We start from the raw sequence: 57,671 nt of genomic DNA, 5'->3' as shown, positions 1-57,671 counted from the left end.
TTTGCTTAAGTTTAGAAGCTGTTATGAAGCAACAAGACTTCCTTAACCGAGAAAGAATTAGCTGATTTATGCAGACAACTTTAGCATATCTTTTAGAAATTTATTTGTGCTTATTTCTTTAAGAAAGCTTTTTAAATATTCTGCCAATTGCTGCTAAGCTTTTACCTTTTTACATTAACTCTAACTGTTAGAGTAATCCAAGTACATTTCACTGTAACAACAATATCTATCTTTAGGCAGATGAAAACTCAATAAATTAAGGAGCAATGGACTTTTGGCTTAACTTGTAACGGCATATTAACGATTCTCGCCACCCTAAAACAGTAAAGTAGCTAGTGCATCAAGGCAAACGTTTCTGATTTAACTATTCATTCATGGAGGTCTGAATTACTTCCTCTTGAGGTTCGCCGTAGGTACCAATGTGAAGCTAGCAATTTTCCAAGGCTGTAGTGGGAAAGCTTGCTGATTAGATGAGTGTTCAGGGAGTTGAACAGGTTGCTCTAATAAATTGACAGGCTGAGCGATCGCTAAATCTAAATCACTCTTGAGTGCTAATTCAGCTAACTGACCGTAACATTCGTAACAGCGCAGAATCCATTGATTAGCATCATCTTCTGACAGCTTCAGAGCCATTAAGATGAGATTCTCAGCTTGGAGATTCAGCAATTGACCAATCGGTTGTAGAAGTGTACTGCCATACGTCCCTACAGAAGGGTTATTGAGTACCTGAAGCGGTAGATTTAGTTCATAAGCTCGTCGTACTGTACCTGCTGAGTGCCAACTGCCAGTATAAGGATAAAGGGCATAGGTGAAGCGATGAATGCCCCTGTCAGCTTCTGGATCAGGCCAATTGGGACTCCGTAGGAGCGTTAGGCGTAACTGAGAGGGTTGGGCATCATAGCCGTATTTACAATCATTGAGCAAACTGACACCATAGTCGCCCTCACTGAGATCTGCCCAACGTAGGGCGGGAACTTCCCATTTTGCTTGCTCAGCAGGAGTTTTAGGTCGAGTTGGACGTTGGATAGCACCGCAGGGAATCTCATAGGTGGCATAGTCAGCTTCCAGGTTTAAGGGAAAAGCGGCTTTTACTAAGACATGGCGTTCCTGCCAGTATACAGTTGTGACAATTTTGAGAATTGGAGATTCAGCTTCTAGTACATACTCCTGACAAAACTGGGATTGTCCTAACTGGCGGACAACACACAGACGCGATCGCACTATCCCTCGTTCTAACCACTTGATGGATTTCAGCAGGGTTGGAGGTAAGGGACGCTGAGCATAGTTGGGGTCGATGTTCCAGGCATCCCAGTATTGACCATTATCTTCAAAGGCTTGCAACTGATTGCCAGAACCACTAAGTACTTCTCGCTGATGGACTTTATCGAAGACGCTACTTAAATCTCCGGTATCGGGGTCAACCACAACCCGCAACAGTTCATTTTCTAGAACCCAATTCTCCTTCTCCTGTAAGGTAGGGGCGCAAAGCCTTCCGTCTTGAAGGGGTTGGTCATCAGCACGACACAGCCAAAAAACCCGATACCCAATAGAAGGGACATCCTTTGCCAAAAACAGAAGTGTCGAGACATCACGACGCTGGGATGGTAGCTTGTGTCCGGAAAGGTCGTAAATATCCCAAGTTGCCTCAGATGACTGGGGTAAGGAAATATCAATGAGTTCTGAACGCTGCCAGTTAAGGGGGTTAAAGACAACAACAGGTTGCGCGTCTGGTTGGGGTGGGGGTGGGAGAGTGATTTGAGATGCGATCGCTTTTAATGACGCTTCTACTATCTCTAAGCCAACTTGCTCCACATCTTGCCAAGCTTGGTTTGCCTCCACGAATACTTCTGGAATTGATGTCCCCGGTAAAATATCGTGAAACTGGTTAAATAGCACCTTTTTCCAAGCCTGTTCCAACTGAAGCTTAGGATAGCTACAGCCAGTAGTCATTGTTGCTAGCGAGGCAAAGAGTTCTGCTTCGTACAATAAGCCTTCACAACGACGATTCCAACGCTTTTGGTCAGCGTGGGTGGTGTAGCAACCACGATGGAATTCTAAATACAGTTCATCATTCCAAATGGGAATGTTAGTTGTTGGTTGTTTGTTATTAGTTGTTTGTTGTTGGTCAATCTGGGTGTTACCAACTAACTCCTGTTTACTAATCAAAGACAAATAACTCAACGCCGTCGTAAATTCTAAGCGAGGGAAAAAAGGCGATCGCTCCCAGCGTTTAGCTATCTGCAACATATCACGGGTAGGGCCACCACCATGATCTCCCACACCAGGAAGCCAGAAAGCATCTTTCAGATGAGTTTGAATTTCCCAATCAACCGCATAGGCTGTCATGGTCAGAGGATTAGTATCCATGACACCTGTGGTATTGGGAGGAGACATCAGGCTAAAGATTTGGGTGCCATCCGGTGACTGCCACCAGAAAGCACCATAGGGAAACTTTGTTGTATCGTTCCAGTGCAGTTTCTGGGTGACGAAGTATTCCATCCCACCCTGTTTCAGAATTTGTGGCAGTTGCCAACAGAAACCAAAGCTATCAGGTACCCAGGCAACCCGTGTCAGTTCACCAAATTTCTCTTGGACATAACGTTGAGCGTAGAGTACTTGCCGGACAATTGATTCACCATTGATTAGGTTTAATTCTGGCTCGACCCACATCCCACCGACAACTTCCCAACGACCAGTGGCTATTTGTTGTTTGATAGCAGTAAATAGGTCAGGACGATGCTGTTCTATCCAGGCGTAGAGTGCAGGTGTGGAATGGCAAAATGTAAGCTCAGGAAACTCCTGCTGTAACTTCAAGACAGATTCAAAGGTGCGTTGAGCAACCTCCCAGGTTTCACTGACTGTCCATAGCCAAGCGAGGTCGAGGTGAGCATGACCTAGCATTTGGATTTGGCGTTGTTTTAGTAGGGATAAGGGGTTGCTTGCGTTTAGGAAAGATTGGAGATTTTGGCGTAATGTAGAAAGCGATCGCGTAAATTCTTCCTTCTGAGATACCGTCTCCCAATTAATCTCAGCAATAGCTTCTGCAAGTGTATTGAGTTGTGCGGGTTCAAAGGCTTCGACATACTTTTGCAATACCGCCAATTCATCAGCAACAAAACCTGGGTCGATGTCCTCAGTCGCCTCATACACCACTGTTGAACGCATCAATGCGCCAATATCATGACTCGGACTGACAAGTCGTAAGGCTACCGCAATCTCTTCCCCCGGCACCACAGCAGAACTTAGCAGTACCCTAGCGGAAGAATCAAATAAATCTCCCTCTTGCACCAACTGTCCATTAACAAAGATTTGAGCCGATTCTGCCCACCAAGTCAGAACCAGCCGTAATGCTAACCCCGGTAAAGGATAACCCTGTAAATCCTGGGGAATCACCAAGCGTTGACTCAACCACATCACTTGCCGTCCCGCTTGCCAAGTAATATACCTTTTGCTGTTTAGCTCAGCAGGTAGCCAGTTAGAGGCTTCACAAGTAGTCGCGACTTCGGAAGACCTAACCCCCCGACCCCCTTCCCTTGCAGGGAAGGGGGAGCCAGACACCCCTCTCCTCTTAGGGGAGGGGTTGGGGGAGGGGTCACACCCTTCGCTAATTGACCAACAACATCCTTCAACTGGCAAGTTTTCAGCGCAGCAGTGCCAATATGCCTGAATGTTGGCTTGAGTAAAGGCACGTAATTTTTCAATCGATTCAGCTAGCAGAGCAGATTTGAGCTGAGACAAAGGCATTGGATTAGGTAGCTATGTTTGGACATCCAGAGTTGATTAGGACTGACGCACAGGTGCAAGATTTGGTAGAGGCGCAAGGCAAGACATGGGTTCAACGCAATTAAGATAAAAAGAGATTTATAATGTGCCTCCTCCATAATCCCCATGTCCTCCGGCTCCTCTGGTCGCTATCAAAGTCGATTATTCAATTTTCTGAATCGGCAATCTATCAAGTTTACGGCTCAATGCGATCGCGCAGTACGGCATCTGAAAGTCACTGCTGTCTGGGGAGCGCAAATCTTGCTTTATCCGCTCTACCTAGCGGTGCAAAGCGGTTTATCGGCGGGGCGTCAACTCTCATCCGCAGCACAAGCGGGATTTCCTCAGATCAAAGCTCTTACTCAATCTCAGCCCAAGCAAGAGACTACCTTATCCGCTGATACACCGATTCAGCGAGTACTCTGTGAAGTCAATACCCTGTTTGAGTCAGAACCTGATGAGTCACTCGCATCATCACCGAGTTTTTTGTCAGTAACTAGCACTCAGGAGCTAGCTAAGACAGACAAACAACCAACAACAGAGAACGAACAACTGACTGCTGCAATAGCCACTAAGTCAAGCAGTGATGAGTGTGGCATGATTCAGGGAGTAGCGACACAGTTGGAGACGCGCACTCTGGTACTGGTTACGGTACAAAATCAAATTCTCGATATTTTGACACCCCAGCAGCAACAAAAACTCGCCTCTAGAATTAGCTGGGAAGTCGCTGATTTATTGCGTCAGTGGCGTTTAGCGATCGCATCCAAGAGTCACACTCCTCAACGCCTAGCTAACTTAGATCAACCCCGTGTTTTTCTACCTGTCAGACTTTTCTGGAATCTAATGGCGTGGGTGCAAAGTAGTCCTGTTGCGATCGCAGCAAATGTCTTTCAGGAAGCGACTCTTGTCTATCATCCTGCACCCCAACTGAGTCAACCGCAACACCGTCGTCACAAGCCGCTAGCAGCATCTAACTCAGCAGTAATTACACCGCATCCAGCTTTAGCGTTCCTTGATCGTACTGTTGCTGAACTAGAATCCCACCAATTGGTACCTGGATCAGAAGTCGTGGTAACGTTGGGCGATCGCGCGACAAGTGTCCTGCGAGAACGGAGTCAAAAACTGCGTCAACAGTTACAAACCCCCTTCATAACACATGGAGATGCTGAATCTTTGGAGGCATCTCAACCTAACAACTCTCGGATTCAAGCCTTAATTTATGCGGCTGTTGACTACTTTTTTGGCAGACGCGGCTCGACTCTCCCTCAAACCGATTCCCGTGTCCAAGCGGAAGCTCATCAACTATCAGGGCATGATTTTATCTCTTACGTCCCTTTGGTAACTGGGAGTACTCCAGAAGCCCAAACGCAGCTATCTGAGGCTCGCAACAGCCAGACATCTGTGACACCAGACAAGTCGGTTTGGGGTGTCCTCAAGCGTTACCTGAACGGCAAGCGGTTACCAGGAAAACTTTCTGCTCCCACTGTGCCCTCAAGTAACCAGATTGTGATCGCTCAAACTCCATCTTCATCTGCCATCAGTTCCCTTAATCCAAACACCTCGCTGACGACAGAAGCATCTCAGACGAATACATTTCGGGTTCAAGCTTTAATTTACGCGGCGGTTGATTACTTTTTTGGTAGACGTCGCTCCCATTTACCAGGGACAACTTCCCAAGCACAACCGAAAAGTCTTGCTAATGCCCAAGGTGAAACACCTCAACTATCGGGACGTAATTCTACTTCTCTACCTCCAGTTGCCGCTCCTCCTAACTTAGAACTTGCAGGTGTCAGTGAACCTGATCCTTGGCTAACCTGGGACGATTTATATGATGACTCACAATTCCCAGATTTAACCCAAACCTCTACCCCAGCTACACGTTCTTCTGGGAAGAGGCGTTCAGATTCCCAAGCACAACTTCCTAGGGCGAACAGCCAAACACCTGTGATGCCGAAAAACTCTGTTTTTGGCGCTATCAAGCGCTACCTAAGCCCCAAGCAAAGACCAGGAAAGCTTTCGGCACCCACTACAAGAGAGCAGAGCGAACATCCCTCATCAATTGTCCGAACGGCAGACGTTAAGACAGGCAAAAAGGGAACACTTCTACAATCTCAGGAGAGACATAGAGACACTACACAGAAAAAAGCTAAATCCTCTTCCCTCTCTGCTGCCCATTCTCGTCGTCCCAATGGCTTGCAGACAACAGCAGAACCCACTGCTATTACTAAGCCTTCCGCTCCTACTCCAGAAAGCCATCTTGATCCAGCGCCTGACTGGATTGAAGCAAAGTCAAGACCCGTCGGCTACGTCAAGCACCCGCTAGAGCAATTACTAGGGTGGTTAGACGTTGCCATACTTCGGATAGAAGAGTTCATTGTAAAAGTTTGGGACTGGGTAAAGCGGCTCTTGCCTTAAAAAGTTGTCCAGTGAGCAGGGCTTTTCTTAATTCTTTTTAATCACCTCATAACTCACTCTGTTATCCAGCTTGAGAGTGGCTTAATATGACAACGTAACGATAAAAACTAGAGCGTGTTTTCAAACTTTATTGACTTCGTTTATGTCAGTGGATATCCTCCTAAATCCTCCTTAAAAAGGGGGACTTTGATTGAATCCTCCCCCCTTTTTAAGGTCGGAGCTTTAGTGAGGAGCTGGGGGGATCTAAATTTAACGGGGAAGGCAGGAAAACACGCCCTAGCCATAGACCTAATACTACAGCCTATATACTCCTACCTATGCGAACTAGCACACAAATTAAGGCAGAGATTGAAGAGCGATTTGGCTTTTTTCCTCCCTTCTTTGAGCCAGCTCTTTCCACTCCAGATATATTGGAAAACCTCTGGCAGCAGACTCTCTCTGCCTATGTCAACAATCCCCTACCAGCGATTTTCAAAGAAACGCTGTTTGCTTACCTATCGCGCTATTGCTCGGTTCCTTACTGCATTGTCTGCCATTCTTGTGCGTTGCGACCGTTGGGAATACTGGGTAAGGATGTGCTGAAGTTGATTGCACAGCCACCACCAAAGACACCGCAAGATCTAGATACAGAATTAGAAACGCTTAGCCAGCAGCCAATTCCTCTCTACAAACCGGATTCTGATGCATCAAATGATCTCGCATCGGATTCATCTGTCGAGCAAAGCCTATGGCGCTGTTCAGTTTTTGTGTTTCTTCAGCCTTCCCAAGCCCAAGAGTGTCGTGCCCAACTGCGTCAGCTTCTGGGGGATGTGATGTACGCTCACTTAGTCGCTTTTCTCAGTTATGTCAAACTCTGCCACCAGTGGGTAGAAAGCTATCCTGAGCTATCCTTTGAAGCCGATAAACGCGCTCAGTTACATTTGGCTCCACTGCTTCAGGAAGAACCGTTCCTCGAAAAATTTTTTCAAAACTACAACACAACGTTCAAAGAAGAACGCCTGAACCGAGAAGCCGAATTAGCCAATCAGGTTATCAAGTTGCAGCAGTTAAGCAGGAAACTGCAAGAGAGCGAAGAACGATTTCGTCGGGCGATTGTCAATGCTCCTTTCCCAATGATCATTCATGCAGAAGATGGGGAAATTCTACAAACTAACCAAGTCTGGACTGAGTTGACAGGCTACACCCATGAGGAAATTCCGACGATTGCTGAATGGACGGAACGTGCCTATGGGGAACACAAGGACGTTGTGCGGGCGTTCATTGCTGGGTTATATGAACTTAATGATCGGCTGGAAGACGGGGAATTTACCATTACCACTAAGGACGGCAGTCGCCGAATCTGGAGCTTCAGTTGCGCTCCCCTAGGGACATTACCGGATGAAAGACGAATCGTGCTTTCGATCGCAAAAGATATTACCCAAGGAAAACAAGAAGAAGAGGAACTAAAGAAAAATCAAGAAAGACGCTTTCGTGCTGTCTTCAATCAGTCGTTTCAGTTTACTGGACTGCTGACACCACAGGGCATTCTCCTAGAAGCCAATCAGACGGCTTTAGACTTTGGAAAATTTCAGGCGGAGGACGTGATTGGACATCCGTTCTGGGAAACACCGTGGTGGACGTATTCCTTAGAAGCTCAGCAACGTTTACAAGATGCGATCGCACGCGCCGCTATAGGGGAGTTTGTCCGTTACGAAGTTGAACACCCAGGTTTTGGAGAGACAACAGCTATCCTCGACTTCTCAATAAAGCCTGTAAAAGATGAAAACGGCAACGTCATCCTCCTAATTTCTGAAGGGCGCAATATCACAGAGTACAAGCAGATTGAAAGAGCGTTGCGAGAGAGCGAGGCAAAGTTACAAGCAATTTTAGATCACTCAACAACTTTTTAAGTCATTTTGGGGTAAGGTAAGTGATGAATCTTCGCTGTAGATGTAACGAACTCCCAGGTGTTCAGCAATCTTTGCAAACAGGATTTCTTCTTGGAATGGTTTACGAATGAAGTCATCACAACCTGCTTTTAAGATGGCTTCTCGCTGTTCGTCAAAGGCACTGGCAGTTAGGGCAATAATGACAGTCTCTTGACCATTTGGCATTTGCTTAATTATTTGAGTTGCCTCATAGCCATCCATAACTGGCATTTGAATATCCATCAAGATTAGATGGGGTTGCCAACTTTGCCACACAGCTACAGCTTCTTGACCATCAACGACTTCACGAACTTCAAAGCCCAAAGGTTGGAGTAGTTTCACAAGTAGGAGGCGGTTTACTCTTGAATCCTCAACGATCAAAACTCGATAAATCGGTTGATTTGGCACCAAACCGATCACTCGCTGTCGAGGAACGCTTGCCTTTACATCTATTACCTTTACTGCACGAACTTTGATATCGAAGCTAAAAATTGACCCTCTACCTGGTTGACTACTAACGTTAATATCGCCCCCAATTAATCGGACAAATTCTCGGCTAATGGGTAACCCCAAGCCAGTTCCTTCCATAGACTCGTATCCTGTCCGGGTTTGCACAAAAGGGTCAAATAAGGAATCGAGTTCTGATGAGGCAATACCTTGCCCTGTGTCTTCGATCTCGAAGAGGAGGGATTGGGAATTGGGAATTGGGGATTGGGAATTGGGAATTGGGAATTGGGAATTGGAGGATGGAGGGGGGGAGGTATTAGAAAATCTTTCTTGCCGCCAGTTTCTAGTCCCTAGTTGCACACGCAGTGTGACACTACCTTGTTGAGTAAATTTAATGGCGTTACCCAGCAGGTTAATCAGGATTTGACGGAGTTTACTTTCATCGGTTTGAACGTATTGGGGAATATCGTTAGAACACAAAAAGGTGAGCTGCAATCCTTTAGATTGGGCTTTGAGTTGCAGCATCTTTTCAATTGAGTTGAGTAGCCCATAAAAATCAAAGCTGTTTTCATTTAAAGTCACCTGACCTGCTTCAATTTTGGACATTGAAAGAATGTCATTAATCAGAGTTAGCAAATGTTCCCCACTCCGATTAATGATTCCTAAATGTTCTCGCTGTTCTGGTTCCAAAGAATTGTTATGAGCCAGTATTTGGCTAAAGCCTAGGATGGCATTGAGAGGAGTTCGCAGTTCATGACTCATGGAGGCGAGGAAGGCACTTTTGGCGCGGTTTGCAACTTCTGCGGCTTCTTTTGCTTGTCGTAGTTCTTCCTCTGTTTCCTTAAGGTAGGTAATGTCTGTTGAGGAGCCTACAATACCTCGGACTTGACCGTCAGTATCTATGAATGGACTAACAATTGTCTTGTACCATCGGCTTTCACCGTAACAGTTTGTAATTGCTTCGGCAGGGATGATTTTGGGTTGGAGAGTCGTCATTACTTCCTGATTATTCATCAGGAATTCTTTGGACTGAGCGGGATTGCTATTAAAGTCGCTATCTCGCTTGCCCAACATTTCCTTTACTGTTTTGCCATAGATGGCGGCACCTGCTTGGTTGATGGTTAGTATATGTCCCTGTTTGTCTTTCACAAAGATAGAAGAAGGAACAACGTCAATAACCTGACGCAGAAATTCCTGCTGTGCTTTGAGTTCTGCTTCTGCTTGCTTGCGCTGGATGATTAGGGAGGCGAGCCTTGCTAGGGACTCAATTACTTCCAACTCTCGTTTGTCAGGCGATCGCACTTCGGTAAAATACATGGCAAATGTGCCTAGCACCTTGCCTGTATCCGACAAAATTGGCTCAGACCAGCAAGCTCTGAAACCATAAGATAAGGCACAATCTTTAAAAGCAGCCCACAAGGGATTGGTCGCGATATCTTCAACAATTACAGGTTTGGCAAAATAAGCAGCCGTGCCACAGGAACCGATATTTGCTCCGATAGGGAGTGGATTGATCGCTTTTACCCAAGCTTCGGGGAGCTTCGGATTGACATAAGGACGTAAATACTTACCGTCTTCGGAAGCTAAACAGATTGAGGAGCAAAGTTTTGGTGTGAGTTCATCAATCTGGGTAGTTAATTCCAGCAAAATGTCCTGCAATGATCTGCCTTGTGTGACCATCTTCAGGACTGTGTTCTGGGTCTTCTCCAACAACTGTCTTTGCTGACGCTCCGTGATATCCACTGCCATGGAAGCTAGTCCAATAACGGCACCATTCTCATCTAGCAGCAATGTGTTATACCACTCACAGATGATCGTTCGACCGGATGCCGTGAGGTTTTCGGTAATACTATGAAAACCGCCTTGCCCGGTCAGAAGTTGCTCGTAGAGCCTCTTGATTTCCCCTCTATTAGGTTTCGGGACGAGGAGTTGCCCCCCATGCTTACCGATCGCTTCTGTTGCCTTGTAGCCAAATATTGCTTCAGCCGCTTGGTTCCAGGAAACGATTTCTCCCTTGGTATCCCATTCAATAACAGCAAGGGGAGTATTTTGGACTAAAAAGGAGAGTTTTTGCTGTTGAGACCTCAGGAGTTCTTCAGCAAGCTTGCGATCGCTAATGTCTTGATGAGAACCAACCATTCGCACAGGGTTGCCAGCTTCATCCCAGAGTGCTTGTCCTCTTGCCAAAATCCATTTATAGCTGCCGTCAGAACCGCGTAGGCGATACTCAATAAGGTACTGGTGAGACTTTTTATCGAGGTAAGCCTGCAAGCAGTCGATCACCCGGTCAAGATCATCTGGATGTACACGAGTCTGCCATTCGTCAATGTGGGGACTAATTTCAGCGTCTTGATAGCCCAGCATTTCCTTCCATCGGCTAGAGAAGAAAACATCACTCGTGCTGATGTTCCAGTCCCAAATCCCGTCATTGTTGCCTTCAAGGGCTAATTGCCAGCGTTCTTCACTTTTCTTGAGTGCTGACTCGGCTTGTTGGCGAACTCGGATTTCTGCTTGTAACTGCTGATTTTGCCGATCCAGTTCAATCCGTCGCTGTGTCTCCTGTTCGAGGAGATTGGCTTGCGCGATCGCAATTCCCATTTGAGCGGCAACTGCTTCTAATAATGCAATCTCCTCGTTTGTCCAGTGACGGAAGCGATCATACTGATGAATACCAATCGCTCCATTCGGTTTCCCCTGATAGGAAGTCCGGACTACCAGCATCGACTTTAAACCTAGCTGACGACACAAAGGAGCTGCTGCTGCTAAGAGAGGGTCGCTCATGACATCATCAGATGCGATCGCTGAGTCTCGATCTAACATCAACTCAGCATGAGGATTGCCCATCACTGGGATTTCTCTGCTTAAGATTGATTCCAATTCAGGTTGCTTGTACTCAGCGACCAAAGGGATTTGAGGACTTGGGTTTTCAATGTGGGTATGAATCAGGCAACGATTGACCCCAAAAGCCTCACCAATTTGGGTGGCGGCAGTTTGAAAGACTTGCTCTGGATTCAAGCTAGAGCGAATTTCTTGAGTAATATGGCTCAGCAATAACACTCGCTGGATTTGCCGATCAAGCTCGGCTTGTGCTGTCGCAAGTTCAATCTCTACCTGCTTGCGCTGGGTGATATCGACCCAATACCCGACACCCTCAATTGCGTTGCCTGCCTCGTCATAGACGAGTTTCAGCTCATCATAGATCCAGCGATAGGTGCCGTCTTTGTGCAAAAAGCGGTATTCATGGGAGTGATATCCTTTTTCAAATAGATGTGAGAGTTCTGCCAGGACGCGCTCAATATCTTCTGGATGGATATGGTTAAACCAGAATCCGGAATCTTCAAGAAATTCTTTCGCCTCGTAGCCCGTTACTGAGGTAACGTTATCACTGATCCAAGTTGCTCTATAGTCGCCCGATAGTTGGCAACTATAAATAATTGCTGGGCTGGAGATGAGCAGGGATTTTAAACGTTCAGTTACGATTTGAAGCTCGTTTTCTGCTTGCTTGCGTTCGGTAATGTCAGTCTGAACACCAATGAAGTTTGTCAAGCAACCAGTTACATCTCGAACCGGGGTAATCCAAAATTCATTCCAGAACAGGGTGCCATCTTTACGATAGTTACGCAGAATAAATTGACCTTCTCTACCTTCAGCAATTGCACCTCGTAGTTCTTTAATCGCGGGTTGAGAAGTATCTATTCCCTGCAAGAAACGACAGCTTGTGCCGAGTACTTCCTCTCGTTGGTAGCCCGTCATCTTCTCAAACCCAGAATTGACGTAAATCACTGGATTATCATGCGCTTGAGCATCACTAATGATGATGCCATTGTTCGAGGCTGCGATCGCTCTTTCTAGAAGTTGTAAACGTTCAAGTGTCTGCTTACGTTCAGTGATATCTCGTCCTTCTGGAATCAGCAAGACAACGTTACCTGTTTCATCAAATACGGGTTTTAGAGAGAAGTCAACCGTGGCGACTCTATCCCCAACACCCCTAACATCAACTTCATAACGCACAAACTCACCTTGAGCAGCAGATGCGATCGCGTGCTTTAATTGATTCTGTGTTTCTTGTGAAAGTGTCCACCACCGCGCTTCCCAAAACGGCTTGCCAGCAATATCACCATGCCCAATCCCACCAAAATGTAATGCTGTTTGGTTGATTTCTATTATTGTGCCGTCTGGTAATAGTAGCCCGGTAAACTGAAAGGTATTGTTAAAAATAGCTCGGAATTTCCTCTCGCTCTCCCGCAGCGAGGACTCTGTTCGTTTGCGAACCTCTATTTCCTGTTGCAGTTGGATATTTTGCTCTTTAAGAAGCTTCGGGAGCCTTTGCAGGGTGAGTTGAGTTTCTATACGGGCGAGAACTTCTTGGGCCTGAAACGGTTTGGTGATGTAATCTACACCTCCAATAGCAAAGGCTTTAACTTTATTGAGTTCTTCGTGGAGAGCGCTCAAAAAAATTACAGGAATTTCACGGGTTTGAGGGATGGCTTTCAACTTTTGACAAACTTCATAGCCATCCATTTGAGGCATGATAATATCAAGCAAAATCAAATCTGGAAGAGCATCCATCGCTGCATTCAAAGCTAGCTGTCCAGAAATGGCTCGTTGAACTTTATACCCTCGGTTGGTTAGGATTTTGGATAAAAAGTGCAGGTTACTCGACTTGTCATCGACAATTAATATTTTTATTTCTTGATTATCCATAAATCCTATCAATCCTCAATCTTTAACGACTAGAATTCAATGAATCCATAACGGATTGAGCTAAACGGACGATCTCATCAAAACGAAAATCATTAGCTAAATCATTTAGAGCTTCAGCTAAAGGGGCAGAAGTCTCTGGAATTTGCTCGATTAGAGCCAAAACAGACTCTTCCCTAAGTGTATTCGCTGCCTGATATAGACTGGCTATCCAGTCGGGGGGCATCTCTGCTAATTTATTTAAGAAAAAGGAATCCTGTTTTCTTCCAGCATTGAATTTTCGAGGTGCTGTTATTGATTGATGCAGATTTTCATAAAGATATAGAACTTCCAAATGTTGACTAATTTTTTCAAAAATTATTTCTTCACTAAATGGTTTATGCACCAAATCGTCGGCACCAGTGGCTAAAATTTCTCCTCGCTTCTCTTCAAAGACGCTAGCTGTGACGACAATGATAATCGTAGCCTGACGGAATTGGCTATTGGAAGATATGGATTCTTCAGTATATCTTGCTGTATCCCAACAATCTATAAGTGCCTTCTCCTTGGCTCGTATCTGTCTTATTGCCTCTAACCCACTCATGACAGGCATCCGTGTATCCATAAAAACCAGGTGAGGTTGCCAACTTTCCCAAATAGTAAGTCCTTCTAAACCATTCGTCGCTTCACGCACTTCAAAACTTAAGGGTTCGAGCAGCTTGACTAACAGTAAACGGTTAGCCTTAGTATCATCAACTACAAGAATTCGATGCATTTCTCGACCGGGTTCTAAGCCAATTACTCGCTGATGGGGTTGACTTGTGACTTGAGATAAATCAGCCTCAGATAATTTAATAGTAAATTGAAACGTTGTTCCCTCACCCAAAACACTGCTAACCCGAATCTCTCCTCCCATTAGCTCTACAAAGTTTTTGGTAATTGCTAAACCTAAGCCAGTTCCTCCAGCAGTTGCCCGACCTGCTGAAGTTTGCACAAAGGCATCAAATAAAGTCTCAATTTCTTCTGGAGCAATTCCTAGACCTGTATCGCTAACTGAAAACTGAAGCGAGGATTCTGATTTCTTACTCTTGCCTACAGTAAGAGTAACACCACCATAGTTAGTAAATTTGATAGCATTTGAGAGGAGATTAAGTAAGCAACTTCGTAGCTTTTGTTCGTCAGTTCTGATGTACTGGGGAACATTAGGGGAGACAATAACTATAAAATCTAAATTCTTTTGTTCAGTTTGAATTTGAAAAAGGTCTTCAATATTGTCAAGAAGACGGTATAAATCAAAGCTCTTTTGATTGAGGTCAATTAGCCCTGCCTCAATTTTAGACAAGTCTAAAATATCATCAATTAATTCTAGTAAATGCTCACCACTCCCATTAATAATTTCTAGAAACTCACGCTGTTCAGCGGTTAGTTGAGAATTCCGGTTCATTAATTGAGTAAACCCCAGGATGGCATTGAGAGGGGTACGGAGTTCATGGCTCATATTCGCAAGAAATTCACTTTTAGCCTGATTAGCAGCAGCGGCAGCTTGTTCAGCTTTCTGTCGTTCTTGGATTTCTTTCTGTAGCTGTTTATTTTGTTCTTGAAGTTGATTTTGTTTTTCTTGGAGTTGTGTAGAGAGCAGCTGAATCATTAGTTGGTGTTCAATCCGAGCTAAAACCTCTTCAACATGAAAAGGTTTAGTGATGTAATCTACGCCACCAACTTGAAAGGCTCGCACTTTATCTATTACTTCATCTAGGGCACTGATAAAAATTACCGGAATGTCACGAGTTTGCTCATCTGCTTTCAATCGTTCACAAACCTCATAGCCATCCATTTCTGGCATTTTGATATCAAGTAAAATCAAATCGGGCGGAGATGATCGTGCTGTTCTAATTGCCATTTGACCTTTAGCCGCACCTCGAACTTTATATCCTTGTGTAGATAAAGTATTGGACAAGAGCTGGAGATTTTCTAAGGTGTCATCAACAATTAAAATATTTCCTTTGTTACTGTTCATTTCTCGCTTTTCGGTTGATTTGAGCTAAGAGGATGTCTGAAAAGTCATAATCGAAACGCTTAAACGGTAGCGATCCCCCTAAGTCCCCCTTAAAAAGGGGGACTTTGAGAAGATCTCCCCCCTTAAAAAGGAGGGCTGGGGGGGATCTAAATCAACTTTTGACACTTCTCAGACATCCTCTACGGCTTTATTGTTAGTATCTTCAATTAACTGAATAATTTGGTCACAACGAAAGCTATTAACCCAATCGATTAGAGTTTCGCGTAAAAAAGTATGATTTGAGGGAATTTGTTCAAGAAGTTGAAAAATCTGTTCATTATCAATCAAATCAGCGGCTTGATAAAGTTTGCTGACCCATTCCGTTGGCATTGTAGTGAGAGATTCCGGCAATGATGCACCAGTCTTTATTTCTTGCAAGGGAGATGATAATTCTTCATAAACATAGCTCACACCTAAGTATTGAGCCATTTTGTCAAAGATGACAGCTTCGCGAAAAGGCTTGCGGACAAAATCGTCACAGCCTGCGGATAAAATAACAGCGCGTTCTTCTTCTAAGATACTGGCTGTTAGGGCAATAATTGCTGTCGCCTGACCTTTCAAATGGGCTTTAATGTGTTTAGTCGCTTCATAGCCATCCATCACAGGCATCCGCATATCCATCCAAATCAGGTGCGGTTCAAAGCGTTCCCAAATTGCGATCGCTTCTTTGCCATTACTCGCTTCTTTTGTTTCAAAACCAAGGGGATTGAGCAATCTCAGCAACAGTTGGCGATTGCTCCATTTATCATCAACAATCAGGATACGGTAACTCTGTTGGTTAGGTGCTAAGGCAACAACACGGCGTGTTGGTTGTTTGTCTTCAATAATATCTGTAGCCGTGACTATGCTGATTTTGATGTCAAATTTGAAGGTTGTACCGCGTCCCAGTTCACTCGTAATCTGAATCTCTCCCCCCATCAATTGAACAAATTGCCGAGCAATTGATAACCCTAAGCCAGTACCCTCTTGGGACTCTATCCCAGCTTGGCTTTGCACAAAGGCTTCAAAAATACTTTCTAATTCCTCTGGAGCAATGCCTATTCCCGTATCTTCAACCTCGAAAAGTAGGGAGTACGGGGTTGAAGACTTCTCTTGTCCATTCCCGATTCCCGATTCCCCAATTCCCAATTCCCAATTTCCCTTTCCCACCCTTACCCACACTGCGCCTTCTTGCGTAAACTTAAGAGCATTATTGAGTAAGTTAATCAAAACTTGTCGTAGTTTGACTTGATCAGTGCGAATGTATTGGGGAACATCGGCATTGCACTCAACAACCAACTGTAAATCTTGTGCATCCGCTTTGACTTGAAACATATCTTCCAAGTCATCCAGTAATTGATACAAGTCAAAGTTACTTTCGTTGAGGGTAATTCGTCCGGCTTCAATTTTGGACAAATCTAGAACATTGTTGATTAGGGTAAGCAGGTGTTCGCCACTGCGGTTAATGATGCTGACATTTTCCTGTTGTTCAGGATTTAGGCTGTGGCTGCGAGTTAAGAGTTGTGAAAAGCCAAGAATTGCGTTGAGGGGGGAGCGAAGTTCATGGCTCATATTGGCAAGAAACGTGCTTTTGGCACGGTTGGCGGCTTCAGCAGCTTCTTTTGCTTCTTGTAATGCCGCTTCGGCAAGCTTACGAGTGCTAATGTTTCGTGCTACCCAGATTGCGGAATCGTGCGGCATTGGTGAGATGCTGGCAGAGAACCACAACTGCTCGTCTGCTAGGGGTAGCCTGTAGTCAAAATTGACAATCTGTTGTGTCTCAATCGCTTGCCGAACTTTGCTAAACCACGTCTCGCTTGTTTCTGGAAGAAAAAATTGTTCAATAGTGAGGCTGATTAAGTCAGTATCAGCATTGTACAAGCGGCTTGGGTTAGTTGGAGCAACTTCGATTGCGCCTTGCTCATCAACCACGATTACAACATCAGTCATCGCTTCAAAGATGGCGCGGATTTTCTCTTCAGACTGGCGTAGTTTTTCCTCAAGTAAATGGCGATCGGTAGTGTCACGCGCTACCCAAATTACGGCATTATCCTCAATGGGTGAAATACTAGCACTAGACCATACTTCTTTCCCTTCAATGATCAGGCTGTACTCAACGTTTATAGTTTGCCGAGTGTTTAGTGTTTGTTGGATATACCCCAGAAAGATATCGGCTTGCTCTTTTTCAAATACTTCATGCAAGGTTTTACCGATTTTAGTATCAGCAGGTTTGTAGAGCATTGCTGGATTACTAGAAGCAATTTTTAGATGTCGTCCTTGGGCATCAAAAACGAAGATTAATTCTGTCATTGCAGCAAATATACCCCGCATTTCTGCCTCAGCTTGTGCTAATTCAGCAGTGCGTTCAGCAACTTTTTGTTCTAGGGCTGTGTTTAATTGTTCAAGTTCAGTATTGATTTTTTTAAGGGTTTCATTAGCTTGTGCTAATTGTTGCCTCTGAGCATAGCAGCGCAAAGCTTCTGTAACCGTCAAATTGAGGTCGGTAGAGTCCCACGGCTTAGCAATGTAACGATAGAGGCTAGCAAAATTGACGGCATTAGCTACCGCTTCGACACTGGCTTGTCCAGTCAATAGTATCTTCAACGTTTTGGGATAGTGAGTATGAATCTGTATCAAGAGTTCATCTCCTTTCATCCCTGGCATGATTTGGTCAGAGATAATCAGAGGAATTTCAATGTCCTCTTCTTTTAATTCGGCACAAATCTCTAGGGCTTCCTGACTACTTTCTGCCAGTTCAATTTCATAATCATTACCCAAGTGTTGAATGAGTTGATCTCTAAGACTAACGAGTACAACTCTTTCATCATCCACACAGATAATTGTTGGTTTAGCCATTCTTTCCCTCCAACCCAGATTTGAGGGTTTCGATTAATGTTGTATTGTTCTAAGGCGCTTGTTGGTAGCAAGGAAAATTGGCATCCTGATAGGTTCGTTCAATTGCCACCTAATCTGTTTATTCTGTCAGTATGCACTATAGCTTTCGGAAGTTGGAGGAAAAAGGGAAAGGTAGTAAAAGTCTCTTTTCCCTTCCCCTTTAACCTTTTCCCTAATAACACCGTAAGACGTACTCAAACTTGCAGTAGAGAGAGTCCACTGCTTAACACCTTCTGCCAGTGCGCTGAATTTTGAACCTCGTTTAGTAGCAAGGGTGGCTGCACAGGCGAAGCGCGATCGCGTTGTAGTGAGAGTTGCCACCAACCCACATCATGCCAAGTTCCAAATTTATAGCCAGTCAAACGGTAGACACCCACTGGCACAAAACCAACAGCCTCATGTAGTGCAACGCTTGCTGGGTTTGGTAAGGTAACTCCTGCATAGACGTTGTAGAAACCTTGCAGTTGCAGCAGCTTCATCAGGGATGTATATAAGGCTTTGCCCACCCTTTTCCTTCTGTAGGCGGCATTGACATAGACCGATGACTCAACAGACCATTGATAAGCGGCACGTTGGCGATGTTTACTCGCATAGGCATAACCCCAGACTTCCCCGTCAATTTCGCAAACTAGCCAAGGCATCTGTTCTAGATTACTGAGGATACGCTGTCGAAATTCCTCTTCAGTGGGTGGTGTTAGTTCAAAGGAAATCGGTGTCTCGCGCACAATTGGAGCATAAATTGACAAACATTGTTGGGCATCGCCCTCGTTGGCTAGCCGAATTGCATTCATGACGGCTTTACACCTCTTGTCTTGCTGCTATTTGTTGTTCCTTTGGCTTCTCAAACACCATCAAATGCTGCTGCGGTAGAAAGTGTTTAGTTTCTAACCATTGCAACCCTACCGTCTGCATTTCTTTACGCACTTGCTTCTGCGTCATCTTGTGGAGCGCTTTGATGAGGATAAGGGGATTTTCACGGCGATACTCAACGAGAACTACACGTCCACCCGGTTTAAGCGACTTCACAACTCCTTCCATGACTTCTTTCGGATACTCAAACTCATGGTAGGCATCCACCATCAACGCTAAGTCAACACTCTCATCTGGTAGATTAGGGTCGGTGGCACTCGCTAAAATAGGCTCAACATTAGTAATGTTGTTTTCCTGTTTCAGGAAGTTAAGGATATCAATCATCTCCGGCTGAATATCCACCGCCAGAACCTTCCCCTCTGGTACCAAGGGACTCATGCGAAAGCTGAAGTAGCCAGTACCCGCGCCAATATCAGCAACAACATGGGTTGGTTTTAAGTCAAGCGCCTCCACGACTTGCTGCGGCTGTTCAGTCACCTCTCGACTGGCGCGTTCTAGCCAAAGTGCTTCTGTATGTCCCATCACCTTAGCGATTTCTCTGCCCATGTAGAATTTGCCAATGCCATCAGAACTGTGACGCGATCGCTCCTGATATACTGTTCCCGATTCCGCAAGGGCATTAGGTTGTAGCGCACCAAAGCCAGTGAGCAACAGCCAAAGCAAGATAAAACAGATAATGACAATTACACGTAACGGCAGGGATGGATTGTTAACTTTCATGCCCTTTTGACTCCACCTGAGTTGTGTAATGAGTTCATGAAAATCTATTCTCCTACAAAGTAATTGCCACTCAACAACTGATGAACACTGATCCTAAAACGAACCCTGAGAACCCATTTTTAAAATTCAAGGCTCGCAGCCTCATCATTAGTTGTTTGTTAATCTCTTTAGCAGTTGGCTTTGTCCTTGGTCTGTTTGCTGGCTTTAGCCGCTTTAATCCTAAAGACCCTATTTTTGTTCCATTGATCTACAATCTGACGTTTATTTTACTATCAGCTTGGGCAATAAAACGCTTACGCTACTTGCAACTTGACCTCAAGCGTCTCATCGGTCAACTCCCAAATCGTTATCCCTGGTTACCAACCCTTGGCATTGTCATTGCCATCTTGCTCTTTTCACTCGGTTCAGGACAACTTTTTTATTACGCCTTGTCATTGCTTAATCCCAGCTTAGTCGAGTCACTCCTCAATCAAAAAACGTTCTACTCTGGATCGGAAACTTTTTCACCTGTACTGTACAACTTACTGATGGTTTTTACATTTCTTGTTGTAGCTCCTGTAACTGAAGAATTTCTCTTTCGAGGAATCTTGTTGCATCGCTGGACAACAAAATGGGGAATCACACCTGCACTGATTATTTCGTCAATTTTATTTGGACTTCTACACGCGAATATTGTTGGGCTGTTTGTGTTTGGGTTAATGATGGCGCTACTTTACATCAAGACTCGCACACTCATCGTCCCGATTATTTGCCATTCGCTGAACAATCTTGCAGCAATCGGGTTGGAATTAGCCTCAAGGAGTTCTAGCACAACTGAATCTATTGATACTTTGACGCAACTTCGCACCTATTGGTGGGTTGGTATTGTTTATGTCGCTTTGGCAGCGCCTTGGCTGTTTATGTTCATTTATAAAAGCTGGCCTAAACAGTCTTCAGCGATGCCATATTTTACTGATACAGATGCTATTAAATAAACTTCAGAAAGCCGTCAGCTATCAGCTTTTTTGTTTTCCTAGCTCTCTCTTGTTTCACAGACCCTGCTGTACCTCATACCGCTTAAAACTGCTATAGGGTGATTCTCGGATCAGGGAGTACATCTAGGTTTCTTGCCAATTCCCAATTCCCAATTCCCGAAAACCCAGAGTTGAATTTCTTTTGATGCCCCTACAGGGCATTGAATCTGATTCTGTTTATCGCTTTACTAAAACGTTGAAGCGATCGCTCTACGAAGGAAGTCATAAGCGTGTTTATGCCGCGTTGGTCATTAGGATTCTTACTACTTGCACAGCTACTAGCGGCTTGTGGTCCATCTGGGTCTTCCCCACAGGCTAATCAGTCAAATCAATCAACGTCAACAGGTTCTGGTTCTAAAGAGCAAATTGTCTTAGCAATTGGTGGAGAGGCGGACGAGGGCTATGACCCGACTCTCGGTTGGGGGCGCTATGGCTCTCCTTTGTTCCAGAGTACGCTACTCCGTCGCGACGAAAATCTTCAGATTGTCAACGATTTGGCAGAAAGTTACAGCGTCAGTGCAGACAAAAAAGTCTGGACGGTAAAAATTCGTGAGGATGCTAAGTTTACTGACGGTAAGCCAGTTACAGCAGAGGATGTCGCCTACACCTTCAACCAAGCGGCGAAAAGTGCCGGGTTGACTGATGTAACCGTACTCGATCAAGCCGTAGCTACAGGGAATTACGAGGTTGAATTACGTCTGAAAAAGCCACAGAGTACGTTTGTCAACCGCCTCATCACCCTAGGAATTGTCCCCAAACACGCCCATGACAAAAATTATGCACGTAAGCCTATGGGTTCTGGCCCCTACAAGTTTGTGCAGTGGGACGAGGGGCAACAGCTAATCGTTGAAGCTAACCCTGACTACTATGGTGAGAAACCGCAGTTCAAGCGTCTGGTGTTCCTGTTTACGGAAGAAGACGCTGCCTTTGCCGCAGCTAAGGCAGGACAAGCACAAGTAGCTGCTGTGCCTCAGTCTTTAGCTATCCAGAAAATTGACGGGATGAAGTTGTACGACGTTAAGAGTGTTGATAATCGCGGATTGATGTTTCCTTACATCCCAGCGAAAGATGGGAAAAAGACTCCTAAAGGCAATCCAGTTGGCAATGATGTCACAGCCGACTTAGCGATTCGTCAAGCCGTTAACTTCGCAATCGACCGGAAAGCCTTGGTTGATGGAGTGTTGGAAGGATATGGTTCTCCAGCTTATGGTCCTGTGACTGGGTTGGCTTGGGAAGAACCACAAGCGAATATTCAAGACGCACAACCTGAGCAAGCTAAGAAAATTTTGGCGGATGCTGGATGGAAAGACACGAATGGGGATGGCGTTGTTGAAAAAAATGGCTTGAAGGCAGAGTTTACGATTCTCTATCCCGCTAGTGATAGTACCCGTCAAGCTTTGGCGCTATCTGCCGCTGAGATGATTAAAGCCATTGGCATCCAGGCAAATGTTGAGGGAAAGAGTTGGGATGAGATCGAACCCTTGGCGCACAGCAACGTAATTCTTTTTGGTTGGGGTAGTCATGACCAGACGGAGATGTATAACCTCTATCACAGCTCATCAGCAAAAGGAGAGTTTAATAACGCAGGGTATTATGCTAATCCTGCCATAGACACAACCCTTGACTTAGCGATGGGCGCACCAACAGAAGCGGAAGCGATCGCATTCTGGAAAGCGGCGCAATGGGATGGACAAAAAGGTTACACCACAAAAGGGGATGCAACTTGGGCATGGTTGGTCAATTTAGATCACACCTATTTCGTCAGCAATTGCCTCGACATTGGCAAGCCCCAAATTGAGCCGCACGGACACGGTTGGCCGATTACTACCAATATCAACCAGTGGAAGTGGACTTGTAATTGAGAATTCCAGCAACAATAGATGAAAACTGACCAATGACTAATGCGATCGCTAAGCGGGATGCCCTACCATCCATTGCACAATTTATCCTGCGGAAACTACTGCGGCTAATTCTACTACTAGCAGCCGTTGCTGTATTTAGCTTTGTCTTAGTCAGTCTCTCGCCGATTGACCCAGTAAATGCCTACATCGGAGCCGATGTCTTACAAATTAGCCCAGAGCAACGAGCTTTAATCGCCGAACGCTGGGGCTTAAATGAGCCAATGACAACCCGCTTCTTTCTCTGGTTAAAGCAATTTCTCCAGGGCAACCTTGGCACCTCAATGATTTTCAACCAACCTGTCACCACTGTGATTGCTAATCGCTTCAATGCTTCGCTCCAGATGATGGCAGCCGCTTGGTTACTTTCTGGTCTTTTTGGTCTAATTCTAGGTGTCCTTGCAGGGGCTAAGGAAGGCTCACTCCTCGACCGAGCAATTCGCTTCTATGCCTATACCCTAGCTTCCAGTCCTACCTTCTGGGTGGCACTGTTGCTGTTGATTTTCTTCTCCGTTACGCTTCGAGTCACGCCAATTTGTTGTGCTGCCCCTCCCGGAGTTTTGCTCGAAGATGTCACAATCTGGCAGCGTATCCACCATTTACTACTACCTGCCCTAACCTTGAGCTTGATTGGAGTTGCTAGCATCGCGCTGCACACTCGGCAGAAATTAATTGAAGTTCTCAACAGCGATTATGCCCTGTTTGCCAGAGCGCAAGGCGAAACAACTTGGGGCTTGATTCGGCACCACGGCTTAAGAAATATTGCACTACCCGCGATTACCTTACAGTTTGCTTCACTTAGCGAGTTGTTTGGTGGTTCGGTATTAGCGGAACAAGTATTTGCCTACCCCGGTTTAGGACAAGCAACAGTCCAATCGGCACTACGCGGCGATGTCCCACTACTGATTGGCATTGTTTTTTTCAGCGCCATCTTTGTCTACACCGGAAACACGATCGCAGATATCACTTACCAAATTGTTGACCCACGTATTCGCATTGGAAAAACGGCAACATGAAGCCTTTGACTGCCCCACAGCCTGTAGCATCTAAAATTCCACGAAAACGACCATTAAAACTAGGGAATCGTCGCCAGCGCACGTTATGGACAATTGCCGTGTGCGTACTGTTTTTAGCGGCTGTAATTTTGAGTAGTCAATGGCTGGGGGATGCAGGACTAGTACCAGCCTTGCGATCGCGTAATCAGCCCCCTTCCTTCGCACACCCCTTTGGGACTGACTGGTTGGGGCGCGATATGTTGACGCGCACCCTGCACGGACTTTCCTTAAGCTTATGTATTGGCTTACTCGCTGCGGGTTGCAGTGCAGTGATTGGCACCATCCTTGGCATCCTTTCCGGCACAATTGGCGGAATCGTAGACGCTGTTATCACTTGGATTATTGATGTTTTCTTCAGTCTGCCGCACCTAGTCTTGCTGATAATGATTGCCTTTGCCGTTGGTGGTGGCACTCAAGGCGTAATTATCGCCGTTGCCCTCACCCACTGGACAAGTTTGGCAAGAATTATTCGTGCTGAAGTGCTGCAAGTCAACACCTCGGACTATGTTCAACTGTCCTATAAACTAGGGCATACGCCCTTATGGGTTGCCCGTCACCACATGCTACCCCACGTCATTCCCCAGCTACTCGTTGGGTTGATTCTCCTATTTCCCCATGCAATCTTGCATGAAGCCGCCCTTACATTTATTGGGATTGGCTTGTCGCCTCATACACCTGCGATCGGGATTATCCTGGCTGAGTCGATGCGTCACTTATCGACTGGCTATTGGTGGTTGGGGGTACTACCGGGAGCCGCTTTACTGATTGCTGTGAAAGCCTTTGACATTTTGGGTGAAAACATAAGGGCATTGATTGACCCAAAAACCAGCCAAGGATAACGTTTAATACTCATATAGCACTCGCCAAAGCGACTCTTGACTCTCGCTCTCATACTAAAACCAAGACTAGTCAATATGCATCCCTTCTGCATAAAAGCCCTCTGCCCTCTGCCTTTTACCATAACTTCCCTAAATGCTATCTGTTCAAAATTTGAGCGTCACCTTCACAATGTACGACCAAGGCTTGACCCAAAGACAGCTTACGGTGATTACCGAGCTTGATTTGGAGGTAAGCTCAGGTGAAGTCGTGGCTGTTGTTGGAGCGAGTGGTTCCGGTAAGAGTCTTCTCGCTCATGCGGTACTAGGTATTCTGCCGAAGAATGCCCAAGTCGATGGTGAAATTCTATTTAAAGGCTCACCACTTACTCCAGAGCGTTCTGAAGCATTGCGGGGAAAAGAAATTGCTCTTATCCCTCAGTCAGTGGGCTACCTTGACCCCTTGATGCGGGTGGGTTCACAAGTCAATCGGGCAGCACAATTGAGTGGATTGTCGGGGCAAGTCACCCAAGTTGCGGTTGAACAAACCTTCAACCGCTATGGATTAGCCTCAGTAGTCAAACGCTTCTTTCCGTTCCAACTTTCTGGGGGTATGGCGCGACGAGTGTTAGTATCTACGGCTGCTGTGGGAAAAGCGCAATTGGTTATTGCTGACGAACCCACTCCTGGTTTACACCCTGATGTCGTAAAGGAAACGCTCAACCACCTGCGAGGATTGGCGAATGAAGGTAAAGCCGTAATATTAATTACCCACGACATTGAAGCCGCGCTACAAGTTGCGGATAAAGTCGCTGTTTTCTATGCGGGAACGACGGTGGAGATTGCGACGGCTAAAGATTTTCCAAATGGAACGATACGCCACCCCTACACCCAAGCTTTATGGCGCAGTCTCCCACAAAACGAATTTATTCCCATTCCCGGTACGCAACCTAGCCCGGATGCTTTGCCTCCTGGTTGTCTATTTGCAGAGCGCTGTCCTTGGGTTACTGAATCTTGCTGTGAATCACGTCCTCAATTTCGTGAAGTAAGGGGCGCTCCTGTCCGGTGTATCCATGCTGATGAGGAACATCCATGCTAAAAGGAGAAAATCTTTCGTTTCGCTACGACGACCGTCAGCCTTCGATTCTACAAGGCATTGACATTGAAGTGGCTCCCGGCGAAATTGTTGGTTTAAGTGGCCCCAGTGGCTTTGGGAAGACAACACTTGGAAAGCTCCTCGCAGGCTATCTTACCCCTACGCAAGGGAGAGTGATGCTCAATGGTCAACCTCTACCAAAGCGGAGTTACTCTCCAGTGCAGCTAATTTTCCAAAATCCGGAACTCGCTGTCAATCCTCGCTGGCGGATTGGGAAAATCCTGAATGAAGGGCTTCCTCCCTCCAATGATTTACTTAAAGCGCTTAGCATCCACAATAACTGGCTCACTCGCTGGCCTCATGAACTAAGCGGTGGTGAGTTGCAGCGCATTGCCGTTGCTCGTTCTTTAGGCCCACGCACTCAGTATCTAATTGCGGATGAGATGACAGCAATGTTGGATGCCAATACACAAGCTTTGATTTGGCAAGCCGTGACAACCTATGCACATCAGCATAATCTTGGTCTTCTGGTGATTAGCCATGAAGCACCTCTATTGAAGCGGTTGTGTTCGCGCTTGATTGACTTAACGAAAACTAGAAACTAGAGAACTCTTTCAATATAAATTTTAATAAAAATTTTAAGGAGAACTTGATTTTAAATCGCTACAGTAAAAATTGAACCTTGTGGCTTATTTTCTTCTACAAATATTCTGCCTTTGTGGGCTTCAACTACCATTTTGCAAAAGGCTAAGCCTAGACCAAATTGAGGAACACTATTTATCGGGCTTCCTACTTCGTATTTATCAAAAATACGTTGCTGTAGCTCTTCGCTAACGCCAATTCCTTCATCAGCGACTCGAATAGTTGCTTGATGGGATACAGTTCCATCAGTGACTAAATCACTTGGGTCGTCCACTTGTAAGGTAATTGTACTATCAGGCGGGGAGAATTTAATAGCATTGGATAGCAAGTTGTCGAGTACACGATATAACAAATTGGCATCGACAGAGACAGGATGATTGAGCTTTTTTAGCTGGCTTCTCAATCGAAGTTTTTTTGAGGCAGCTACACCAGAAAATTGTGACAAAGCTTTTGTTGCTAGGTCGCTGAGTTCAACTTCGGCAAGATTAAGAACCATCTTTCCAGATTGCATCTTTGCCAGTATCAACAAGTCGTTAATCATTGAATTGAGTTGACGCCCTGATGAAAGAATCAGTTCAACTCGCTCCAAATCTTTTCCTTTCAAACCACTATCCATAAGTAAGCTGCCACTCATGAGAATGCTTGTGAGCGGGTTTCTTAAGTCATGGACAATCATGTTGGAGAGGTCTTCTCTAAGGCGCAGTGTCGCTTCTAGAGCATCATACTGCTGCTTGATGCGTAACATCGAGCGGACACGGGCGCGTAGTTCTATACCACTTACAGGTTTGGTCAAAAAATCATCAGCCCCAGCATCAAGCGATCGCGCTAAATCCTCTTTAGAGCTTAGTGCTGTCACCATGATGATGGGAATATGTTTCCAGTAGGTGTCGGATTTGATGAGGCGGCAAACCTCAATACCATCCATTTGGGGCATCATCACATCCAGCAAGATGACATCAGGCTCAAAGGAATCTATTGAACTCAATGCTTCCATGCCACTAGCAGCATAGTGTAATTCATAACCCTCCCGATATAGATGCGCTTCGATAACATCAAACCCATGTGGCTCATCATCTACAACCAGTACAGAATACTTTTCATCCATATCAGCTAAACCTAGAGAATTGAGATAAGGACGTTAGGAAGTTGAAGACATCCATACGCCTATAAGTAATTGAAATAATTGCGCCATAACCGGCAAGGGTTATAAGTGTGGGAAGACAATGCCTCCACTTATCACCCGTTGCCTGTTCTCTATTGCCCAGATGCCCCTTAGCTGTGACTAATATATTGTGTAATGAGGTTCACCAGCGTTTTGAGATTAACGGGTTTCGTCAGATAATCCTTTGCACCCGCCGCCAAACATCGTTCCCTGTCTCCTGGCATGGCTAGCGCCGTGAGAGCAATGATAGGAATAGAAGCGAGTTCAGCATCCGCATGAATCTGGCGAGTTGCCTCCAAACCGTCCATCTCTGGCATTTGAATATCCATCAGGATTAAATCTGGTTTTTGTTGTTTTGCCATCTGGACAGCTTCAATACCATTTCTTGCCAAGCTTACTCGAAACTCCTGAATCTGTAAGTAATCCATCAACGTCGAAATATTTGCTTCATTGTCCTCAGCCAGTAGGATTAAGGGTGAGTGTTGCTCCTGTTCTGGCATCACGACTAAAGCCGTATGAGCTAGATGTTTAGGAGAAGCTTCAGAGAAAATTCTACTCAACGCCGACTGTAACTGCTGTCGGGAGATCGGTTTAACCAAATACCCAGATGCTCCCAAGGCTAAAGCACGCGATCGCTCATCCATCACCGAGACAACCAACACTGGAATGTCCTGCGTTGCCGGATTCGCTTTTAATTGAGCCAGAACTTCCCAGCCAGACAAACCAGGTAGCAACAAATCCAGAATAATCACTTCCGGGTCAAATCGCTTCACTGTATCGACTGCACCTTCACCCTGAGAGTAAATAAATGCGGCTGAACCAATTTCTGCCAAGTAACGCGCTACCTGCTTCGCTGCTGTCTCTGAGTCTTCAACAATTAAAGCTTGGTGAATATTCGGCAATTCTCCAAACGCTTCTTCTCGTTCCTGAACGCTTTGAACTGTCTGGGTTGCCTCGTTCCAGGGGAGGGTAACGGTGAAGCGACTACCCTTACCTAACTCACTCTCCAACGCAATACTGCCACCATGCAACTCAACAATCCGTCGCACCAGCGCCAAACCCAAACCCGTGCCTGCATAACGACGGGAGAGACTGCTATCTAACTGGACAAACGGTTTGAACATCTTATCAATACTTTCGGCAGCAATCCCAATTCCAGTGTCTATGACACTAAATTGCAGCGTTTCACTTGATAAATTCCCTTCAATTTCGAGGCAAACCTCACCACCTTCTGGCGTAAATTTCACAGCATTGCTCAATAGATTAATTAAAACCTGCCGGAGGCGGCGCTCATCGACTTCTATATCACCTAATCCCTCAGCAATCTTGGAACTGAGTTTAATCTGTTTCTGATGCGCTAGCTGTTTGACAAACGTCAAGCTGGACTCACAGAGGTCATGAACATCAACTGGAGCAGTCTGTAGCTGCATTTTGCCGGATTCAATCTTTGAGAGGTCGAGAATATCATTAATAAGTTCCAGCAAATGTCTACCACTGTTCTCAATGGTTGTCATTGACTTGCGCTGCTTATCAGTTAGAGAACCATACACTTCTTCCTGTAACGCTTCCGAAAGACCAAGAATTGCATTGAGAGGCGTTCGCAATTCGTGACTCATATTCGCGAGAAACTCATCCTTAAGCCGTGTTGCTCTCGCTAACTCCGCATTCGCAAGACTAATTCTTTCACTACTTTGACGCAGTTGTTCATCTGCTTGTTTACGTTCAGTAATGTCATAGACTAAGGCACAAGACCATAACATCTTCCCGTTTTCATCGAGTACTGGACTTGTAGACATATAAGTCCAAACAGTGTTGCCGTTTTTTGTTGTGAGTTGAATTTCATATTTGTCACCTGTACCTGATTTTCGACGCTCTAGATTTAGCCTCGCTAAGGTTCGATCGGCTTCGGAGATAAAGTCAAAAATTTGTCGTCCCAGCAGTTCGGCTTCAGTGTAGCCAAGCATCCTCACCATTGCCTGATTGACATACGTTGTCTTGGCTTCATTGTCTACGACCCAAATTCCTTCCTCAGCCAGTTCAACAATTTGCTGGTATCGCGTCTCACTTTCGCGGACACGGTGTTCCAGGCTTTGATTGAGTCGTTTGATCTCTTCTTCTGCTTGCTTACGCTCTGTAATGTCTGTTAGAAACGTCATTACAAATGTACCGTCTTTTGTTTGAATAGGACTCAGTCCGGCTTCAATTGGAAACTCTGTTCCATTCTTGCGTCGAGCAAATAAGTTTCTCGTTTTGCTCATGGAGCGTTTGGTTGGCTGTTCTCGATAGCCATGGCGATATGCAACATGACTGTGGTGAAATCGTTCCGGCATCAATAACTCAACGCTGCGACCTAAAACTTCAGTATGGTCATATCCAAATAATTCCTCTGCTTTGGCGTTGAATATAACAATTTCGCCCTTAGCGTTGGTGACAATAATTGATTCTGAAGCAGATTCCAAAAAAGCACGAAATTTGGCTTCGCTGTCATAGAGTTGTTTTTCTGCTAGCTTACGCTCAGTAATGTCGCGCAGGACGACTTGAGCGGCTGGTTCATTTTGATAAGTGAAGGGAATAGCTGTTACTTCTGCATTGAAAACGGTTCCATCTAACCGGAACCACTTTTCTTCGATGAGGGGAACCTGACGTTTGTCGTCTCGAAGTTGTCGGATGCGTTCTTTGGCAATTTCTCGATCGTCTGGATGGATGAAATCTAGTATCGGTTTTCCGATGAGTTCTTCAGGATCAGTTGCACCATAAAGTTTTATAGCAGCGGGGTTGACAAAGACAAACTTGCCCTGACTTTGGATAAAGATTCCATCAGGGCATAATTCTACTAGCTGACGGTAGCGTGCTTCACTGTCTTGGAGATAGCGATCGCGTTCAGTTAGTTTTTGGTTCAGACGGTTCAACAGGTAAGCGGCAACAACAGAACCCCCAATGCCAATACCTGCTGACAAACCCAGTATCAACCAGGTTCGTTGTCGCTGTTGGTTTAACTGCCTGTCGCGTTCAACCTGTAGGCGTTCCTCTTGTGCTAAAAACTCATTAATTTGCGCTCTTGTGCGATCCATCGCTCGCTTGCTTTCAATCACCTGAGCGGCAAAGTCTGGTGAGCGAATTAGAGTATTGGGGGATTCCTTACTAGCCAACTCCCGAAGACGCTCTAAAAGAGTAAGTCTGGTATTGACTAAGACTCGAATTTGTTGAACTTGTTGGGTTTGAGAGGGATTATCAGCAACTAACTGAGTCAGTTGATCGAGGGAATTGGGAATAAAAGCGATCGCAGCTTGATAGCCTGTGAGGAATTCTTGGTCTTGGGTAATTTCATAACCCCGGGCTCCTGTTTCTGCATCCAGCAGTGCCGTGAGTAAGCGTTTTCCTTCCAGGCGGACTTGCTGGGTGTGTTGTACCCTGTTTTCAGCTTTTACTGTCTTGAAGTGTAGCCAACCAAAGGCTGACACAGAGGCGACAAGACAAGATACCGGAATCGCGAGGATAAACTGCCCTCGCTGACGAACCAGCGATTTGAGCCAGCGAGATTGCTGATTTTTGGTTGGATCGGTTTTCATGGTGAGAGTAGATTCGAGGCATAAAAACTCAACTCAATCGGCTCTAGGGTATGACTATTACCCCTATCAAGGTTAAGGCGCGTAGGTGGTAGGTTTTAGGGACTTCCAATCCAGAAAGGGTTTAGAGGAAAATGATTTGTTAGATGTTCACATTGATAATGTAAGCCACATATCTTAAAGAGGAGAGGTCGTTAAGCACAGCCAGCACCAGCTATCTAACGGCCTAACGTTTGCTTATAAGGCAAGCGGGTGAAATACGCATCACTCTAGCAACGAATGTTATGAGGGAAACAGGCATGGGAAACTTGTAGAGCTTCACTTGGGTCGCTTTGAACAAAATTGTTAATCGCTCCACACACATCGCAGTCAAATCACTCTTATGAAGTTTCAGCTTAATTGGTCTGGTGACAGGACGCTTCAGCATTCTCACAATAGAAGAATTGTCGGTTTGCTGACTCAAATCAAGGCAATTCGGCAAGGCACTTTTTTTTCGATCTTCGTTGCTCTGTCTTGGTGGTTCGCCGCCCCGGCTTCTGCCGCTGAACGCCTCACCTTGCGCTTAGGTCCATTTGAGCAATCGGTTGCGGTCACTGATTTAGAAAGGTTTGCAACGACTGGGGAACTATCACCGCAGCTAAAACCCTTCGGTGCGGTGCTGACGCCACAGGTGCAGCAATTGCTGACCCGGCACTTGGAAATTGACCCCAACATGACTGATAAATTCATCAAAGACCTGCTTCGTTCTTCCGATGGTGCAAGATTGCTTGAGCAGATTGGTCTGGCTCTCCCCAATAGCAGCGTTGAGCAATTACAGGCAGCACTATATTTGGCCGCAAGGCAAGCTGATGGTTTATCGGTGCTGGGCTTTTTACGGGCTTATCCAGAGGAGAGTGTAACAATTGATGCCTCTTCTGTGATCGGGATTGCCCTTCAACTCAATACCTCCTACTGGCAAAGCCAAGCAATAGGGCCTCTCTTGGAGCAAGAACTAGAAGTCACTGATACAAGCAACTTCCGCCCTACGTTTAACCCGGCTGCCCCTGGTCAACAATATGTCCAAGAGCGGACATTGTCACTGCGAGACCGACTACGCGATCGCACAATCCTTGTAGACCTCTACTGGGCATACAAGAGCGAAGGTCCACTGGTCATTCTTTCTCACGGTTTTGGTTCCGATCGCAAATTTTTAACGTACTTAGCGCGTCATTTAGCATCCCACGGCTTCACTGTTGCCTCTCTAGAGCATCCAGGTAGTAACTTCACTTGGCTGAATGGGGTTTCTCTGGGAGGTGTCCCTGATAATTTATTAGCTCCCTCAGAGTTTGTTAACCGTCCTAAGGATGTCAGCTTTGTCCTAGACGAACTCGCTGAGCGAAATCAGGAATACGGTCAGTGGTATCGTAAATTAAACACTGAACAAGTCACGATGATTGGTCACTCTCTAGGGGGCTACACCGCACTGGCGCTTGCAGGAGGAGAACTGAACTTAGAGGAAGTACGACGGTATTGTAAAAATCGTAGCCCCATCGGACGGTCACCAGCCGATTGGTTTCAGTGTTCTGCAGCTGACTTGCCCAACAATCGAATGCAATTACGGGATGATCGAATAACTCAGGTGATTGCGCTCAATAGTGTAACTGGACGCTTATTTGGCAGTAAGGGTTTGCAGCAGGTGAGTGTCCCAACCTTAATCTTGACAGGAACAGACGATGCGATTACACCATCACTCGACCATCAACTGCGACCCTTTGCTCAATTGAGTGGTACCAAGTATCTTGTTAGTGCGATTGGTGGTACACACTTGAGTGTAACTGACCGAGCCAATCTCAATGATGCCCTCGCCCGCAGCACCCTCGTTAAAGAGCGTATTGGTGAAGAAGTTGACCCACTGCGAGAACTCATCCGAGGTGTGAGTCTCGCCTTCGTCAAACAGCTAACGCCAGAAGCAAAGCTCTACGAACCCTTTTTGACCTCGGCTTATGCTCAGTCGCTCTCAACCCCAACACTCTCATTGCGTTTTAGTACAGAGTTACCCACAACAATGGCGACTTGGTTCCAAGTTCAAGCCGTTAGTCATCAGCAAATTGCCATCCGTCTGCCCGATGTCAACAACTGGTTAATCAGCGCGATTAAATCCTACTTCTTAACTTCTACAAGCATGTTGTCGCAAGCAGATTGTTGTGCAGGGCAACTCAATCAAGTCTTTACAGATCTTCTAGACAATTACCAGCCACCAAGCGGTTTTGGCTAAAGCGCAGGCAACCTAGTGCAAGAAGGCAGGAAGTTTGCTGATTCAGTCTCAGGATATAAGCCTGGTCTAGTTCACTATGTCACTATAAAACGTAAGAATACCCAAGGCTCGAATAGTCTCTCCTGTCATGCCTACCCCGATGAATACAGCTGAACGCCTCGCTACACTCAATCGCATCCGCAAACTTAGTCGTTTGATGGATACAGCTATTGGTATTCCTGGGACACGTTTTCGGATTGGAATAGACCCTATTATTGGTTTAATTCCTGGGGCTGGAGACATAGTAAGTACAGGATTTTCTGCTTACATCATCTATCTAGCTACCCACTTTGGTATACCAGCCAAAGACCTCAGACAAATGATTTTCAACATTGGTCTAGAGGCTGCTGTTGGCACCGTACCTTTAGTCGGTGATTTATTTGACGCTTACTACAAGTCCAACATTCGCAACTTGGCAATTTTGGAGCAACATCTGCAAGCGACAGAACCAGAAATTGAAGAGCTTGCCTCAGTTCGCGCCGAATCTAGAGAGCCAAACTTACCGAAAACTCGCGAGAAAGCCCCACTGATTTGAATAGTTGAACAAGAAAAACACAGAAGTTCAGAAGTTCAGGAGAAGGCTGAACTTTGGATGAACTCAACAGTAAGAAAAGGAATAAATCACTCCTTTCTTTGCCCTATTGCCTATCGATTTAACACAGCAGAATGTGCTTGGTATAGCAATCGAAGCATAGATTAAGGCACAACGGAGGCTATAACCCTTAGCCAGAGCTATTTGGCTGAAAGCTGACCGCTGAAAGCTGTCCGCTGAAGAGCTATATCAACTCTAACCAGGCAAGCGAGGCGGCACAGTTCGAGCAAATTTTTCCTGTCCCTCCTCAAGATTGGCAGGAACACCATTAGGAAAGTTTTCAGTAATTAAACTCCGCAGTCGTTCAAGTCGATTGTCGGGGTTAGGATGGGTGCTGAAAAATTCTGGGGATTGTCCACCTTGTCTAGCCGAAGCTAGCACCTGCATCAGTTCGACAATTCCTTTCGGGTTATAGCCTGCTTGTGTCATAAACCGAAAACCCAGTTGGTCACTTTCTAATTCATCTTCACGTCCATAGCGCAGGCTAACCAATTGATTAACTGCCTGGGCAACAAGCGCCGCTTGCCTTGCACCTTCCGGCGAATCACTGGCGGCAATTCCAACAGCGTTCACTAACGCCGAACCAAGTTGCTGCTTGGCGAGATGCTCAGCACCATGTCGCGCTACAACATGCCCGACCTCATGCCCCAACACGCCTGCTAGTTGCGCTTCTGTTTTGAGGCGTCTGAGCAAACCTGCTGTAATAAAAACCTGTCCCCCCGGTAGGGCAAAGGCATTGATCGTTTGGGGGTCTCTGAGCAGATGAAACTCGTAGGGATAGGGTAACTCAGATGCTCCTGAGTTCTGCACAATCCGCCCTCCCACTTGGTCAATATAGGCTTGAAGGGCTTGGTCGGGATAAAGACCTCCGTGCTGTGCTGCCATCTTTTGAGTAGCTTGTCGCCCAATTACTACTTCCTGTTGGGGAGAAAGCTGTACCCGTTGCCGTTCTCCAGTCACTGGATTTTCTACAACGTTGGTACAGTAGCTAATTAGCCCAAACAGCCCAAACAAAATTCCAATTCCCAGACGAAGTAATAGTCTCTGCACTTATTTCCCCCAACGGCTGGCAAAGAGGTTAGCATCTTCTACTTCCATCTAGCATCAGTCCGAAGGATACTGTTTAATTTCCAAATGTCCTAATTACCTAGATACGGTAGTCTCACGGTGAAGGTCAGTGGCGGAGATATTCTTGAAACAAGGCAGAATGATTGTCCGTCCACTGCACTGATATTCAACCATTTCAGGCTATACAATTCCACCGTTAGCTCGTATCATCTGACCCGTAATCCAATGAGCCTCGTCAGAAACTAACAATGCAACAGCACTGGCAACATCATTTGGTTTACCCAATCGTCCCAATGGGGTTTGAGCAATGAGTTGATTGACTTGCTCTTGATTGAGCACCAACCCATCAGTCTCTGTTACACCCGGAGAAATGGTGTTAACCGTGATGCCGCGTCCACCCACTTCTTTTGCCAGACAGGTGCTGAACTGTTCAATTGCTGCCTTGCAGCCTGAATATGCCCCACCCGTTGGAATTGGCATGACTGTACCACTGGTGGATAAACTGACAATGCGTCCTCCGTCTGCTATGTGCTGTGCTGCCTGCTGAAGTGCAAAGTAGACGCCTTTAGTGATCTCAAACATAGCGTCATACTCTTCTTCAGTCATCTGAGCCGTTAACTTGAAGATGTTTTTCCCTGCGGCATTATTGACGAGGATATCTAACTTGCCAAAGTGTTCGAGGGTTTTTTGGAACAAGCTACGAATTTCGGCAATATTTCTCATATCAACCTGTATTGCGATCGCATCCGAACCACTTGCTTTGATGGCTGCGACGACTTCAAGCGCTTTGTCCCGGTTGCCAACATACGTCACGACGACGTTTGCACCTTCCTTTCCCAAGTGTTCTGCGATCGCTCTTCCAATTCCACGCGACGAACCAGTCACAATCGCTACTTTCCCTTTCAACGACGACATCGTGTTCTTTCCTGATAGCAATGATGATTGAACGCTTACTAAGGTACAGTTCTACTAACTTTTTCGGAAGTACTTACTTTTTTGTAAGCTTATCAGGAGATAACTACAAATGTCACAAGAGCAGACTGAGGGGACGATATTTGTGCAAACTACGCTCAAAATTTTGGGCGGCAAGTGGAAGATTCTAATTTTGTGGCATTTGAAAGATGAAGCGAGACGATTTAGTGAATTGAAGCGACGAATGCCTGAGATTACTGAAAAAATGCTGATACAACAACTCCGAGAACTGGAAAAAGATGGAATTGTGAATCGGAAAGTCTATTCCGATGTGCCTCCTAAAGTTGAGTACTCGTTCACGAATTATGGTAAAAGTCTCGAACCTGTATTGAAAGCCCTCTGTGAATGGGGTCAAGAACATTTGGAGCGGGTAAAGTTTAATGGGATTGACTAGATTTGTGCTGCTCTCATCTTCCAGAAGTTGGGTGCATCCCAATGCCAGCAAATTGCCGATGCCCTCCCTGATAGACAGCTAATCTCAATAGCTAAAACGCATATGTATACGAGGGTGAAGCTTCTCTTCTACTGGCTTACCTCCCTTAAGATGTTGCTCCACAATCACTGGAACATCAGCTTGTTGAACTCGACAGTACCAAGTTTCCTCTGGAAGAACTCGTACTGTTGGACCAGAACTGCATTGTCCCTGACAACCTGTGCCTGTCACGGTAAAACCGTCCACTTGTGCCGCTTCAAAAGCTGCCAGTACTGCGGCTGAACCGGCGGCTGTACAAGATGTATGCTGACAAACTAAAACAGAACGCTCGTGTGAGTTTGAGTTCTTTTGTTCGGAATTCGTTTCCACTATTGGTTTAGCTGCGTACTATTGATGGCTACGCTCCTATCTTAACCAGGGGTATTAGAATCAAGTTGTCGTTTCAATAAAGGTTGATGGGTAAAGTATCCACCATTGCTCCCGATAGTCTTGTTGCTGGCTTCCATGCCCTATCTGACCCAATCAGGATTCAAGTCTTGGAGTTATTGCGATCGCAAGAGTTGTGTGTCTGTGAACTGTGCGAACACTTGGGGGTAACACAGTCCAAGCTCTCGTTTCATCTAAAAAACTTGAAAGAAGCAGATTTAGTGCGATCGCGTCAGGAAGGTCGCTGGATTTACTACAGCCTCAATCTATCCCAATTTGTGATTCTGGAGCAGTACCTCGCAGAATTCCGCCGTTTCAGCCCCATCTTACCAGCCCGTCCCTGCTCAGACACCCCTTAATCATCAACTTATTTTAATAAAAACTGATTTATCAATGCGCTGATAGCTGCTCTACAGAGGACTCAGCAAAATCCCTTACCAAAATCTTGCTTGACAAATCAATTTTTTTTGAAATGATGGTATTAATTCCATATTCAACTCACGGTTTTCGCTGGACAGTCTCAGCTGAACCTAAAAATCGAAGAGTTGTTACGGAAGGAAGCAAAGTTCTGGCTATTCGCCCTTAGCTTTTGACCTCGGACTAATCCTGATGAGTACAAACAATCGTCAAGCAACTGCATCACCCCCGATTGCTGGTAGTAGTCTCAGTTTTTTTGAAAAATATCTCACCGTTTGGGTATTCTTGTGCATCTTCGTAGGCATCGCCTTGGGTCGAGTGTTTCCAGGTGTAGCTGTTGCGCTTGATGCCATGAGTATTTATCAGGTATCGATCCCAATCGCCGTCTGCCTGTTTTTCATGATGTATCCGATCATGGTGAAGATTGACTTCACTCAGGCGGCAAATGCACTCAGGACACCCAAACCCGTCATCCTCACCTTGGTAGTGAACTGGTTAATTAAACCCTTCACGATGGTGGCATTTGCTCAGTTTTTCCTGGGTTGGCTGTTTCGCCCCTTGCTGACTGGAACTGAGTTGATTCGCGGCAGTGAGGTGACTCTCTTCAACTCTTACATTGCAGGTACGATTTTATTGGGGATTGCACCTTGCACGGCGATGGTGTTGATGTGGGGGTATCTTTCCTACAGCAATCAAGGACATACCTTGGTAATGGTGGCGGTAAATTCGTTGGCAATGCTGTTTTTGTACGCACCGTTGGGAAGATGGTTGCTGGCGGCGAATGATTTAACGGTGCCTTGGCAGACGATTGTGTTGTCGGTGCTAATTTATGTGGGATTGCCCTTAGCAGCAGGGATGTACAGCCGTTACTGGATTCTCAAGCACAAGGGGAAAGAGTGGTTTGAGCGGCGGTTTCTCAAGTATCTCAGCCCAATCGCGATCGCAGCCCTCTTGATTACTTTAGTATTGCTGTTTGCCTTTAAGGGAGAGTTGATTGTCAACAATCCGCTGCACATTCTCTTGATTGCAGTGCCACTGTTTATCCAAACCAATTTTATTTTCTTAATTAGTTACGTGGCGGCGTTGAAAATGAATCTGTCTTATGAGGATGCAGCACCAGCAGCACTGATTGGGGCGAGTAATCATTTTGAAGTTGCGATCGCTACGGCTGTTATGCTCTTTGGCTTAAATTCTGGTGCAGCATTGGCGACAGTCGTTGGCGTGTTAATTGAAGTACCAGTGATGTTGATGTTGGTAGAGGTATGCAAGCGCACTGCCATGTGGTTTCCCCGTGAACCAGAAAAGGCGACACTACGCGACCCCCGTTGTGTTAGTGCTTATAAGTGATCGATGAGCTTTTTTGTCCAGAAGTCATGTTTGACTTGATGTGTCTAAATCACGCGCAATAGGTGATGTTCAATGAACACATATTCTCACTTTCTGATGACGGCTGCTCTGGACAAGAGCTTACCAAGAGTGCCAATTGTTAAACGTGCTTTCTTGCTTGGCTCTGTTGCTCCTGATTTACCGTTGTGGATTTTGTCAATTGGTAGCATCAGTTACTACCATTTCATCCAAGGCTGGAGCCTTAGAGAGACGTTTAACTATATCTTTGACGAGCTATATTTTTACAATCCTTTCTGGATTGCCTCGCATAATTTCCTTCACTCACCAATTTTGCTACTGCTGGCACTGGTTTTTTTGTGGCAGTCACGCCGCCATATCGGTTCTCGATCTCGATGGTTTTTCTGGTTTGTAGTTGCCTGTCTGTTGCACAGTTTCGTCGATATATTCACTCATGTTAATGATGGTCCCTTGTTGTTTTTCCCTTTAGAGTGGACTATTCGCTTTTACAGCCCAATTAGTTATTGGGACCCTCAATACTACGGTAGAGAGTTTCAAGTTTTTGAACGGATATTGAATGCTGTGTTGTTGATTTATCTGTTTAGTCCTCGGCTTTGTCGCTATTTGCGTAACCGAATACCGTTCTACTCTCCCAATTCCTGAGTATCCATAGCAAAAGGCAAAAGGCAGAGGGCAGAGGGCAGAGGGCTTTTATGCAGAAGGGATGCATATTGACGGGTCTTGGTTTCAGTATGTGGCGAGAGTCAAGAGTTGCCTTGGCGACTGCTATACCTCACTGTTGCTGAATTTAGCCACCTCTGTCTGGATCAATCAAATATTTCTCACTAGTGCTAGACAATGACGACTTTCAATCACAAGCCGCGAATCTTATTTCTGTATGGTTCATTACGCGATCGCTCTTATAGTCGCCTTTTAGCTGAAGAAGCCGCCCGCATTATTGAGGAGTTTGGAGCCGAAGTGCGGTTCTTTGACCCTCGTGAGTTACCGATTCACGGCAGTGTACCCGATACTCATCCCAAAGTTCAGGAGTTACGGGAGTTGAGTTTATGGTCTGAAGGACAAGTGTGGTCAAGTCCAGAGATGCACGGCAATATTACTGGCATTCTGAAAAACCAGATCGACTGGATTCCTTTGAGCATTGGGGCAGTTAGACCAACTCAAGGCAGAACTCTAGCAGTTATGCAAGTAAGCGGGGGTTCGCAGTCGTTCAATGCGGTAAATACACTGCGAATTCTAGGGCGCTGGATGCGGATGTTTACGATCCCGAATCAATCCTCTGTTGCTAAAGCCTATCAGGAGTTTAATGAGGACGGGACGATGAAGGATTCCCCTTATCGCGATCGCGTTATTGATGTCATGGAAGAACTTTACAAGTTCACTTTGCTATTGCGTGACAAGGTTGATTATCTAACAGACCGCTATAGCGAACGGAAGGAAAAAGCGGCTCAGCAAACTATCCAAATTGCGAATACTGCCCTTGAGGTTAATAGTAAAAGCACCTAAATGTTTTTATCTGACCTAGAGGCAGATCGTTGTACTAGTGCAGCACGGCACAAATAACTATCCTCTTGCACTATCGTACAAATTTTTCAGTTGTCCAATTACTAACTACTGTTATGAAACGAGTCATGTTTGTTTGTAAGAAAAACTCTTGCCGTTCCCAAATGGCAGAAGGATTCGCTCGTCACCTGGGAGAAGGCAAGATTTCTGTAACCAGTTCGGGATTAGAGGCAAGTGAAGTGAATTCTACTGCGGTTGAGGTGATGTCGGAAATTGGCATTGATATTAGTAGCCAAACGTCTAAGGCATTAAGTGATTTTCAGCCTGAAGACTATGATATTGTGATTTCTCTCTGTGGCTGTGGTGTCAATTTACCGGAGGCTTGGGTACTGCGAGAGGTATTTCAAGATTGGCAGTTGGATGACCCTGCTGACCAACCAATAGAAACGTTTCATCGAGTTCGGGATGAAATCAAGGAACGGGTGAAAACCTTGATAGAGTCGGTTGCCTTATCGAAGACTCGTTAGTTAAAAGGCGATCGCACTTCTAAAGCGGGGTACCTAGTTTAATCAAAGCAAGTAGTAGAGTGGCACAGTTCACTCTACTTTTTTATTGACATAATCCTTAGGGTGATTGCCGAACAAAGGCAATTGAGCTTAGTACGGGTCATTAAGCTTGAGATTTAAAAAAACGTGCGCTTAAGGTCAGTAAACGAAATTTTTCTGTAGCATCAAAGAGAAAGCCAGAAATTTACTGGTTCAGGTTTTCCTTTGTCTGTCATAGCCTGAATACCCTTGAAGAGCATAGGATTTCGATGAGTTATCTTGAGACAACTGCAAAGTTTTACAGCGAAGTTGCCCAAACGCCGCAAGTTGGGTTGTGTTGTGTCCAAAGCAGTCCCTTGCAATTACCAGGACTGAAAGTTCCCTACCAGATGCAGCAGATGAACTACGGTTGCGGTACAACTGTTCATCCTGCTGAACTGAGTAACGAGCCGACTGTGCTGTATGTGGGTGTTGGTGGTGGCTTGGAAGCTTTACAGTTTGCTTATTTTTCCAGGCGTTCTGCTGGTGTAATTGCTGTTGAGCCAGTCAGTGCGATGCGTGAAGCGGCTACCCGTAACTTGGAATTGGCGGCTAACGAAAATCCCTGGTTCGAGCCAAGTTTTGTGGAAATTCGGGAAGGAGATGCCTTCGGCTTACCAGTCCCCAATGCCTCTGTAGATGTCGTTGCCCAGAATTGCCTATTCAATATTTTTGAACCTGCTGACTTGTCCAAAGCGCTGAAAGAAGCATTTCGGGTTTTGAAACCCGGTGGACGCTTGCAAATGAGCGATCCAATTGCTACTCGACCAATCCCAATGCATCTGCAACAAGATGAACGTTTAAGAGCGATGTGTCTCTCTGGTGCTTTCACTTATGAAGAGTACATTCAACGGATTGTTGATGCTGGCTTTGGTCAAGTAGAAATCCGCGCTCGTCGTCCTTACCGACTCTTGGATCGAAGAAGCTACGGATTGGAAGAAGATTTGCTTTTAGAAAGTCTTGATTCCGTTTCTTTCAAGGTTCTGATTCCGGAAGATGGTGCCTGCATTTTCACAGGGAAAACAGCAATTTACACCGGGGAACAAGAGGTTTTTGATGATTCCGCAGGACACATTCTTCAGCGTGGTGTACCAGCCGCCGTCTGCGATAAAACGGCAGCTAAGTTCGCAGCGTTAATTCCAGAAAACGTGTTAATCACAAATTCTACCTGGCACTACACTGGTGGTGGTTGCTGTTAGGAAAAATCCGGCGAAGAACGATAAGATTTAGAAGATTGTTAAAAATGGTTCAGACAGAAGCCTCCGCAGTAACGCCGTTTAGAAAAAAACTGAATAGACCCTTACCGAAAGACCCAATTAATGTTTTACAAATTAATCTGGGGAAGCGCTGCAACCTTGCTTGTACTCACTGTCATGTAGAAGCGAGTCCTCATCGGACAGAAGAACTTTCCCCAGAAGTTTGTGACCAATTAATTGAAGTCATTCATCGATTTCCCCAAATCAAAATTGTTGATTTGACTGGCGGTGCCCCGGAGATGAACTATGGATTTAAGCCGTTAGTTGAGGCAGCACGAGCCACAGGAAAGCAGGTAATTGTTCGCTCGAACTTAACAATTTATTTTGAGCCTGGGTTTGAGTATCTTCCAGAATACTTTGCAAAGCATCAGTTGAGAGTTGTTGCCTCGTTACCTTGCTATCTGGAGGACAATGTTGATAAAATGCGCGGTCGAGGGGTCTATGATGGCTCAGTTCGTGCCATTCAATGGCTTAATCAATTGGGTTATGGAAAAGACCCTAGTTTGATACTTGACTTAGTGTATAATCCCCCGCTACCACTTACTGAAACGTTTTCTTTAACTCCTAGGCAAGATAAGTTAGAACAGGATTACAAAATGTTCCTCAAAGAACATTTTGATATTACTTTTAATCAATTGTTCGCTATCACAAATTTGCCTGTCGGAAGAAGTAAATTTCATTTGCAACGAACTAAGCTGTATGCTCCCTATCTAGAGTTTTTGGAGAGCAATTTTAATGCAGGCACTGTGGAGCATTTAATGTGTCGTGATGAACTCTCAATTGATTATCTGGGTAATGTTTATGATTGTGACTTTAACCAGATGGAGAATGTTGCAGCGAAGTCTCGGACAGGGGGAATATTGACGGTTAGTAAGCTTCTGGAAGCAGGAACATTAGATTTAATTGATGAGATTCGTACAGCGTCCTATTGCTATGGTTGTACGGCTGGTTGTGGTTCTAGTTGCGGTGGAGCTTTAGTTTAGGACGAATGATACTGACTTAAGAGCCTGGAAATAAATTTCCGGCTCAAAACCGAAGTAAGCTTTAGCTTACTACATCAGCCTTTCAACCCGTTTTAACGGGTTTTAGCTTTTAGCCCGTTCGCGTTCGCGAAGCGTTCTCGAAGAGTAGCGTTCCCGTTCCCCGTAGGGGTTCCCTAAGGGTAGGGTACTTTAGTTCAGGGCTTAAGTCAGTACCATTCGACTTAAGGGGAATGTCACTAACAAATAGCCTGTCACTCTAAGCAATAGAAGCAACAGGCTAATGCTAAAGGAATGCCTTAGGTATGTGAAGCTAATCAAGGCATTTCTCAAAAAAGCTTAAATTAGACCTGTTCGACCTCCAGCCATCGTTGAAGGTGCATCATAGATTCCCCAATCACGTACTCCCCGATTCTCAAGAATTGCTTCGGCACTGAGGATTTCCTCTGCTGTACCCTGGACTACTACCAGATAATCCCCTGCGGAGACTCGCTCTTCATAATGCTTAGCTCTGTCTTCGGGAACACCCCAACCAATTAGTGCACCAGCAAGGGCACCAGTCGCGGCACCAATTGCACTTCCCAAAAGGGTGTTCGCTAAAAGAAGACCTACTTCAGCAGCAACACCAACTCCAGGGATTGCCAATACGCCTAAGCTGCCAACTAAGCCAATGATTCCTCCCGTCGCCGCCCCGGCTGTCGCTCCAGCTTTGGTGCCTCCTTCAATTTGCTCACCCTTGCTATCACTCACGTCAGCACCGCCAATCTGCTCGTTGCGGTTAGCGTTTTGGACGATTACAGAAACTCTATCCATGTTGAAGCCAGCATCTCTGAGTTCATTGAGTGCATGTTCCGCATCTTGACGGTTAGAGAAAATGCCGACAGCGTGTTGAGTTTTTCCTACAGTCATGCTTTACCTCTTTTTCCTTAAGCACACAAGCCTACAAAAATGCAGGGATTAACTTTACAGCCCACTTTCCGCACCCTGAAGTGTCACACTACGAATTTTGGCTTTTTGGGGATTTTGGTTTTGCGATCGCAAAACGGATTTTCCAGTTCTTTGTATAAAAAGTGACCCCATCAGGTCGCTAAATTCCGCAAAAACCGATTGTGACAGTAGCGGGTGCGGAATGTGGGTTACAGTTATTGGTGCTTTTAACTACGGCTTCATTTTTGTAATTGTGAAGTGGGTATTCATCGGTCTGTAGGGTAAGCTTAATTTCTGTCATTAGATAGGTGAAATGATGGAGCGATCGCTCTATGAAACTGCTACGAAGAGAGCATCTTAAATACTGTTGCTATTTGAGATTGAGGGAATTGAGAGACAATTTGACTTAAAACGCGATCGCCTAACTGTCTAAGCGCGTGTTTGAAAAGTACGGTTGTCATTCCGCAAGGCTAAAGCATTCTGACAGCGTAGCTCCAACTCTAGATCAAGAGATAGCACTATGTATTGACTAGTAGTTGTTGCCTTTGTTTAATTATTAATAATTGTAAAGCTAGAGCGTTAAAGCGTCAAAACCGCATTATTCCGTAGATACACTAACAAACAGTGCAGATGTACTGATAGTTTCTAATGAATTGGTGTGAGGCATTAAAGCCTGAATGATTCCGCTACAACTAACACTAAAAAACTTTCTCAGCTACCGTGAAGCGACTCTAGACTTTCGCGGTCTGCATACAGCCTGTATCTGTGGCCCCAATGGCGCGGGTAAATCGTCTCTTCTCGAAGCACTTACCTGGGTAATCTGGGGGGAAAGTCGTGCGGCATCAGAGGATGACATTATCAATGCCGGGGAAAAAGATGTCCGAGTAGATTTCATCTTTAAAAATAACCACCAAACTCTTCGGGTGATTCGGACTCGCCACCGGGGCCAAAGTAGTTCCTTGGAATTTCAGGTTGAGACACCTACAGGGTTTCGATCTTTAACAGAGAAAGGGGTACGGGCAACTCAGCAGTCGATTTTGCATCATCTCAAGCTTGATTACGATACGTTTATTAACTCGGCATACCTGCGCCAAGGTCGGGCAGATGAATTTATGCTGAGGCGTCCAAGTGAGCGCAAGCAAATTCTTGCCGACTTACTTAAGCTCAATCAGTACGAAGTATTAGCGGAACAGGCAAAAGATTTATCACGCCAGTTTAAAGGTCAAGCAGAACAGCTAGAGCAGAGTTTGGAGACAATCCAACAACAGCTACAAGAACGAGAAGCGATCGCACAACAACAGGCGACATTAAGTGCGATGTTGCAACAGCTACAACAATCTCAAGACCTTGACCACCAACAACTCCAACAACTCCAAGCCGTTCAGCACCAGCGTAGTACCTGGCAACAACAAGCGACGTTTGTTAAGCAACAATATCAAAATCTCGGCTCAGATTGCGATCGCCTGACTCAAGATATCGCTGCCACACAAGCACAACAACGACAACTTTCTACCCTACTCAATCAAGAAGACTCAATCAAAACAGGTTACTCCCAATACATCAACCTGCAACAACAAGACGAAATCCTCAGTTCAAAATTCCAGACTTACCAGGAAGCCCAACAACAAAAACAGCAACTCCAACAGCAGCTAAGCCAACAAGTTAACGAAATTAATCTAAAAATTCGTCAAACTCAAGCTCAACTCGATGCCCTACGACCTCAAGAACAAGACATTCAGGAAACTCTCTCCCGTTCTGGAGAAGTCGCCCAAGCACTAGAGCAACTCAACAGCGCCCGTCGCCGCCTCAATCAACTGGATAGTTTGCAACTTCAGGTATCTCCCCTTCTACAACGCCGTCACTCTATCCAAATAGAACTCGATCGCGCCCAAGCCAGACTCAGTGCCAGATTAGACGAACTGCGCTCGTCTGAGAAGCAGCTAAATGCTCAGATTTCAACAACTCCCCAACTCAGGCAAACTGTGCTGCAAGTGGGTGTAGAAATCGGGCAATTGGAGAAAAAGCGTGTTTATCAGCAGCGAGTGCAGGAAAAAGGACTCGAACGTCGAGGCTTTCAGGAACGTCTGCAAGAAAACCAACGCCGCTATGAAAAACAGTTGGCAGAACTGACGCAAAAAATCGAAATGCTGCAAGCGCAGAATGCAGTTTGTCCATTATGCGATCGCCCTTTGGATGAAGCCCACTCGCATCACGTCATCCAGAAAACCACGGCTGAACAACAGGAAGTACAAGAACAATTCTGGGTTGTGCGAGAGCAACTAGCAGTATGCGATCGCGAACTTCAGGTATTGCGTCAAGAATACTCTCAACTCTCCCAGGAAATGGCTCCGTATGAGAAGTTGTTGGAGCAACGAGGGCAATTAGAAGCACGACTCGAAGCAACTGACGAAGTTTACGACAGACTCTATGAACTCTCGGAGGAAAAGGAAGAACTTGAGAAAGCGCTTAGTGTTGGCACTTACGCCGCAGAGTTACAGGAAGAACTGCGACAACTCGATGCTCAGTTGCAACAGCTCAACTACAGTGAACAAACCCATGCCCTAACACGCGGTGAAGTAGATCGCTGGCGCTGGGCAGAAATCAAACAAGCCAAGCTTGAAGAAGCCAGCAAGCGTCTGGCTAAAATTGATGCCCAAAAGCCGCAACTCAAAGCCCAGCTTGACGCTCTCCATGTTTCCCTGCAAGAACTGCAAACTACTTCCGAACTGCAAAAGCGTGTTGAAGCCCTCGATCAGCAGATGGCACAAATCGGCTACAACTTAACTGAACACAACACCCTGCGAACCTCACTGCGGCAAGCCCAGTCTTGGCAGCTACGTCATCAGGAGTTAGTATCTGCCCAGCAGCAGTATCCGCAACTTTGCGAACGTTTGGAATCCTTAAAACATACCCTTGAGCAACGACGCTCTGATCAGGAAGCTGTTAATGCACAACTAGAGACTGTTGTCAAGCAACTCGAACAGTGTCCAGACGCAAGCAACGAAATCCAAGCTTTAGAACAACAGATACAACAGCGGCGGCGACAACTGGATGAACAACTTTCTCAGCAAGGGCGTTTACAACAGCGCTTTACCCAACTCGAATCACTACAAACGCAATACGAGGAACAGCAAAAACAGTTTCAAGACCTCCAACGACAATATCGTGTTCATCAGGAATTAGCGTCAGCGTTTGGTAAGAATGGCATCCAAGCGCTAATGATTGAGAATATCTTGCCCCAACTAGAGGCGGAAACCAATAACATTCTTTCCCGACTAACTGGGAATCAATTGCACGTCCAAATTGTGACTCAAAAAGCAGGGCGTCGGGCCACTAAGAAAACGACAAAACTGATTGATACGCTGGATATTCTGATTGCTGATGCTAGTGGGACACGACCTTATGAAACGTATTCGGGTGGTGAAGCCTTTCGGATTAATTTTTCGATTCGTCTGGCTTTGGCGCGACTCTTGGCACAACGTGCAGGAACATCGTTACAAATGCTGATTGTTGATGAAGGGTTTGGGACACAGGATTCGGACGGATGCGATCGCTTAATTGCGGCGATCAATGCGATCGCGTCTGACTTTTCCTGTATCCTCACCGTGACACATATGCCTCAGTTCAAAGAAGCCTTCCAGACTAGGATTGAAGTTCGTAAAAATCAGCAAGGTTCTCACCTCAGTCTCTCGGTGTAAGACTTAAACTGATCTCAATCGTCTTAGAATCTTAACTTTTTGTGTATTGCAGGATTACAGACATTCATCAGCCTCAAAAATAGCTCCCAAGCGGGGTTGAGGCTTACTAAATCCAGTAAAATTTCTACAGAAGGCTTTAGATGTAATACAAATTTATACAAAATATCCGTATCTCTACGGATATTTGCCAAGACAGCAGCGATTATGGTATTTAGTATGACCCATTCGTATTTCAGCGGCATCAAAGCTGTGAAACGGTAGAAACGTGTATTTCGTCTCTTCGCTACGCACTCTAAGTGTAGTTAAGAGATAGCGAATACAGTTGGGGTAGAGCATCAGGGGATTTACGATTCAGGCGTTCAATGTGTTTCCTTGTCGCTCAGAGTTGTTGACGCAATAACAATCAACTCTTGGCAGATGTAGGGAAGCTCGTATCGCCAGATAGCCATATAAAGAGCCTAGTGGCTCTTTTTCGGAGCTATAGCGCAGTAGCCACTTAAGTTAGGACATCGACGGGAGGCTATGCACCCTAGCCGGAGCCTATTCGACTGAAAGCTGACCACTGAAAGCTGACTGCTGAAGAGCTATAACTTCAGCAGCCGTCACAAGCCAGCGAGAAACAGGAACGTTCTTCCTTAACTACTGTTCAAGCCGATGTAAATTGCTGCTTATCAGTAAGGTTAACCAAGTTCAATAAGAGGCAAAATTAGGAGCAGTGTCGGCGTGTGAGAAGAGATGATCAGGGTCTAAAACTCCCATATAGGGATAGGAAGCAAGTATGCGAATGACCAGTACTAAAAACCGGCACCTTACCACGCTTCAAATTGCGTGTAACTATGGTGTCGGCATTGTCATTGCCCTCATTACTGGCTATACCCCTGTCTACTTCGTGGCACAAGTTCCTACTATTCAAAAGAAACCCTCTTTTCGTATTCTCTGGCTGCTGCTTGGAGGCGTGGGTTACACAAGTGTGATCTGGGTAACGCAAAGGTTTGGTCTGCAAGAGGTCACTATTTCCTTCACTAACTTGGTTACTACAGTATTACTAGCAGGAATTCTCTGGCAACGCGCTACTCACGCCAAAGGCAAGCCAAAAAGGAGTTCAGGCAAACTAGCCATGACCAAAGCAGAAAGTACCAGATCCCTTCATCTTGTCCAACCCCAGACTTCTGAGACTGGAAATCGGAAGGCGTGGTTATATAACGATAACGCTGAGTACCCTAGGACACCGATCTACGATCCCCAAACAGGTCTCGTGGAAGAAATTCTTGCGGTTTCTCGTGATATTAGTGAGCAAAAACAGGTAGAAGCAACGCTACGGCAGAGGGAACGTCAGCTTCAGAAGCTAGCGGCTAATGTGCCGGGAATGATTTACCAATTTCTGCTCCGGACAGATGGTTCTGTATCATTCCCCTTTGTCAGTAGTGGGGCACGCGAAATCTATGAACTAGAGCCGACAGCTATCCAGCAAAATGCCGCAGTTGTTATTGATCTAATTCACCCGGATGACCGGGCAAGTTTTGAGGACTCCGTTGCTGCCTCTGCCAAGACATTACAGCCTTGGAGCTGGGAGGGCCGGTCTATTATGGAATCGGGAAAACTCAAATGGTTGCAAGCCGGGTCTCGACCGGAACGACAAGCGAATGGCGATATTCTCTGGGATGGTGTTGTGATGGACGTCACAGAGCGTAAGCAAGCAGAGGCAGCGTTGTATGAAAGTGAAGAGCTATTTAGAGCAACGTTTGAGCACGCGGGTATTGCTATTGCTCAGGTAGGACTACAAGGTCAGTTCCTGCGAGTTAACCAAAAACTTGGCGAGATCACTGGGTACACTCAAAAAGAACTGCTAGCAAAAACGATTTGGGAGATTACCTGCCTAGAAGATCAAGCCGTGAATCAGATGTATCTGCACCAATTTGCAGATAGCCAGAAGCAGACGGTGAATCTAGAGAAGCGCTACATTCACAAAACGGGTTCTCTGGTCTGGGTGAAGGTAACTGTGTCGGTTGTTCGAGATTTCACAGGAGAACCGAAGTACTTTATTAGCGTAATTGAAGATATTACTCAGCGCAAACAGGCAGAGGCGTCTTTGGTTGAGCGATCGCGTCTTTCGACACTAGCAGCAAACGTTGGTGTTGCGCTTGCTAGTGGTGGAACGTTACTAGCAATTCTTCAACGCTGTACAGAGGCAATCGTGCAACAACTTGATACCACTAACGCCGCCGTATGGACTTTAAATCCTACCTCTCAACAGATCGAACAACAGGCATTTGCAGGTCAGCTAACTCCTCTAAATCCTGACCTGATCAGTTCCGATACTCAATACTATCAACCCGACTTAAACCTTGAGCAGTTAGAAGGATTATACTGTTCCCTGCTTCCGAATCATCTCTCCGGTTACCCCCTGATTGTGGAAGAGCGATTGATTGGGGTGATCACGTTGTTGAGTAATCACCCCCTTACGGAAGAAGCGAAGGGAACCCTGAGCTGGGTTGCCAATGCGATCGCAGTTGCTGTTGATCGGGCTTGGGCACGCTCAGAACTCCTCAGCCGTCGAGAATCCCTCCTGTACGGACTAGCCAATCAAATCCGTAACTCTTTAGAACTCGATACCATCCTGGAAACGGCTGTCCAGTCAATCCAAACCCTATTACAAATTGACCGCTGCCACTTCCTCTGGTACAGAACCCACGAGAGTGAACCGTATTGGGAAGTGGTCAATGAAGCGAGAAACCCGCTTTTACCGAGCCATCTGGGTCAATATGCAATGGCTCAGGTTGAACCGTTTGTGAATCGGCTTTTACATCGACAGATCATTCGAGTCGATGAAGTTGAAACGATCAGCAACGCTGCTGTGCAACAGTTCTTACTCAGTATGGGCTACACCTCGATTTTGACAATCCCGGTTGAAACTCAGGCGGGGCAGATTGGGGTAATTTGCTGCGGTCATTGTACAAGTGTCCGACCTTGGGATGAGAGTGAGGTGGAACTGCTACAAGCGGTCGTGGTACAGTTGGCGATCGCGATTGACCAAGCAGAACTCTACGCCCAAGCCCGTCAAGCTGCCCTTGTTGCCCAAGCGCAAACCCAACAACTAGAGGTTACCCTCCAACAACTTAAAACCACCCAAGCACAACTTGTGCAAAGTGCAAAAATGTACAGCTTGGGACAACTGATTGCTGGGATTGCCCATGAAATTAACAACCCCATCAACTTCATTCACGGTAATCTCACTTATGCCAGTGCTTACTTCTACGATTTATTAAGTTTGTTACGTCTTTACCAAGAACAATACCCCAATCCGACAGAAGTAGTTTTGGAGCAAGCCGAAGTCATTAATGTTGGCTTTATCGCGACAGATCTCCCGAAACTCCTCAGTTCGATGCAACGGGGAAGCGATCGCATCCGCTCAATTGTGCTGAGCCTGCGGAACTTCTCACGGCTAGACGAAGCCGAAATGAAGCGAGTAGATTTGCATGAAGGGATCGATAGTACGCTATTAATTTTGCAGCATCGATTAAAGCCTAAAGATCGCAATCCTGAGATTCAAATTGTCAAAGAATACGGAGATTTGCCTAGAATCGAATGCTATCCAGGACAGCTCAATCAAGTTTTTATCAATATTCTCAGTAATGCCATTGAAGCCTTCGAGCAGCCCGACTCTAATATCCGGCAACAGCCCTCGCCAACCATTACTATCCGTACCAGTGTTATCGACCGTTCGGACTCTACTCAGAACACTCTTTCTCAGCTTCCAGAGTCACCTTCCTACACCCTAACAAACCCCAATACTCCCTCTGTCCCAAACAGGAGAAGCGTTGTAATTCAAATTACGGATAATGGTTCTGGAATGACTGATTTTGTTAAAGCAAGGATTTTTGACCCCTTCTTCACGGCTAAACCCTTTGGACAGGGCACGGGTTTGGGTTTATCTATTAGTTATCAAATTGTTGTAGAACACCACCACGGTGTTCTAAGCTGTACTTCTATACCGGGTCAAGGCAGTCAGTTTTGGATTGAGATTCCCCTACAGCAAATTCACTGATTTTTTTGTTAAATAGTGTATATAGATACACTTCTGTTACTCTTTTTTCTGTAAAAAAGGTTGAGTTTCAATAACTTTCGCACTCGACTAGCATTTACCTATATTATCTTGTACAGGTAAGGACAGAAATTGCGTATCTTGCCGTCCAAAATACTTGAGCCATAGACAAGTAGGAATGCGGTTTTTAATCAAGGTCATCTACAACGTGATAGCAGCAAAAAGTGAATTTTTGACGACTGCAAACTTATAGAGTCGTTTTGAACCATTATCTTTTGCCTGTCAAATAGCAATAGCAAGAGACAAGCGTTATGCCTCAATCCTTGACCCGTGCTAACATCGTCGGAAATCTTTTCTATTTAGAACTGCTCCCACTAACAGCGCTGGCAAACTATTTTAATCTTGATGAGATCAGCACGACACGAGAAATTAATGCAGCAGTCATTAATATTAGTGGACGTCAACGGATGTTGTCCCAACGCGCCGCTCTGTTTGCCCTAAACTTAGTCTGTACTCAAGAGAATGGCGAACAGGTAAGGCTCCGACAAGAAATGCTAGCCCTGATGGAGTTGATGGAGAAGTCACACAATGGGCTGATTCAGGGTGATACACAGATGAAATTACCAGGTCAGCCTTCTTCAACCATTAAGGCAATTTATTTTGATGCTCCCTTTTATCTTGATGAGCAAATTCGATGCTACATTGCTCATATTCGAGCATTAGTGCAATCTACTCAACTGACTCAAGAAAACCCCCATTTACAAGCCATTCTTCAAGCATCCACTACTAATCTTCTTGAAGCCTTGGAGGCTTTAGTTAGTCAATATCAAAAAGAAAGTGATGCAGCTCAGCTAAAACTCGAAACTCAACAGACAGAGCTTGTTCAACAATGCTGTATTGCGACTCTTTGTGTTCAATCTCACGCCCGACAGTTAGAGCAAACATTGCAGGATTTAAAACGCACTCAATCCTACCTCATTCAGACTGAAAAACTATCGAGTATTGGTCAAATGGTTGCTGGTATTGCTCACGAAATTAATAATCCTGTGAGCTTTATTTATGGGAATTTGCGCTATGCCAGTGACTATATTAGGGATTTATTAGACTTAGTGAATCTTTATCAAGAATCCTATGGCAATCAACACCCGGCTATACAAGCCAAAGTAAAAGCGATCGACCTTGATTTTCTCATCAAAGACTTGCCAAAAGTTTTAGGTTCTATGCAAGTTGGAGCCGATCGCATTCGTCAGATTGTCCTGTCGCTGCGGAACTTCTCTCGGAGTGATCAAGCCGTAGTTGAAGCTGTCGATCTTCACGAGGGGATTGACAGTACACTACTGCTCTTACAAAATCGCCTCAAAGCTCGCTACAATCGCCAAGCGATTGAAGTAGTAAAAGAGTATGGCAATTTACCCCCAATCAAGTGTTGTGCTGGACAAATTAATCAAGTGTTTATGAATCTTTTGAGTAATGCGATCGATGCGATGGAAGACATCCCCGATCACGCTGGGCGCATCAAGATTCGTACCTGTGTCAATGCTGAACAGACTGGCGTTGTTATCTGTATTGCTGATAATGGTCTTGGCATGACTCAAGACGTTAAAAGGCATCTCTTTGACGCATTTTTCACGACCAAGCCCCCTGATAAAGGCAATGGACTGGGGCTATCAATCAGTCATCAACTGGTGGTAGAGAAGCATGGAGGTATCCTCAAGTGTGAGTCAGCACCGGAAAAAGGAACAGAGTTTTGGATTGAACTTCCGCTGCAACCAAGCTTGAGGTTACCCACCCATGAATCAAAACCAGCAGCAATCAGTAGAGTTAGTAAATAGGCTTTGAAAGCTATTAGTTTGTAGCAAAAACTCAAACAAATTCTATTTCTAGACGAATTTTTATCCTCTTCACTCCTAACAACAACCAACAACCAACAACTAACTTCTATTAGAACCTTTGCAAATTCGCTCTTGCTGCTCCGGAGTTATCCAAGCCGCCCTGGAGAATTGGGTTTGCGGTGGCACATATTTTTTCAAAGCTGCGTTATATTCTAAAACCTCTCCCGTTTCAATCTCGTAGAACCAGCCATGAATCTGTAGTTTACCGCTTTTGAGTCGCGAGTAGATGACTGGATAGGTGCGTAGGTTTTCTAGCTGAGTGAGGACGTTCTCCTTAATCGTCGCATTCAGCAGTTCTTCGCCCTCATATTCCTGATAGTGTTCTTTAACCGCCCGACGAGTCGCTTCAGCGTGTTTGAGCCATTCATAAACGGCTGGCATCTCTTCGGCTAACTTGCCGATTTGGAGCAGTCCCTTCATTGCACCACAATGGGAGTGACCGCAGACAATAATCTCCTCAATGCCTAAAGCATGAATGGCATACTCAACGGCTGCACCTTCCCCACCATTTGTGGCATTGTAAGGCGGAATAATATTACCCGCGTTGCGGATGATGAACATTTCACCCGGTTCAGCTTGTGTCATCAGGTTTGGGTCAATCCGGGAGTCGGAGCAGGTTATAAAGAGTACTCTTGGATGCTGTCCCTGAGACAGGAGTTCAAAAAGGTCTCGGTGTTCAGTGAAGTAATTGGTCTGAAATTGATGTAGACCTTGAATCAGCCGCTTCATTGGTCAAAGTTTCCCAAAGAGGATAAGGAAACAATTTTATACTTTTATTGATTTCGAGCGCTAATGGAAGAGGGGGATGTCGGTAAATTTCTCGGATTTGGTGCTGGTTACGACGCTGTGCTGAATGAAGTACGGGTTTTAGCGAGGATTCACCCGTAGTTATCCCTCATCTCATCAAATGTCCCTTGCGACTCAACTCAGTTTAGCTCTAGCTTCCGCTAACTTAGTTGAGTAGCATCAATTTGGAGCGATTTTTTCTGCAAAATCCTCCCTCACCTTCACTTTCATTGTATTAAGCGTAAAAATCACTACAATTCTCATTTATAAAGCTGGTTAATATTTGGTAAACTTGCCGAAAAATCTTTGGCAAAAAAATAAATTTGTAAGTATGAAAATTTCATAAGACTAAGTTGTTTATTACTTGACAATCGAGTTTTTTGATCTATAGCTATAGCCACAGAGATCAAATCAATTGAGGAGTTGGAAACAATCTGTGATCGCTCCTGATCCCTAGGCTTCAATTCGCGAGAGATAGCGGCTCCCTTCAAAGAGCAAAGCCACTCCCTCCCATAGCCTTAGTCTTTTCCTTTCATTGGTAATGCAGGTTGAGGTGCACGTTCAAAGAGCCAAACAATTCGGGAACAGTCTAGCAATGAGTGAAACAGGCAAGCCATTTGTTAAACCGAGTTCAACGGTGCGCGTCGGGATTCTACACTCCTTGAGTGGAACGATGGCAATTAGTGAGGCATCATTGAAAGATGCTGAGCTGATGGCGATCGCAGAAATTAATCAAGCTGGCGGTGTTTTGGGAAGACGTATCCAACCCGTCATTGAAGACGGAGAATCTAATCCAGCCACCTTTGCTTTCAAAGCAAGATTGCTCATTGAACAGGACAAGGTCACCACAATTTTTGGTGGTTGGACATCTGCCAGTCGTAAAGCCGTCTTACCCGTCTTGGAAGAACTCAATGCCCAGATGTGGTATCCCGTTGAGTATGAAGGGCTAGAATGCTCCCGTAACATTTTCTACATGGGCATCTGTCCTAACCAACAAGTTGGACCAGCCGTTGATTGGTTACTCCAAAATAAAGGGAAATGCTTTTATCTACTGGGTTCTGACTACGTTTTTCCCCGTACCGCTAACAAACTGATCAAAGCTCAACTCAAACGCAAAGGTGGTACTTTAGCTGGGGAAGACTATGTTGCCTTGGGAACTACAGATTTTCAGGTGTTAATTGAGAAAATCAAACAAGTCAAACCTGATGTTGTCTTCAGTACTCTCAACGGTGACAGCAATCTAGCATTCTACCAACAGTACAAAGATGCTGGGATTAGCGCCGAAGATATCCCAATTATGGCGATTAGTGTAGCGGAAGAAGAACTGCGGCGGATTGGTGGTGCGACTGTTGCAGGTCACTACGCGAGTTGGAGCTACTTCCAGAGTATTGACACACCTGGAAATCAAACCTTCGTTAAGAATTTTCAACGGCGATATGGACGCGATCGCGTTACAAGTGACCCAATTGAGGCGGCTTATTCCCAAGTGTACCTTTGGAAACAAGCAGCAGAAAAAGCTGGGTCATTTGATGTCGATTTACTACGAGAAGCCGCATACGGACAGACGTTTGAAGCGCCTGGAGGCAAAGTCAGCATTGAAGACAACAACCATCTCGCTAAGAATTGCCGAATTGGAAAAGTTTTACCGAATGGTCAATTTGAAATTGTTTTCACAAGTCCGGGTTTAATTAAACCGCAGCCTTGGTTAGGACTAGAAGAATTAAGCCAGAACGTTTCACCTGTTGTCTTTGATATGTTGGCAGAGGTATCGCAGTCAATTCAATATAGCTGCCAGCTTGAGCAAAAGTCCCGTGAAGTTGAGGCAACAATGGCTCAATTGATCGCAACGAATGAACGACTGCAAAGAACCCAAGACCAACTTTTGGAAGCAGAAGTGCGATTTCGAGAACTACAAGCACGAGAACAACTGCTCAAACGTCGCTTAGCAAGCCAAATCCGTAGTTCTTTAGAACTCGACACGATTGTAAACACGGCTGTTCAAGAAGTGCGTTCCCTATTGCAAATTGATCGCTGCCAATTCTTGTGGTACCAAACTGATGTTGAGCCTCCTCGGTTTGAATTAATGCATTTGGCATATTGCAAAGGGCTGCCAAGCGAAATGCGATCGCTCAATACAATTGAGCAAGTCAAAACAATTGATCGCCCCATCGGACAGCAAGATTTACTCCGAATTGATGACATTGCAACCGATGTGCAACTGCAAGCGGATAGTCGCGATCGCTTATTTGCGATGGGACTAAAAGCACTGATTGTCGCTCCTGTGCAAACTCGCTCTCACCAAAAGGGTGTGATTATTTGTGAACACTTCCGAGAACACCGTCCTTGGAATGACCACGAAGTGGAATTAATTGACACCGTTGTTGACCAATTAGCGATCGCAATTGATCAAGCTGAACTGTATGCTCAAAGCCGTACTGCTGCCGCCTTAGCAACCGCTCAAGCTGAACAACTAAAAACAGCATTGCATGACCTGCATTCCTACCAAACCCAGCTAGTGCAGACTGAAAAGATGTCTACATTAGGAACACTAGTTGCTGGTATTGCTCACGAAATCAACAACCCCACAAGTTTCATCTACGGAAACCTACACTACGCCAACGAATACATCAAAGATTTACTCGAACTAGTACGCCTCTATAAACGGCATTATCCCGAACCTGTCCCAGAAATTAAGGCATACGCTAGATCAGTTGAACTGGAATTTCTCATTGAAGATTTGCCAAAAGTACTCTCCTCAATGGAAACTGGAGCCGAACGGATTCGCCATCTCGTGCTTAGCTTACGAAACTTCTCGCGTCTCGACCAAGCACAAGTGCAACCTGTGGATATCCATGAGGGACTAGACAGTACGCTGTTAATTTTGCACCACCGACTAAAAGCCAACGGTGAGCATCCCAATATTCTAGTGATCAAAGAGTATGGCGAACTCCCCTTAGTTGAGTGCTATCCCTCCCAACTCAATCAAGTGTTTATGAATCTTTTGAGTAATGCCATTGATGCTCTAGAAGAAGTACGAGGTAATTCCAAAAACGCCCAAGCCAACTTCTCTCCGGTTATTCGGATTCGCACAGAATACTCATCTCCCAGTCATATTGCTGTGCGTATTATAGACAATGGCTCAGGCATCAAAGAAGAAGATAAGACACAATTGTTTGACCCATTCTTTACCACAAAACCAATAGGAAAAGGTACAGGCTTAGGGTTATCCATTAGCTATAAGATTGTAGTAGAGAAGCATAAAGGCATCCTATGGTGTGAATCAGTTCCAGGAGAAGGAACCGAGTTTTCAATAGAGATTCCTGTCAAACAGACCTGTGATATCAAAGTGAATGCCTCAGCATCTGTAGCCGTGTGAGCAAAAAACAAACTTCTTGTACTTAGCATAAGTAACTGGAGTTTAGACTAAAGCGCTCTGACTCAGCGAAGCTGAGTGGAGCGCAA

The 57,671-nt window shown here is 45.4% G+C and carries 35 protein-coding genes; 22 read left to right on the top strand and 13 right to left on the bottom strand.

The window, feature by feature from the left end; translation table 11 throughout:
• Nucleotides 1-387: 387 nt before the first annotated feature.
• Nucleotides 388-3,744 carry an alpha-mannosidase gene (locus AC5JL3_RS35425; RefSeq protein WP_496078916.1) on the bottom strand — a complete coding sequence of 1,119 codons (3,357 nt, stop codon included), beginning with the start codon at nt 3,742-3,744 and terminating at the stop codon, nt 388-390.
• 144 nt (nt 3,745-3,888) lie between these two features.
• Between AC5JL3_RS35425 and AC5JL3_RS35420 the strand changes: the two genes are divergently transcribed.
• Both AC5JL3_RS35420 and AC5JL3_RS35415 read left to right on the top strand, forming a co-directional pair.
• Nucleotides 3,889-6,177: a hypothetical protein gene (locus tag AC5JL3_RS35420; protein ID WP_496078915.1), complete on the top strand. Its 2,289-nt coding sequence runs from the start codon at nt 3,889-3,891 to the stop codon at nt 6,175-6,177.
• 317 nt (nt 6,178-6,494) lie between these two features.
• The gene (locus tag AC5JL3_RS35415; protein ID WP_496078914.1) at nt 6,495-8,066 is read left to right on the top strand and encodes a PAS domain-containing protein; all 1,572 of its coding nucleotides are present in this window, start codon (nt 6,495-6,497) and stop codon (nt 8,064-8,066) included.
• Here the strand turns inward: AC5JL3_RS35415 and AC5JL3_RS35410 are convergent.
• From AC5JL3_RS35410 to AC5JL3_RS35390, 5 genes are all read right to left on the bottom strand, one after another.
• Complete coding sequence (locus AC5JL3_RS35410) at nt 8,052-13,235, bottom strand: PAS domain S-box protein (protein ID WP_496078913.1); 5,184 nt, start codon at nt 13,233-13,235, stop codon at nt 8,052-8,054. The two genes, AC5JL3_RS35415 and AC5JL3_RS35410, sit on opposite strands and share 15 nt — an antisense overlap.
• Nucleotides 13,236-13,257: 22 nt before the next feature.
• Complete coding sequence (locus AC5JL3_RS35405; protein WP_496078912.1) at nt 13,258-15,228, bottom strand: response regulator; 1,971 nt, start codon at nt 15,226-15,228, stop codon at nt 13,258-13,260.
• 168 nt (nt 15,229-15,396) lie between these two features.
• Nucleotides 15,397-18,102, bottom strand: coding sequence for a response regulator (locus tag AC5JL3_RS35400; protein WP_496078911.1), 2,706 nt, complete (start codon nt 18,100-18,102; stop codon nt 15,397-15,399).
• A 233-nt stretch (nt 18,103-18,335) separates the two neighbouring features.
• Nucleotides 18,336-18,932 (bottom strand): arsinothricin resistance N-acetyltransferase ArsN1 family B, encoded by a 597-nt coding sequence (locus tag AC5JL3_RS35395; protein WP_496078910.1) that lies wholly within the window; start codon nt 18,930-18,932, stop codon nt 18,336-18,338.
• Between the two features lie 7 nt (nt 18,933-18,939).
• On the bottom strand, nt 18,940-19,731 hold the full coding sequence (locus AC5JL3_RS35390; protein ID WP_496078909.1) for a class I SAM-dependent methyltransferase: 792 nt from the start codon (nt 19,729-19,731) through the stop codon (nt 18,940-18,942).
• 80 nt (nt 19,732-19,811) lie between these two features.
• Between AC5JL3_RS35390 and AC5JL3_RS35385 the strand changes: the two genes are divergently transcribed.
• From AC5JL3_RS35385 to AC5JL3_RS35360, 6 genes are all read left to right on the top strand, one after another.
• On the top strand, nt 19,812-20,705 hold the full coding sequence (locus AC5JL3_RS35385) for a CPBP family intramembrane glutamic endopeptidase (RefSeq protein WP_496078908.1): 894 nt from the start codon (nt 19,812-19,814) through the stop codon (nt 20,703-20,705).
• Between the two features lie 275 nt (nt 20,706-20,980).
• Nucleotides 20,981-22,606, top strand: coding sequence for an ABC transporter substrate-binding protein (locus AC5JL3_RS35380; protein ID WP_496078907.1), 1,626 nt, complete (start codon nt 20,981-20,983; stop codon nt 22,604-22,606).
• Nucleotides 22,607-22,638: 32 nt separating this feature from the next.
• Nucleotides 22,639-23,658: an ABC transporter permease gene (locus AC5JL3_RS35375; protein WP_496078906.1), complete on the top strand. Its 1,020-nt coding sequence runs from the start codon at nt 22,639-22,641 to the stop codon at nt 23,656-23,658.
• Nucleotides 23,655-24,536 carry an ABC transporter permease gene (locus tag AC5JL3_RS35370; RefSeq protein WP_496078905.1) on the top strand — a complete coding sequence of 294 codons (882 nt, stop codon included), beginning with the start codon at nt 23,655-23,657 and terminating at the stop codon, nt 24,534-24,536. The genes AC5JL3_RS35375 and AC5JL3_RS35370 overlap by 4 nt, the downstream gene beginning before the upstream one ends.
• A 133-nt stretch (nt 24,537-24,669) precedes the next feature.
• Nucleotides 24,670-25,611 (top strand): ABC transporter ATP-binding protein, encoded by a 942-nt coding sequence (locus tag AC5JL3_RS35365; protein WP_496078904.1) that lies wholly within the window; start codon nt 24,670-24,672, stop codon nt 25,609-25,611.
• On the top strand, nt 25,605-26,213 hold the full coding sequence (locus AC5JL3_RS35360) for an ABC transporter ATP-binding protein (protein ID WP_496078903.1): 609 nt from the start codon (nt 25,605-25,607) through the stop codon (nt 26,211-26,213). Before AC5JL3_RS35365 ends, AC5JL3_RS35360 begins: the two co-directional genes overlap by 7 nt.
• A gap of 50 nt (nt 26,214-26,263) precedes the next feature.
• On the opposite strand, the gene AC5JL3_RS35355 is transcribed toward AC5JL3_RS35360, so the two are convergent.
• Together AC5JL3_RS35355 and AC5JL3_RS35350 are read right to left on the bottom strand one after the other, a co-directional pair.
• Nucleotides 26,264-27,355 carry a hybrid sensor histidine kinase/response regulator gene (locus tag AC5JL3_RS35355; RefSeq protein WP_496078902.1) on the bottom strand — a complete coding sequence of 364 codons (1,092 nt, stop codon included), beginning with the start codon at nt 27,353-27,355 and terminating at the stop codon, nt 26,264-26,266.
• A 167-nt stretch (nt 27,356-27,522) separates the two neighbouring features.
• On the bottom strand, nt 27,523-30,981 hold the full coding sequence (locus AC5JL3_RS35350) for a PAS domain S-box protein (RefSeq protein WP_496078901.1): 3,459 nt from the start codon (nt 30,979-30,981) through the stop codon (nt 27,523-27,525).
• A gap of 379 nt (nt 30,982-31,360) precedes the next feature.
• Between AC5JL3_RS35350 and AC5JL3_RS35345 the strand changes: the two genes are divergently transcribed.
• Nucleotides 31,361-33,232: an alpha/beta hydrolase gene (locus AC5JL3_RS35345; protein ID WP_496078900.1), complete on the top strand. Its 1,872-nt coding sequence runs from the start codon at nt 31,361-31,363 to the stop codon at nt 33,230-33,232.
• A 127-nt stretch (nt 33,233-33,359) separates the two neighbouring features.
• Entirely contained in the window at nt 33,360-33,806 is a 447-nt protein-coding gene (locus AC5JL3_RS35340) for a DUF4112 domain-containing protein (RefSeq protein ID WP_496078899.1), read from the top strand.
• Nucleotides 33,807-34,058: 252 nt separating this feature from the next.
• Here the strand turns inward: AC5JL3_RS35340 and AC5JL3_RS35335 are convergent, their stop codons facing one another.
• The gene (locus AC5JL3_RS35335) at nt 34,059-34,913 is read right to left on the bottom strand and encodes a M48 family metalloprotease (protein ID WP_496078898.1); all 855 of its coding nucleotides are present in this window, start codon (nt 34,911-34,913) and stop codon (nt 34,059-34,061) included.
• A gap of 198 nt (nt 34,914-35,111) precedes the next feature.
• Entirely contained in the window at nt 35,112-35,846 is a 735-nt protein-coding gene (locus AC5JL3_RS35330) for an SDR family oxidoreductase (RefSeq protein ID WP_496078897.1), read from the bottom strand.
• Between the two features lie 109 nt (nt 35,847-35,955).
• Here AC5JL3_RS35330 and AC5JL3_RS35325 point away from each other — a divergent pair, with 109 nt between their 5' ends.
• On the top strand, nt 35,956-36,297 hold the full coding sequence (locus AC5JL3_RS35325; protein ID WP_496078896.1) for a winged helix-turn-helix transcriptional regulator: 342 nt from the start codon (nt 35,956-35,958) through the stop codon (nt 36,295-36,297).
• A gap of 84 nt (nt 36,298-36,381) precedes the next feature.
• On the opposite strand, the gene AC5JL3_RS35320 is transcribed toward AC5JL3_RS35325, so the two are convergent.
• Complete coding sequence (locus AC5JL3_RS35320; RefSeq protein ID WP_496078895.1) at nt 36,382-36,705, bottom strand: (2Fe-2S) ferredoxin domain-containing protein; 324 nt, start codon at nt 36,703-36,705, stop codon at nt 36,382-36,384.
• Nucleotides 36,706-36,791: 86 nt separating this feature from the next.
• Between AC5JL3_RS35320 and AC5JL3_RS35315 the strand changes: the two genes are divergently transcribed.
• The 7 genes from AC5JL3_RS35315 to arsS all read left to right on the top strand — a co-directional run bounded on the left by AC5JL3_RS35315 (nt 36,792) and on the right by arsS (nt 42,867).
• A complete protein-coding gene (locus AC5JL3_RS35315) occupies nt 36,792-37,121 on the top strand; it encodes an ArsR/SmtB family transcription factor (RefSeq protein WP_496078894.1) in 330 nt (109 codons plus the stop codon).
• Between the two features lie 250 nt (nt 37,122-37,371).
• Nucleotides 37,372-38,526: an ACR3 family arsenite efflux transporter gene (gene arsB / locus AC5JL3_RS35310; RefSeq protein WP_192220810.1), complete on the top strand. Its 1,155-nt coding sequence runs from the start codon at nt 37,372-37,374 to the stop codon at nt 38,524-38,526.
• 72 nt (nt 38,527-38,598) lie between these two features.
• Nucleotides 38,599-39,186 carry a metal-dependent hydrolase gene (locus tag AC5JL3_RS35305; RefSeq protein ID WP_496078893.1) on the top strand — a complete coding sequence of 196 codons (588 nt, stop codon included), beginning with the start codon at nt 38,599-38,601 and terminating at the stop codon, nt 39,184-39,186.
• 195 nt (nt 39,187-39,381) lie between these two features.
• Nucleotides 39,382-40,047: an arsenical resistance protein ArsH gene (gene arsH, locus AC5JL3_RS35300; RefSeq protein ID WP_348259703.1), complete on the top strand. Its 666-nt coding sequence runs from the start codon at nt 39,382-39,384 to the stop codon at nt 40,045-40,047.
• A gap of 113 nt (nt 40,048-40,160) precedes the next feature.
• Nucleotides 40,161-40,571, top strand: coding sequence for an arsenate reductase, glutathione/glutaredoxin type (gene arsC / locus AC5JL3_RS35295; protein ID WP_496078892.1), 411 nt, complete (start codon nt 40,161-40,163; stop codon nt 40,569-40,571).
• A gap of 287 nt (nt 40,572-40,858) precedes the next feature.
• On the top strand, nt 40,859-41,827 hold the full coding sequence (arsM, locus tag AC5JL3_RS35290; protein ID WP_496078891.1) for an arsenosugar biosynthesis arsenite methyltransferase ArsM: 969 nt from the start codon (nt 40,859-40,861) through the stop codon (nt 41,825-41,827).
• A 44-nt stretch (nt 41,828-41,871) separates the two neighbouring features.
• On the top strand, nt 41,872-42,867 hold the full coding sequence (arsS, locus tag AC5JL3_RS35285; RefSeq protein ID WP_496078890.1) for an arsenosugar biosynthesis radical SAM (seleno)protein ArsS: 996 nt from the start codon (nt 41,872-41,874) through the stop codon (nt 42,865-42,867).
• A gap of 336 nt (nt 42,868-43,203) precedes the next feature.
• Here arsS and AC5JL3_RS35280 read toward each other — a convergent pair whose 3' ends face one another.
• Complete coding sequence (locus AC5JL3_RS35280) at nt 43,204-43,773, bottom strand: general stress protein (RefSeq protein WP_496078889.1); 570 nt, start codon at nt 43,771-43,773, stop codon at nt 43,204-43,206.
• 695 nt (nt 43,774-44,468) lie between these two features.
• Here AC5JL3_RS35280 and sbcC point away from each other — a divergent pair.
• From sbcC to AC5JL3_RS35265, 3 genes are all read left to right on the top strand, one after another.
• Entirely contained in the window at nt 44,469-47,489 is a 3,021-nt protein-coding gene (sbcC, locus tag AC5JL3_RS35275; protein WP_496078888.1) for an exonuclease subunit SbcC, read from the top strand.
• A 784-nt stretch (nt 47,490-48,273) separates the two neighbouring features.
• Nucleotides 48,274-51,534 carry a PAS domain S-box protein gene (locus AC5JL3_RS35270; RefSeq protein ID WP_496078887.1) on the top strand — a complete coding sequence of 1,087 codons (3,261 nt, stop codon included), beginning with the start codon at nt 48,274-48,276 and terminating at the stop codon, nt 51,532-51,534.
• Nucleotides 51,535-51,842: 308 nt separating this feature from the next.
• Nucleotides 51,843-53,363 (top strand): ATP-binding protein, encoded by a 1,521-nt coding sequence (locus AC5JL3_RS35265; protein ID WP_496078886.1) that lies wholly within the window; start codon nt 51,843-51,845, stop codon nt 53,361-53,363.
• A 99-nt stretch (nt 53,364-53,462) separates the two neighbouring features.
• Here the strand turns inward: AC5JL3_RS35265 and AC5JL3_RS35260 are convergent, their stop codons facing one another.
• Nucleotides 53,463-54,152, bottom strand: coding sequence for a carbonic anhydrase (locus AC5JL3_RS35260; protein ID WP_192220800.1), 690 nt, complete (start codon nt 54,150-54,152; stop codon nt 53,463-53,465).
• A 652-nt stretch (nt 54,153-54,804) separates the two neighbouring features.
• Here AC5JL3_RS35260 and urtA point away from each other — a divergent pair.
• A complete protein-coding gene (urtA, locus tag AC5JL3_RS35255) occupies nt 54,805-57,585 on the top strand; it encodes an urea ABC transporter substrate-binding protein (RefSeq protein ID WP_496078885.1) in 2,781 nt (926 codons plus the stop codon).
• The last annotated feature ends 86 nt before the right edge of the window (nt 57,586-57,671 follow it).

The organism is Symplocastrum torsivum, assembly GCF_059505465.1.
This window is presented reverse-complemented; position numbering and strand designations above follow the sequence as displayed.

Bases quoted from the DNA above. Each gene is read 5' to 3' on its own strand.
- AC5JL3_RS35425 (WP_496078916.1), bottom strand. From the start codon at position 3,744: ATGCCTTTGTCTCAGCTCAAATCTGCTCTGCTAGCTGAATCGATTGAA.
- AC5JL3_RS35420 (WP_496078915.1), top strand. From the start codon at position 3,889: ATGTCCTCCGGCTCCTCTGGTCGCTATCAAAGTCGATTATTCAATTTT.
- AC5JL3_RS35415 (WP_496078914.1), top strand. From the start codon at position 6,495: ATGCGAACTAGCACACAAATTAAGGCAGAGATTGAAGAGCGATTTGGC.
- AC5JL3_RS35410 (WP_496078913.1), bottom strand. From the start codon at position 13,235: ATGGATAATCAAGAAATAAAAATATTAATTGTCGATGACAAGTCGAGT.
- AC5JL3_RS35405 (WP_496078912.1), bottom strand. From the start codon at position 15,228: ATGAACAGTAACAAAGGAAATATTTTAATTGTTGATGACACCTTAGAA.
- AC5JL3_RS35400 (WP_496078911.1), bottom strand. From the start codon at position 18,102: ATGGCTAAACCAACAATTATCTGTGTGGATGATGAAAGAGTTGTACTC.
- AC5JL3_RS35395 (WP_496078910.1), bottom strand. From the start codon at position 18,932: ATGAATGCAATTCGGCTAGCCAACGAGGGCGATGCCCAACAATGTTTG.
- AC5JL3_RS35390 (WP_496078909.1), bottom strand. From the start codon at position 19,731: ATGAAAGTTAACAATCCATCCCTGCCGTTACGTGTAATTGTCATTATC.
- AC5JL3_RS35385 (WP_496078908.1), top strand. From the start codon at position 19,812: ATGAACACTGATCCTAAAACGAACCCTGAGAACCCATTTTTAAAATTC.
- AC5JL3_RS35380 (WP_496078907.1), top strand. From the start codon at position 20,981: ATGCCGCGTTGGTCATTAGGATTCTTACTACTTGCACAGCTACTAGCG.
- AC5JL3_RS35375 (WP_496078906.1), top strand. From the start codon at position 22,639: ATGACTAATGCGATCGCTAAGCGGGATGCCCTACCATCCATTGCACAA.
- AC5JL3_RS35370 (WP_496078905.1), top strand. From the start codon at position 23,655: ATGAAGCCTTTGACTGCCCCACAGCCTGTAGCATCTAAAATTCCACGA.
- AC5JL3_RS35365 (WP_496078904.1), top strand. From the start codon at position 24,670: ATGCTATCTGTTCAAAATTTGAGCGTCACCTTCACAATGTACGACCAA.
- AC5JL3_RS35360 (WP_496078903.1), top strand. From the start codon at position 25,605: ATGCTAAAAGGAGAAAATCTTTCGTTTCGCTACGACGACCGTCAGCCT.
- AC5JL3_RS35355 (WP_496078902.1), bottom strand. From the start codon at position 27,355: ATGGATGAAAAGTATTCTGTACTGGTTGTAGATGATGAGCCACATGGG.
- AC5JL3_RS35350 (WP_496078901.1), bottom strand. From the start codon at position 30,981: ATGAAAACCGATCCAACCAAAAATCAGCAATCTCGCTGGCTCAAATCG.
- AC5JL3_RS35345 (WP_496078900.1), top strand. From the start codon at position 31,361: ATGAAGTTTCAGCTTAATTGGTCTGGTGACAGGACGCTTCAGCATTCT.
- AC5JL3_RS35340 (WP_496078899.1), top strand. From the start codon at position 33,360: ATGCCTACCCCGATGAATACAGCTGAACGCCTCGCTACACTCAATCGC.
- AC5JL3_RS35330 (WP_496078897.1), bottom strand. From the start codon at position 35,846: ATGTCGTCGTTGAAAGGGAAAGTAGCGATTGTGACTGGTTCGTCGCGT.
- AC5JL3_RS35325 (WP_496078896.1), top strand. From the start codon at position 35,956: ATGTCACAAGAGCAGACTGAGGGGACGATATTTGTGCAAACTACGCTC.
- AC5JL3_RS35315 (WP_496078894.1), top strand. From the start codon at position 36,792: ATGGGTAAAGTATCCACCATTGCTCCCGATAGTCTTGTTGCTGGCTTC.
- arsB (WP_192220810.1), top strand. From the start codon at position 37,372: ATGAGTACAAACAATCGTCAAGCAACTGCATCACCCCCGATTGCTGGT.
- AC5JL3_RS35305 (WP_496078893.1), top strand. From the start codon at position 38,599: ATGAACACATATTCTCACTTTCTGATGACGGCTGCTCTGGACAAGAGC.
- arsH (WP_348259703.1), top strand. From the start codon at position 39,382: ATGACGACTTTCAATCACAAGCCGCGAATCTTATTTCTGTATGGTTCA.
- arsC (WP_496078892.1), top strand. From the start codon at position 40,161: ATGAAACGAGTCATGTTTGTTTGTAAGAAAAACTCTTGCCGTTCCCAA.
- arsM (WP_496078891.1), top strand. From the start codon at position 40,859: ATGAGTTATCTTGAGACAACTGCAAAGTTTTACAGCGAAGTTGCCCAA.
- arsS (WP_496078890.1), top strand. From the start codon at position 41,872: ATGGTTCAGACAGAAGCCTCCGCAGTAACGCCGTTTAGAAAAAAACTG.
- AC5JL3_RS35280 (WP_496078889.1), bottom strand. From the start codon at position 43,773: ATGACTGTAGGAAAAACTCAACACGCTGTCGGCATTTTCTCTAACCGT.
- sbcC (WP_496078888.1), top strand. From the start codon at position 44,469: ATGATTCCGCTACAACTAACACTAAAAAACTTTCTCAGCTACCGTGAA.
- AC5JL3_RS35270 (WP_496078887.1), top strand. From the start codon at position 48,274: ATGACCAGTACTAAAAACCGGCACCTTACCACGCTTCAAATTGCGTGT.
- AC5JL3_RS35265 (WP_496078886.1), top strand. From the start codon at position 51,843: ATGCCTCAATCCTTGACCCGTGCTAACATCGTCGGAAATCTTTTCTAT.
- AC5JL3_RS35260 (WP_192220800.1), bottom strand. From the start codon at position 54,152: ATGAAGCGGCTGATTCAAGGTCTACATCAATTTCAGACCAATTACTTC.
- urtA (WP_496078885.1), top strand. From the start codon at position 54,805: ATGAGTGAAACAGGCAAGCCATTTGTTAAACCGAGTTCAACGGTGCGC.